At 58.5% G+C, this 57377-nt stretch carries 53 protein-coding genes (2 of these 53 only partly in view); 43 read left to right on the plus strand and 10 right to left on the minus strand.

All coding sequences use genetic code 11. The features are described from left to right. Both E4T21_RS07295 and E4T21_RS07300 read right to left on the minus strand, forming a co-directional pair. Window positions 1-426, minus strand: partial view of a carbon-nitrogen hydrolase gene (locus E4T21_RS07295; protein WP_149284371.1) — the start only. The gene continues 477 nt to the left of window position 1, outside the view; only the first 426 of its 903 coding nucleotides appear in the window; the start codon lies at window positions 424-426; its stop codon lies beyond the left edge, outside the window. Then, the gene (locus E4T21_RS07300) at window positions 423-1490 is read right to left on the minus strand and encodes an agmatine deiminase family protein (protein WP_149284372.1); all 1068 of its coding nucleotides are present in this window, start codon (window positions 1488-1490) and stop codon (window positions 423-425) included. Before E4T21_RS07300 ends, E4T21_RS07295 begins: the two co-directional genes overlap by 4 nt. A 146-nt stretch (window positions 1491-1636) precedes the next feature. On the opposite strand from E4T21_RS07300, the gene E4T21_RS07305 reads away from it, so the two are divergent. Both E4T21_RS07305 and E4T21_RS07310 read left to right on the plus strand, forming a co-directional pair. Then, window positions 1637-2878, plus strand: a complete 1242-nt coding sequence (locus E4T21_RS07305) for a lipoprotein-releasing ABC transporter permease subunit (RefSeq protein WP_149284373.1) — start codon at window positions 1637-1639, stop codon at window positions 2876-2878. Beyond that, complete coding sequence (locus E4T21_RS07310; protein ID WP_149284374.1) at window positions 2871-3581, plus strand: ABC transporter ATP-binding protein; 711 nt, start codon at window positions 2871-2873, stop codon at window positions 3579-3581. The genes E4T21_RS07305 and E4T21_RS07310 overlap by 8 nt, the downstream gene beginning before the upstream one ends. Before the next feature lie 87 nt (window positions 3582-3668). Here E4T21_RS07310 and E4T21_RS07315 read toward each other — a convergent pair whose 3' ends face one another. Then, window positions 3669-4202, minus strand: a complete 534-nt coding sequence (locus E4T21_RS07315; RefSeq protein ID WP_149284375.1) for a DUF2062 domain-containing protein — start codon at window positions 4200-4202, stop codon at window positions 3669-3671. 115 nt (window positions 4203-4317) lie between these two features. On the opposite strand from E4T21_RS07315, the gene E4T21_RS07320 reads away from it, so the two are divergent. The 7 genes from E4T21_RS07320 (at window position 4318) to murB (ending at window position 12177) form a co-directional block, all read left to right on the plus strand. Beyond that, window positions 4318-6708: a DNA internalization-related competence protein ComEC/Rec2 gene (locus E4T21_RS07320; protein WP_149284376.1), complete on the plus strand. Its 2391-nt coding sequence runs from the start codon at window positions 4318-4320 to the stop codon at window positions 6706-6708. A 100-nt stretch (window positions 6709-6808) separates the two neighbouring features. After that, window positions 6809-8524, plus strand: a complete 1716-nt coding sequence (gene msbA / locus E4T21_RS07325; protein ID WP_149287092.1) for a lipid A export permease/ATP-binding protein MsbA — start codon at window positions 6809-6811, stop codon at window positions 8522-8524. Then, a complete protein-coding gene (gene lpxK, locus E4T21_RS07330) occupies window positions 8524-9624 on the plus strand; it encodes a tetraacyldisaccharide 4'-kinase (protein WP_149284377.1) in 1101 nt (366 codons plus the stop codon). The genes msbA and lpxK overlap by 1 nt, the downstream gene beginning before the upstream one ends. Then, window positions 9624-9848, plus strand: coding sequence for a Trm112 family protein (locus E4T21_RS07335; RefSeq protein WP_149287093.1), 225 nt, complete (start codon window positions 9624-9626; stop codon window positions 9846-9848). The genes lpxK and E4T21_RS07335 overlap by 1 nt, the downstream gene beginning before the upstream one ends. Then, the gene (kdsB, locus tag E4T21_RS07340) at window positions 9848-10621 is read left to right on the plus strand and encodes a 3-deoxy-manno-octulosonate cytidylyltransferase (protein ID WP_149284378.1); all 774 of its coding nucleotides are present in this window, start codon (window positions 9848-9850) and stop codon (window positions 10619-10621) included. Before E4T21_RS07335 ends, kdsB begins: the two co-directional genes overlap by 1 nt. 63 nt (window positions 10622-10684) lie before the next feature. Further along, on the plus strand, window positions 10685-11173 hold the full coding sequence (locus E4T21_RS07345; protein ID WP_149284379.1) for a low molecular weight protein-tyrosine-phosphatase: 489 nt from the start codon (window positions 10685-10687) through the stop codon (window positions 11171-11173). Continuing rightward, window positions 11170-12177, plus strand: coding sequence for a UDP-N-acetylmuramate dehydrogenase (gene murB / locus E4T21_RS07350; protein WP_149284380.1), 1008 nt, complete (start codon window positions 11170-11172; stop codon window positions 12175-12177). Before E4T21_RS07345 ends, murB begins: the two co-directional genes overlap by 4 nt. 104 nt (window positions 12178-12281) lie before the next feature. Here the strand turns inward: murB and rne are convergent, their stop codons facing one another. After that, window positions 12282-15530, minus strand: a complete 3249-nt coding sequence (gene rne, locus E4T21_RS07355; protein ID WP_149284381.1) for a ribonuclease E — start codon at window positions 15528-15530, stop codon at window positions 12282-12284. 884 nt (window positions 15531-16414) lie between these two features. Here rne and E4T21_RS07360 point away from each other — a divergent pair. The 5 genes from E4T21_RS07360 (at window position 16415) to sppA (ending at window position 21331) form a co-directional block, all read left to right on the plus strand. Beyond that, window positions 16415-17359, plus strand: coding sequence for an RluA family pseudouridine synthase (locus E4T21_RS07360; protein ID WP_149284382.1), 945 nt, complete (start codon window positions 16415-16417; stop codon window positions 17357-17359). A gap of 133 nt (window positions 17360-17492) precedes the next feature. Then, the gene (locus E4T21_RS07365; RefSeq protein WP_149284383.1) at window positions 17493-18029 is read left to right on the plus strand and encodes an HPP family protein; all 537 of its coding nucleotides are present in this window, start codon (window positions 17493-17495) and stop codon (window positions 18027-18029) included. Between the two features lie 137 nt (window positions 18030-18166). Further along, entirely contained in the window at window positions 18167-19396 is a 1230-nt protein-coding gene (locus E4T21_RS07370) for a bifunctional alpha/beta hydrolase/OsmC family protein (protein ID WP_240349321.1), read from the plus strand. Window positions 19397-19591: 195 nt separating this feature from the next. Continuing rightward, a complete protein-coding gene (locus E4T21_RS07375) occupies window positions 19592-20245 on the plus strand; it encodes an HAD-IA family hydrolase (protein ID WP_149284384.1) in 654 nt (217 codons plus the stop codon). Between the two features lie 24 nt (window positions 20246-20269). Beyond that, window positions 20270-21331, plus strand: a complete 1062-nt coding sequence (sppA, locus tag E4T21_RS07380; RefSeq protein WP_149284385.1) for a signal peptide peptidase SppA — start codon at window positions 20270-20272, stop codon at window positions 21329-21331. A gap of 22 nt (window positions 21332-21353) precedes the next feature. Here the strand turns inward: sppA and E4T21_RS07385 are convergent, their stop codons facing one another. Continuing rightward, window positions 21354-21950: a Maf family protein gene (locus E4T21_RS07385; RefSeq protein ID WP_149284386.1), complete on the minus strand. Its 597-nt coding sequence runs from the start codon at window positions 21948-21950 to the stop codon at window positions 21354-21356. A gap of 113 nt (window positions 21951-22063) precedes the next feature. Between E4T21_RS07385 and E4T21_RS07390 the strand changes: the two genes are divergently transcribed. From E4T21_RS07390 to E4T21_RS07460, 15 genes are all read left to right on the plus strand, one after another. Beyond that, window positions 22064-22597 (plus strand): YceD family protein, encoded by a 534-nt coding sequence (locus E4T21_RS07390; protein WP_149284387.1) that lies wholly within the window; start codon window positions 22064-22066, stop codon window positions 22595-22597. Window positions 22598-22623: 26 nt separating this feature from the next. After that, complete coding sequence (gene rpmF / locus E4T21_RS07395; RefSeq protein WP_021820795.1) at window positions 22624-22794, plus strand: 50S ribosomal protein L32; 171 nt, start codon at window positions 22624-22626, stop codon at window positions 22792-22794. A gap of 35 nt (window positions 22795-22829) precedes the next feature. Continuing rightward, complete coding sequence (gene plsX, locus E4T21_RS07400) at window positions 22830-23900, plus strand: phosphate acyltransferase PlsX (RefSeq protein WP_149284388.1); 1071 nt, start codon at window positions 22830-22832, stop codon at window positions 23898-23900. Between the two features lie 24 nt (window positions 23901-23924). Then, window positions 23925-24872, plus strand: a complete 948-nt coding sequence (fabD, locus tag E4T21_RS07405) for an ACP S-malonyltransferase (protein WP_149284389.1) — start codon at window positions 23925-23927, stop codon at window positions 24870-24872. A gap of 65 nt (window positions 24873-24937) precedes the next feature. Next, complete coding sequence (gene fabG, locus E4T21_RS07410) at window positions 24938-25681, plus strand: 3-oxoacyl-ACP reductase FabG (protein ID WP_149284390.1); 744 nt, start codon at window positions 24938-24940, stop codon at window positions 25679-25681. 121 nt (window positions 25682-25802) lie between these two features. Further along, window positions 25803-26036, plus strand: a complete 234-nt coding sequence (gene acpP, locus E4T21_RS07415; protein ID WP_136255400.1) for an acyl carrier protein — start codon at window positions 25803-25805, stop codon at window positions 26034-26036. Window positions 26037-26353: 317 nt separating this feature from the next. Continuing rightward, on the plus strand, window positions 26354-27592 hold the full coding sequence (gene fabF / locus E4T21_RS07420) for a beta-ketoacyl-ACP synthase II (protein WP_149284391.1): 1239 nt from the start codon (window positions 26354-26356) through the stop codon (window positions 27590-27592). Further along, complete coding sequence (gene pabC, locus E4T21_RS07425) at window positions 27592-28407, plus strand: aminodeoxychorismate lyase (protein ID WP_149284392.1); 816 nt, start codon at window positions 27592-27594, stop codon at window positions 28405-28407. The genes fabF and pabC overlap by 1 nt, the downstream gene beginning before the upstream one ends. Window positions 28408-28511: 104 nt before the next feature. Continuing rightward, window positions 28512-29522, plus strand: coding sequence for an endolytic transglycosylase MltG (mltG, locus tag E4T21_RS07430; RefSeq protein WP_187775131.1), 1011 nt, complete (start codon window positions 28512-28514; stop codon window positions 29520-29522). Between the two features lie 91 nt (window positions 29523-29613). Then, entirely contained in the window at window positions 29614-30294 is a 681-nt protein-coding gene (tmk, locus tag E4T21_RS07435; protein ID WP_149284394.1) for a dTMP kinase, read from the plus strand. Window positions 30295-30347: 53 nt separating this feature from the next. Then, window positions 30348-31304: a DNA polymerase III subunit delta' gene (locus E4T21_RS07440; RefSeq protein WP_420827738.1), complete on the plus strand. Its 957-nt coding sequence runs from the start codon at window positions 30348-30350 to the stop codon at window positions 31302-31304. A 226-nt stretch (window positions 31305-31530) separates the two neighbouring features. After that, window positions 31531-32391, plus strand: a complete 861-nt coding sequence (locus E4T21_RS07445; protein ID WP_149284396.1) for a TatD family hydrolase — start codon at window positions 31531-31533, stop codon at window positions 32389-32391. 65 nt (window positions 32392-32456) lie between these two features. Continuing rightward, a complete protein-coding gene (locus E4T21_RS07450) occupies window positions 32457-33095 on the plus strand; it encodes a DUF1285 domain-containing protein (RefSeq protein ID WP_149284397.1) in 639 nt (212 codons plus the stop codon). Next, a complete protein-coding gene (locus E4T21_RS07455; RefSeq protein WP_149284398.1) occupies window positions 33092-35296 on the plus strand; it encodes an ATP-dependent helicase in 2205 nt (734 codons plus the stop codon). Before E4T21_RS07450 ends, E4T21_RS07455 begins: the two co-directional genes overlap by 4 nt. A gap of 162 nt (window positions 35297-35458) precedes the next feature. Further along, on the plus strand, window positions 35459-36289 hold the full coding sequence (locus E4T21_RS07460; protein WP_149284399.1) for a sulfurtransferase: 831 nt from the start codon (window positions 35459-35461) through the stop codon (window positions 36287-36289). Window positions 36290-36396: 107 nt separating this feature from the next. Here E4T21_RS07460 and E4T21_RS07465 read toward each other — a convergent pair whose 3' ends face one another. Both E4T21_RS07465 and E4T21_RS07470 read right to left on the minus strand, forming a co-directional pair. Then, complete coding sequence (locus E4T21_RS07465) at window positions 36397-37623, minus strand: dicarboxylate/amino acid:cation symporter (protein ID WP_149284400.1); 1227 nt, start codon at window positions 37621-37623, stop codon at window positions 36397-36399. Between the two features lie 331 nt (window positions 37624-37954). Next, complete coding sequence (locus E4T21_RS07470; RefSeq protein WP_149284401.1) at window positions 37955-39622, minus strand: electron transfer flavoprotein-ubiquinone oxidoreductase; 1668 nt, start codon at window positions 39620-39622, stop codon at window positions 37955-37957. Window positions 39623-40086: 464 nt separating this feature from the next. Between E4T21_RS07470 and E4T21_RS07475 the strand changes: the two genes are divergently transcribed. From E4T21_RS07475 to E4T21_RS07510, 8 genes are all read left to right on the plus strand, one after another. Next, window positions 40087-40836, plus strand: coding sequence for an electron transfer flavoprotein subunit beta/FixA family protein (locus E4T21_RS07475; protein WP_149284402.1), 750 nt, complete (start codon window positions 40087-40089; stop codon window positions 40834-40836). An 11-nt stretch (window positions 40837-40847) separates the two neighbouring features. After that, window positions 40848-41774: an electron transfer flavoprotein subunit alpha/FixB family protein gene (locus E4T21_RS07480; protein WP_149284403.1), complete on the plus strand. Its 927-nt coding sequence runs from the start codon at window positions 40848-40850 to the stop codon at window positions 41772-41774. Window positions 41775-42059: 285 nt separating this feature from the next. Beyond that, window positions 42060-42896, plus strand: coding sequence for a DUF3450 domain-containing protein (locus E4T21_RS07485; RefSeq protein WP_149284404.1), 837 nt, complete (start codon window positions 42060-42062; stop codon window positions 42894-42896). Then, entirely contained in the window at window positions 42893-44320 is a 1428-nt protein-coding gene (locus E4T21_RS07490) for a MotA/TolQ/ExbB proton channel family protein (protein ID WP_240349322.1), read from the plus strand. The genes E4T21_RS07485 and E4T21_RS07490 overlap by 4 nt, the downstream gene beginning before the upstream one ends. Then, a complete protein-coding gene (locus tag E4T21_RS07495) occupies window positions 44307-44861 on the plus strand; it encodes a MotA/TolQ/ExbB proton channel family protein (RefSeq protein WP_149284405.1) in 555 nt (184 codons plus the stop codon). The genes E4T21_RS07490 and E4T21_RS07495 overlap by 14 nt, the downstream gene beginning before the upstream one ends. Next, window positions 44854-45264 (plus strand): ExbD/TolR family protein, encoded by a 411-nt coding sequence (locus E4T21_RS07500; protein WP_149284406.1) that lies wholly within the window; start codon window positions 44854-44856, stop codon window positions 45262-45264. Before E4T21_RS07495 ends, E4T21_RS07500 begins: the two co-directional genes overlap by 8 nt. Beyond that, a complete protein-coding gene (locus tag E4T21_RS07505; RefSeq protein ID WP_149284407.1) occupies window positions 45261-46037 on the plus strand; it encodes a TonB family protein in 777 nt (258 codons plus the stop codon). The genes E4T21_RS07500 and E4T21_RS07505 overlap by 4 nt, the downstream gene beginning before the upstream one ends. Before the next feature lie 10 nt (window positions 46038-46047). Continuing rightward, window positions 46048-47181, plus strand: a complete 1134-nt coding sequence (locus E4T21_RS07510) for a tetratricopeptide repeat protein (RefSeq protein ID WP_240349323.1) — start codon at window positions 46048-46050, stop codon at window positions 47179-47181. Between the two features lie 112 nt (window positions 47182-47293). Here E4T21_RS07510 and xthA read toward each other — a convergent pair whose 3' ends face one another. Together xthA and E4T21_RS07520 are read right to left on the minus strand one after the other, a co-directional pair. Then, window positions 47294-48109 carry an exodeoxyribonuclease III gene (gene xthA, locus E4T21_RS07515; RefSeq protein ID WP_149284408.1) on the minus strand — a complete coding sequence of 272 codons (816 nt, stop codon included), beginning with the start codon at window positions 48107-48109 and terminating at the stop codon, window positions 47294-47296. Then, the gene (locus E4T21_RS07520; protein WP_149284409.1) at window positions 48109-48387 is read right to left on the minus strand and encodes a hypothetical protein; all 279 of its coding nucleotides are present in this window, start codon (window positions 48385-48387) and stop codon (window positions 48109-48111) included. Before E4T21_RS07520 ends, xthA begins: the two co-directional genes overlap by 1 nt. Window positions 48388-48555: 168 nt before the next feature. Between E4T21_RS07520 and rhlB the strand changes: the two genes are divergently transcribed. After that, window positions 48556-49830, plus strand: coding sequence for an ATP-dependent RNA helicase RhlB (gene rhlB, locus E4T21_RS07525; protein ID WP_149284410.1), 1275 nt, complete (start codon window positions 48556-48558; stop codon window positions 49828-49830). A 104-nt stretch (window positions 49831-49934) separates the two neighbouring features. Beyond that, complete coding sequence (gene dinG, locus E4T21_RS07530; RefSeq protein ID WP_149284411.1) at window positions 49935-52082, plus strand: ATP-dependent DNA helicase DinG; 2148 nt, start codon at window positions 49935-49937, stop codon at window positions 52080-52082. Window positions 52083-52150: 68 nt separating this feature from the next. On the opposite strand, the gene E4T21_RS07535 is transcribed toward dinG, so the two are convergent. Further along, a complete protein-coding gene (locus E4T21_RS07535; protein ID WP_149284412.1) occupies window positions 52151-53224 on the minus strand; it encodes a 3-deoxy-7-phosphoheptulonate synthase in 1074 nt (357 codons plus the stop codon). A gap of 308 nt (window positions 53225-53532) precedes the next feature. Between E4T21_RS07535 and rpoE the strand changes: the two genes are divergently transcribed. The 4 genes from rpoE to E4T21_RS07555 all read left to right on the plus strand — a co-directional run. After that, a complete protein-coding gene (gene rpoE / locus E4T21_RS07540; RefSeq protein ID WP_149284413.1) occupies window positions 53533-54138 on the plus strand; it encodes an RNA polymerase sigma factor RpoE in 606 nt (201 codons plus the stop codon). 337 nt (window positions 54139-54475) lie between these two features. Then, the gene (locus E4T21_RS07545) at window positions 54476-55225 is read left to right on the plus strand and encodes a sigma-E factor negative regulatory protein (RefSeq protein ID WP_149284414.1); all 750 of its coding nucleotides are present in this window, start codon (window positions 54476-54478) and stop codon (window positions 55223-55225) included. Window positions 55226-55356: 131 nt separating this feature from the next. Further along, complete coding sequence (locus E4T21_RS07550) at window positions 55357-56460, plus strand: MucB/RseB C-terminal domain-containing protein (protein WP_149284415.1); 1104 nt, start codon at window positions 55357-55359, stop codon at window positions 56458-56460. Window positions 56461-56638: 178 nt separating this feature from the next. Beyond that, window positions 56639-57377, plus strand: partial view of a DegQ family serine endoprotease gene (locus E4T21_RS07555; RefSeq protein ID WP_149284416.1) — the 5' portion only. The gene runs 680 nt beyond the window's last position; 739 of the gene's 1419 nt are visible here — the first part of the coding sequence; it begins with the start codon at window positions 56639-56641; its stop codon lies off the right edge, out of view.

Here is a 57377-nt window from a genome sequence, read left to right on the forward strand (position 1 = left end):
GTTCCGTGCAGCGTCATGGTCCCCAGGAGTGAAGTAGAACTTCTCGTAGAAGCCCGGGTCATCCGGAATATGCATCTTGCGATACTGGCCGACCACTCCCCGCTTTCCGTCGTAGACCACCGCGGTGTTGTGGTAGACGCCAGGTGCCCGGCGTTCGAACAACGAGCCCATCAGGACAATATCGAGTTCTGCGGCCAGCTCCGCCAGACGGGTTCCGGTGGGGCCGTCCAGGGGTTCGGCCAGGTCGAATAGCTCGGTATCTTCATATTGGCAGAAGTAATGGGTGGCATGCAGTTCCTGCAGCATCACCAGTTTGGCGCCCTTGGCGGCGAGCTCACGAATACCAGCCTCGCTTTCGGCGAGGCTCTTGGACTTGTCCGGCCAGGCGGCCTGTTGAACCAGGCCGACAGTGAGTTGGCGTGTCATGGTGTGTCTCCTTGGAGATGGGCATGGGAGGCGGCGAGAGCCCCGCGAGGCCATTGCATGGTCAGGCAGTGCAGGCTGCCATGCTGTCGGATGGCGGTACTGGCATCCACTGCCAGGATGTCGCGCCCCGGAAAAGCCATGGCCAGAGCGTTCAAGGCCTCGCGGTCATGGCTGTCTCCATACACCGGAACCAGCACCGCACCATTGATGATCAGGAAGTTGGCATAGGTCGCAGGTAGACGGTGGCCATCATCTGCATCGTAACAGGCTTGAGGCCAGGGCAGGGGAATCAGGCGATAGGGAGTCCCATCCGCTTGGCGCAAGGCCTGGAGTTCCTGCTCCATGGCGTCGAGTGCGGCAAAATGAGGATCATCCGGGTTGTCGCAACGCACGTAGGCAATCGTGCAGGGATCGCAGAAGCGTGCCAGGGTATCGATATGGCTGTCGGTGTCATCACCTTCCAAGTGGCCATGGCGTAGCCACAATACCCGTTCGATGCCCAATGCTTCCTTGAGCTGGGCTTCCATGGCATTGCGATCCAGCTCAGGGTTGCGATTTGGGTTGAGCAGGCAAGCTTCGGTGGTCAGTAGCGTTCCTTGCCCATCGGTTTCCAGAGCGCCGCCTTCCAGTATCAGGTCGTGGCTGACCAGCTCACAGGCCAGGAGTCCTGCATCGGACAGCTGTTGGCTGATGCAATTGTCGCGTGAAGCGGGAAACTTGCCGCCCCAGCCGGTGAAGACGAAGTCATGCAGGCACAGGTTGCCGCTCTCATCCGCTGTCGCGAGTGGGCCGTGATCTCTGGCCCAGGTATCGTCGCTGTCGACGACAGTCACAACCAGATGCTTCGGGTCAGCGCCACGTTGCTGCAGGCGCTTGGTCAGTTCTGTGCGAATCGTGTCACTGGGCACGCCAATGACCACGCTTTGATAACGACTGGTAATCAGGGCGATCTGTTCGAGCATATGCTCGATGGAGGCAAGCATAGGAGCCCAGTCGCCGTCATGGCGTGGCCAGGTCAACTGGACTGCATCCTGAGGATGCCATTCGGGAAGGAGACGCTGCATGGATGGCCTCGAAGCAGGAATGGGGAGAGGCCGAAATGTAGGCTTGAGTGCACGAAGATGCAAGGATCTCGCAAATCACACCCTAGAGCGATGCAGCGGACGCTAAAAAACCGTACCATGTCGGCCTGCCGACAAGGAAAGAGTCCATGCTTGACCGACTACCGTTTCTGATCGGGCTACGCTATGTGCGAGCCAGGCGACGTAATCATTTCATCTCCTTCATTTCATTGACCTCCATGCTCGGTCTGACCCTCGGGGTTGCCGTGTTGATCCTGGTGTTGTCTGTCATGAATGGCTTCGACCGGGAACTGCGCGAGCGAATACTGGGCATGGTGCCCCACGTGCAGATCGAAGAGGCCGGAGGCATGACCGACTGGGAGCCTCTGGCCGAGCGCCTCATGCAGCATGAGCATGTCATCGGGGCTGCGCCTTATATCGAACAGCAGGGCATGTTCTCTGTGAATGGCCACAATCAGGGCGGCATGGTCAATGGCATCATGCCCGACTGGGAAAGTCGCGTATCCATCGTCGATGAGCATATGCAGCGGGGTAGTCTCGACGACCTCAAGCCAGGCTCCTGGAATGTGGTGCTGGGCTCGATCCTGGCGCGCAACCTGGGCGTTGGCGTGGGAGATAGCGTTACCCTGATGGTGCCTGAGGCCTCGATTACACCCGGGGGGGTCTTCCCTCGCCTCAAGCGGTTCACGGTCAGCGGCATCTTCAGCGTGGGGGCCGACCTCGATTCTGCACTGGCCTATGCCAACATCAAGGATATGCAGACTCTGGCGCGTATGGGCGATTCCGTGGGTGGCCTGCGGCTTGAACTCGATGACCTGTTCCTGTCGGGAGGCGTGACGCAGGATATCGTCAACCAGCTTGGTCAGGGGTATCGCGGTTTCGACTGGACCTTCACCCGGGGCAATCTGTTCCAGGCAATCCAGATGGAGAAGCGCATGATCGGCTTGCTGTTGACGGTGATCGTCGCGGTGGCTGCTTTCAATATCGTTTCCACTCTGGTCATGGTCGTTACCGACAAGCATGCGGATATCGCGATTCTGCGCACCATTGGTGCCACGCCGCGTTCGATCATGGGCATCTTCATCGTTCAGGGCCTTGCCATCGGCATCATCGGCATTGTGATCGGGGTGATTCTAGGCATCATCCTGGCCTTGACCGTGTCTGACATCATTGCCTTTGTCGAAAACACCTTTGGCATCCACTTCCTTGATGCGGGTGTCTATTTCGTCAGCGAGCTGCCATCCCAGCTGATATGGAGCGATGTCGGCCAGATCGTAACGGCGGCGTTCGTGCTGACGTTCCTTTCCACCCTGTACCCGGCCTGGCGAGCGGCACGGGTCCAGCCAGCGGAGGTGTTGCGCTATGAGTGATGCAGCGATCCAACAGACAACGCCGCGCGAGATCATGCTGGAATGCCAAGGGCTGTCACGCGTCTACAGTGAAGGCCCCCATGATCTGGTTGTGCTCGACGACTTGTCGTTGCAGGTGCGGGCAGGAGAGCGTGTGGCGGTGGTCGGCAGCTCCGGCTCCGGCAAGACTACGCTGCTCAACCTGCTGGGTGGTCTCGACCTGCCCAGTGCCGGTGAGGTGAATGTGGGCGGTACCGTGCTGCATGAGCTGAGTGAGGCCGAGATTGGCCTGTTTCGTAATCAGCACATCGGCTTCGTCTACCAGTTCCATCACCTGCTGGCGGAGTTCTCTGCTGTGGAGAATGTGGCATTGCCGCTGATCATTCGTGGTCAGCGCAAGAAGGCTGCTGAGGAACAGGCCATGAGGCTGCTGTCTCGCGTAGGTATGGAGGCGCGAGCTGACCACAAACCAGGTGAGCTGTCAGGAGGGGAGCGTCAACGCGTAGCGATTGCCCGTGCCTTGGTGACGGATCCCAGTCTGATGCTGATGGATGAGCCGACCGGCAACCTGGACCAGCACACTGCCGCCAGCATCCTTTCTCTGATCGATGAGCTGGCAGCCACGGCTCGCTGTGCCTTCGTCATCGTGACTCACGATCAAGGGCTTGCTGCACACCAGGACAGAGTGCTGCGCCTGGATGAAGGGCGTCTGCATCAGGAATGATGTGCTGAAATAAGCTTCTGTGAATAAAAAGGCCACCTTCGGGTGGCCTTTTTTGCTATGACTGGGGCTAGAAAGGCTTATATGCAGTTAACCACGTTGCCGGGCTTGCCTGCGTCGGTGGGTCCTGGCTTTCCAGCTACGCAGTACATGCCAGCGCCAGATCAGACGGATGACCAGGTTGGCCACAAGGCCGGTGACGACAGCAGCGACCAGCGAGCCAACGATCAGAGAAGGTAGAATCTCCATCAACTGCATTTTCAGCCAATGAGTCGTCAGTTGCTCTGGTGCCTGCAGGGCGGGGGTCTGCAGCAGCCAGGCGCCCAGTGTGTAGTTGGCATAATAGATCAGCGGCATGGTCAATGGATTGGTGATCCATACCAGGGCCACGGAAAGGGGCAGGTTGCAACGTGCCAGGCGAGCACCGAAGGCGGCCACTACCATCTGCATGGGAATCGGGAGCAAAGCACTGAATAGGCCGACGGAAAAAGCATTGGCCACGCTGCGGCGCGACAGCATCCACAGGGCAGGGTCGCCAATCAGGTGCGCCATGCAACGCAAGGTTCGCTGCCGCCTCAGAGAGTCGGGATCGGGCAAGTAACGTTGCAATAGTCGACGCGGCATGGTGGCCCAGTTCGCAGCTTAGGGTGCGAGGCTATTATCCATACTAGCCGATGGCGTTGCCATGACATCGGCCAACGCAAGGAGGCGTTATGGATGGTAGGCATGGATGTTTTGCATGAATAGGTCGGCTAGCCGGGGGTACGGGCTCGCGTTTCCCTTGGCGCTAGGCTGCATGTTTGGCGGGCTGGCTTTCCATATGGGAGGAAATGCCTGGGAAGCGGCCGGTCCACTGTTGGCGGTCTTGTTGCTGTCAGGTCTGGCTGGGCGTTGTTGGCCAGCGGTGGTGGTGTGCCTGGCGGCGCTTTGGGTGATGACATCACTGCTGGTTGATAAAGGAGGGGAGCTTGCCGATGGGCTGTCAGGGCAGCTATTGATTGTCGAAGCTCGGGTACTGTCCAGTGATCTGGATGACCGTGGTACCCAGCGCCTCGTCTTGCAGGTCGAAGACTGTCACCCGCTAGATCCTTCTTTGCCCTCTTGTACACCATTGCAGCGCATTCGCGTCACCCGCTATGCCGATAACGGTTATTCCGATCGTGGCAAGGCGCCTGCAGATGATTTGGAGCAACCTCAAACCGGTGAGCGTTGGCGTCTAGGGGTAAAGCTGTGGCCGCCGTGGGGCATGTCGAATCCCGGTACTTTCGATTACCAAGGCTGGCTATGGCGAGAAGGGATCCAGGCAACAGGAAAGGTGGTGGACACGCCTGTTGGGTCGCGTCTTGCACTTGCTGGATTCAGCCTGAGGCAGTCGGCTCGTAATTATCTCTATCGTCAGCCCCTGAACGATCAGGCGAAGCGATGGCTGGCAGCATTGACCTTGGGTGATGGCGATGCGCTTAGCGATGATGACTGGGATCTGCTTAATGCGACGGGAACAACGCATCTTGTCGTGGTATCCGGCCTGCATGTCGGACTGGTGGCTGTTTTGGTGCTGTGGCTGGCCAAGGGAATGGCGCGACTGCTGAGCCCGGGTAACTGGCGCATGCAGATGTGGCCCTGGTGGGTGGCCGGTGCTGCAGCTGCGGGGTTTGTCTGGATGGTGGGCGGTGCTCCCCCTGCCATGCGCGCGCTAGTGATGACACTGGTGGCAATGTGGGTCGCAGGAGGTCGTCACCATCCTTCTCCCTGGCAGGCGTTGGCTCTGGCCCTGGGGCTGGTTGTGTTGATTAATCCATTGTCACTCTGGCGGCCAGGATTGTGGCTGTCATTCTCGGCGGTCTCTCTGTTGGTGCTGATTTGGCAGGGGCGGCGTCCACCTGCTGGCAGGATGGGGCCGGTGAAGGTGCTGTTGCGTACCCAACTGCTGCTGTCTCCCCTGGTGTCAGGCCTGGTGCTGATCAGCTTTGGGCGGCTAGCGTGGGTGGCTCCGGTCGCCAATCTGTTTGCGGTCCCCGTGGTCAGCATGCTGCTTGTTCCTTTGGGAATGCTTGGCTGGAGTCTCTCCATGCTATGGCCTCCTATTGGGTTGCTGATCTGGCAGCTTGATGGTGTTGTCATCGATGTTGTCGTTGCTGGGCTGGCATGGTTATCGACCTGGGGAACAGAGTTGTACCCGGATCTGTCGTGGCGTGAGTCGTTGGGAATTTCTCTGTGTGCTATGGCACTGATCATGGGGATTCCGGGCATGGCTCCACGCCTACGCTGGGGGATGATGATTCTGATACTAGCGAGTGGGCCATTCCATGGCAGTGCGGGGCCGCGACGTGGAGAGTTCGACCTGGTGATCTGGGATGTCGGGCAAGGGTTGATGGCCGAAGTGCGGACGGCACGCCATCGGCTACTGTTTGATACAGGGCCCCGCTCCTATTCAGGATTTGTTCCTGCAACCGGGATATTGCCCCCGGGTGGGCGCTTCGACGCCGTCGTGGTCAGTCATGCTGATCTGGATCATAGCGGTGGCGTCGACTGGGTTGCTGCTGAATATCGTGTGTCGCAATGGCTCCATCCTCAGCTTGAGTGGCCTGAAAGAATGCCAAGAAGTCCTTCTACTACTACATGTGAGAGAGGCAAGGCCTGGCATTGGGACGGGGTCGAGTTTCGCTTTCTATGGCCTCCTTCAGGGAACGCCCAGCAGACGCTGTCGTCCAATGATCGTTCCTGTGTTCTGGAAGTGACCGCCAATGGACGGCGTATCATCATTCCTGGGGATGCTAGCAAGCGCACGGAACGTTACTGGTTGCGAGATGCCATGGATACTGATGACAGTGCGCGTCTGGATGTACTCGTACTGGGACATCATGGCAGTTATACCAGCACGGGCGTTGCGCTGGTCGAGGCCTTGCAGCCTGTATTCAGTGTCGTTTCAGCAGGACGCTTCAATGCCTTGGGGCATCCCTCAGCAGAAGTAGTCCGACGATTGCGTCACGCGGGTAGCTGTTTCTTCAGCACGGCGCTGGATGGTCAGCTACATTTCATGCTGCGCCTGGGGCGACCGATACGTGTCGGATCTCATCGACGAGGGAGCGGTGTCGGTGGGCGATGCCATGGGGTAGAATCTGGCCTTTGATGTCGGCTGATGGTGCCGCTTTGCGCCAGGACTGGTGGTTGATGATCAGTCAACTGACTCCCTTCGAAATGGAGCCAATGTGAGCGAATATTCCGGTTGGATGCTATACAAGCGTCTTCTTGGCTATGTAAAACCTTTCTGGAAATCCTTCCTCGTTGCTGTGATCGGCTATGGTATCTACGCCGCCTCCAGCACTGCCTTGGCAGAGATGATGAAGCGCCTGATCGACGGTATCCAGAACCCGGATGCATCATTCCGGCTGTTCTTGCCGTTGTTCGTGGTGGTCATGTTTGCGACCCGTGGCGTGGGAACCTTCCTGGGTACCTATTTCATGAGCAATGTGGCGCGTAACATGGTGCATATGCTGCGTTGCGATGTGTTCAACCATATGCTGCGCCTTCCGGGGAGCTATTTCGACAACCACTCATCGGGGCACTTGGTTTCCCGAGTGACTTACCATGTGGAACAGGTGACAGGTGCAGGAACCAAGGCCATTACTGTCCTGCTTCAGGAAGGATTGTTTGTCATTGGCCTGCTGTGCTACCTGTTCTGGACCAACTGGATGCTGACCTTGCTGTTTCTGGCCGTGACGCCGCTGATTGGCGGGGTGGTCAGCTATACCAGCAAGCGTTTCCGGCGTATTTCACGCCGTCTCCAGCGTTCCATGGGAGATGTCACTCACGTTGCTTCAGAAGCGTTGACGGGATATCGCGTAGTGCGTACTCACGGCGCTGAAACGTATGAGCAGGAGCGTTTCCGTGCTGCCAGTGAAGCCAATCGTCGCCAGAGCTTGAAAGAGGCTGCTACCAAGGCCACCAGTACCCCTGTGATCCAGATTCTGGTAGCGATTTCGCTAGCTATTCTAGTGTGGTTCGCGATGTCTCCGGCATTGATGGACAATATGACGCCAGGCGAGTTCGTGGGATTCATTACTGCGGCATCCCTGATGGCCAAGCCCGTACGTTCTCTCAGTGAAATCAATAACACGATCCAGAAGGGGCTTGCCGCTTCCGGTGAACTGTTCGGCCTGCTCGATGAACCCCTGGAGCCGGATGAAGGCACTGTGGTGCCGGGTCGACTTGAGGGCCGAGTACGCTTTGAGAACGTGCATTTCGCCTATGGTGAAGACAAGCCTGAAGTGCTGAAGGGGATTGACCTGGATATCCGACAAGGGGAAATGATCGCCATTGTCGGGCGCTCGGGGGGCGGCAAGTCGACGCTGGTTGGTCTGCTGCCACGTTTCTACTATCCCACCGCAGGGCGCATTCTGATTGATGGTGTGCCACTGAATGACTATGAGTTGGCCCCATTGCGACAACAGATTGCACTGGTATCGCAGCAGGTAACGCTTTTCAATGCCACCATCGCTGACAACATTGCCTATGGTGTATCGAATCCTGATCGCTCTGCTGTCGAAGCCGCTGCTCGTGCAGCCTACGCCCATGAGTTCATTGAACGCATGTCGGAAGGTTACGACTCACTGGTGGGGGATAATGGTGTCATGTTGTCTGGGGGGCAGCGTCAGCGCATGGCGATTGCCCGGGCGATCTTCAAGGACTCTCCGATCTTGATCCTGGATGAGGCTACCTCTGCTCTGGACACTGAATCAGAACGCTATATTCAGGCTGCTCTGGAAGAGGTTTGCAAGGGTCGTACCACCCTGGTAATCGCTCACCGCCTATCCACCATTGAGCGTGCAGATCGCATTTTGGTGATGGAGCAGGGCGAGGTCATCGAGCAGGGTACCCACAATGAGTTGCTGGAGCGTGGGGGAGCCTATGCTGCCTTGTATCAGTTGCAGTTTCAGGAGGCCTGATGGGGCTCGCAGAGCGCTGGTTGAATGCGGCCTATCAGGGCGCGCCCTGGCTTGGTCTGTTGCGCCCACTGGAAGTCCTGTATCGCCGTGAAGTGCTTCGTCGTGCCAGAGCGTATAGTGAAGGCAGACGCTCGCGTTGGCGGGCGCCTGTGCCTGTCATTGTGGTGGGCAATCTGACGCTGGGGGGAACCGGAAAATCCCCTTTGGTAGCGTGGATGGGGCAGCATCTGGCGGCTCAGGGCTTTCGTCCGGGAATTCTGTCGCGGGGCTATGGTGGTAAAGGTCGGGGTGGTAAAGGTCGGGGTGGTAAAGGGGAGAGAGATAAAGGTCAGAGCGGCGGGGGAGCTTACCCGTTATGGCTGGAACTGGATACGCCTGTCGAGGAATGTGGTGATGAGCCGCGCATGCTGCATGACCAGACGGGGTTGCCCGTAGTGGTGGATCCAGACCGACCGCGTGGTGCTCGGCGCCTGATGGAAGGGGGGTGTGACCTGATCATTACGGATGATGGCCTGCAGCATCTCCCGCTGGATCGTGACCTTGAGATCGTGGTGGTCGATGGCCGTCGTGGATTTGGCAATGGCCGTTGCCTGCCTGCTGGTCCGCTGCGTGAACCTCTGGAGCGTCTGGGTAGTATCGATGCGCTGGTGATCAATGGTGAAGCACACCACGCTTTTCCAGAAGGGGCTCATGGCATGCGCCTTGAGCCGGCACGTTGGAGGAAGGTGAGGCGCGATGCAGCAAGTGCTGTGGAAACGGCCAGCTTGACGCCTTTCCCCTTTCTCACACCTGTCAAGGCGGTGGCTGGAATCGGCAATCCCGAGCGCTTTTTCAGAACCCTGGAGACTCTGGGTGTTGCCCACGACCCGTCCCCCTTCAGCGATCACCACCGTTTTCGGGCCGATGACCTGGTGACGAAGCCCGGCCAGGCATTGGTCATGACCGCCAAGGATGCGGTCAAGTGTCGTGATATTGCCCCCTCAGACAGTTGGGCTTTGGACGTGGAAGCCGTGCCTTCGGCCTCTTTCGTCGACTGGTTGGACAAACACACGGCACCCTGGCTGGGCCGTCGTGTTTCATGTACCGAGGAGACAAGATGATGGACAAGCAATTGCTGGCAATGCTGGTTTGCCCGCAGTGTCAGGGCAAGCTGCGCTACGACCGGGAAGCCGAAGAGTTGTGCTGCCAGTTCGATGGGTTGGCTTATCCGATTCGTGATGGCATTCCGGTGATGCTCATCGAAGAGGCGCGGCATATGAATGTCGATGAGACACTCAAGCGCTCTCCCGGACGTGCTGGTGAGGATGGGGAAGGGGCGCTGTGATGCAGGAGTTCATTGCTGTCATTCCCGCGCGCTATGGATCCAGCCGCTTGCCGGCCAAGCCGCTGGCGGACATTGCCGGGCGTCCCATGGTGGCTCGCGTGTGGGACCAGGCATGTCAGTCTGCCGCCAGTCGAGTCGTGGTGGCTACCGATGACGAGCGTATCCGTGATGTGGTAGCCGAGTTGGGAGCAGAAGTGCTTCTGACCAGTCCAGATCACCCTACGGGGACGGATCGTCTGGCCGAAGTGGCTGCTCGCCTGGAATTGGCCGATGACGCTGTGCTGGTGAATGTTCAGGGCGACGAGCCATTGTTGCCGCCAGCGTTGATCAATCAGGTTGCTGAACGCCTGATGCAGGATGAAGGCGCATCGGTGGCAACACTGGCCGAGCCCATCACGGATGTAGAAACGCTGTTCAATCCTAATGTGGTCAAGGTGGTGCGGGCGGCATCCGGTCGCGCTCTGACCTTTTCTCGCGCACCGATACCCTGGGACAGGGAAGGCTTTCGTGAAAAGCCTGCATTGCTGGAAACCGATGCCTGGTTGCGCCATATCGGACTCTACGCCTACCGTGCCAGCTTCCTGCGTGCATACAGCGAGTGGGCCCCGGCTGCGCTCGAGCAGCTTGAACAGCTCGAGCAGCTACGTGCGCTGTACTATGGGCACGAGATTCAGGTGGCACTGGCGGAGACGGCGCCTCCGGCTGGGGTAGATACCATGGAAGACCTGGAGCGCGTGCGTCGCCATTTTGTGCAGGATCCATCTGCAACATAGGTTTGGCAACATGCTTTCCAAAGCATGCTCTCCAGTAACATCGCGTCAGGATAGAGGTAAGGAATGCGCGTACTTTTCGTTTGCTTGGGCAATATCTGCCGCTCACCTACGGCTGAGGGAGTGCTGCGTCACAAGCTCGAGGTTGCGGGCCTGGCGGACCAGGTTGAAGTGGATTCCTGTGGCACAGGTGCCTGGCATGTAGGCTCTGCACCTGACTACAGGGCACAGAATGCGGCCAAGGCGCGCGGTATCGATATATCTGGCCTGCGCGGGCGTCAGTTGGCGGATAGCGATTTTGAGCGCTGCGACTATATGCTGGCGATGGATGGTGACAATCTGGCGGGTATCGAGCGCCTCAAGCCGTCGGGCTGCAAGGCTCATGTGGCGTTGTTCATGGCGTTTGCAGGAGAGCCTAATGGCGATGTGCCGGACCCCTACTATGAAGGAGGGTTTGATCGTGTCTATGCCATGATCGAGAGCGCTGCCGATGGTCTTGTGACGGAGCTCCGCCGGCGTCTGGCGGAGCCAACCGCAAGGGGCACATCACGGTGAGATCGATTGAACGGCATGATGTGGACCTGACGTCAGCCAACACCTTGGGCTTGCCTTGTCGCGCTGAACGAGTCGTGACCGTTTCCCAGCGAGAGCAGATAGTCTCACTGATGCAGCAGGGAGCAGGGCATCAGGACACGCTGACCATTCTGTCCGGCGGCAGCAACTTGATTCTACCGGAATATCTACCTGGGCTAACCTTGTGCCCGCAGTTGAATTACTGGTGGCTGGAGCTCCGTGGCGAAGATGCCCTGGTACATGTCGGTGCAGGGGTGGTCTGGCACCATCTGGTCATGTCCCTGGCTCAGGCCGGCTGGTGGGGTACAGAGAATCTAGCGCTGATCCCGGGCCACAGTGGAGCGGCTCCAGTACAGAATATCGGCGCTTATGGCGTCGAACTGGCTGAATTGCTCGAGTCTGTGACTGTGGTGCATGTCGAGGATGGCGCGACGCAGATGCTGGCTGCTACTGATTGTGGCTTTGGCTATCGCGAGAGCATCTTCAAGGGTGAGCTTGATGGTCGTGTGATCATCACTGATCTGGTGCTGCGTGTTGGCCGAAGAAGCAGGGCGCGTCTAGATTACGGTGATCTGGCCCATAGAGTCTCGGCAGAGCCTACTCCATTGGAAGTGGCCGAGGCGGTGTGCGCTGTGCGCCGCGAGAAGCTGCCCGATCCCGAAGTGCTGGGTAATGCTGGCAGCTTTTTCAAGAATCCTGTCGTGGCAGCAGATATCGCTGAACGACTCCTTGATGAATATCCCGGAATGCCACATTTTCCCCAGGGTAACGGTCGGACCAAGCTGGCAGCAGGCTGGCTGATAGACCGGTGTGGCCTGAAGGGCTGGCGCAATGGCAACTTCGGGGTGCATGAACGTCAGGCCCTTGTCCTGGTTCATCATGGTGGCGGTAGTGCCGGAGAATTACTGGCTTTTGCCGCTGAAGTGGCCTCGCGGGTTGAACAATGCTTTGGCATCGTTCTGGAAAGAGAGCCGAGGCTAGCCTGAATTATTTGATCCAGGCGTACTTTTCCCAATAAGCGGAAGACAGCAACACAATGCAAAAGCCCGCGGTCAATGACCGCGGGCTTTTGCGTATCAGCAGGGTAGCCTCAATTCTGCTGGCTATCTCCCGTCTGGACCTGTTGCTCGCGACGGCGTTGTTCGCGAGGGTCGTTATGGGCGCGACGGCGACGACGGCGTGATTGTGTCGTGGTCTCTGTCGTTTCCAGGGAAGATGCCTCTGTCACTGAAATATCGGGTTGTGGTTCGACCTTGGACTTATTGACCAGAACGTCAGCAGTAGCTTCAGCCTTTTCCTCGACCTTGGGCTTGTCAGCCTGGGCGACGGTAGTGGCTTCAACTTTTTCCTCGACCTTGGGCTTGTCAGTCTGGGCGGCGGTAGTGGCTTGAACCTTTTCCTCGACCTTGGGCTTGTCAGCCTGGGCGTCGGTAGTGGCTTGAACCTTTTCCTCGACCTTGGGCTTGTCGGCCTGGGCGATGGTAGTGGCTTCGACCTTTACCTCGACCTTGGGCTTGTCAGCACGGGCGTCGGTAGTGGTTTCGACCTTTTTCTCGACCTTGGGCTTGTCAGCCTGGGCGTCGGTAGTGGTTTCGACCTTTTCCTCGACCTTGGGCTTGTCGACCGGGGTGTCGGTAGTGGTTTCGACCTTTTCCTCTGCCTTGGACTTGTCGGCCTGGGCGATGGTAGCGGCTTCGACCTTTTCCTCGACCTTGGGCTTGTCAGCACGGGCGTCGGTAGTGGTTTCGACCTTTTCCTCGACCTTGGGCTTGCCAGCCTGGGCGTCGGTAGTGGTTTCGACCTTTTCCTCGACCTTGGGCTTGTCAGCACGGGCGTCGGTAGTGGTTTCGACCTTTTCCTCGACCTTGGGCTTGTCAGCACGAGCGTCGGTAGTAGCTTCGACCTTTTCCTCGACCTTGAGCTTGTCGGCTTGGGAATCAGCCTTGGTCTTGTCCTTCGCCTTGGTGTCGCTCTTGTATTCCGCCGGCTTTGTTTCTACTGCTGGTGCTTTGGCCAGGCTGTCGTCCGCAACTGCGGGGGCTTCTGCTGCCAAGGCTTTCAGGCGTTGCTGCTCAGCAAGCGATTCAGGGTTGATCGCATGGGTGCGTGTGCGACTGCGCGGGTTATTGCGAGTGCGCTTGGGCTTGGACTCCTTGGGAGTCTCCGCCACTACCGTCTCGCTTTTCTGCACGCTCTCGCGGACCTGGCTCTCTGAGCCTCTGGACTGGCTGGTCCGAGTATCATCCTGGCTGCGACGCGAACGGCTGCTGCGTCCCTCAGACTTTTCACTCTTTTCGCTGCGGCTATCGCGATTGCTGTCCTGTCGACGCTCCTGCTGCCGGCGATCATTGTCGCGACGCTCCTGCTGGCGACGACTATCCTGCGAGGATGAACTTTCCTGACTCTGTCGGTTCTCGCTGCGGCTGTCTTGGCGTGATGATGAGCGACTTTGGCGCTGCTGGCTGTTGCTACTGCTGCGACGGCTGCGCTGGCGATTATCCTGCCGGCTCTCGCTGTCCCGACTTGCAGGTGTCTGAGTCTCCTGGCCCTGGGACTGCTGTCCCTGATCACCAGCAGCCTGTTGCTGTTCCTCATTGCCCAGGAATCGGGCGAAGCCACGCACTAGTCGACCGAACAGGCCTGCATTCTGAACGCCTGCTGTGACCTGTGGTGCGGGTGCTGCTGTCGCACGACGTTCGGCGGACTCTTGCTTCTGCAGGGAAGCTGGTGCGGGCTCGTGATGGACCACAGTCTTCACTGCCGCTTCGGTGCGCTGTATGGGTTTTCCGAAGGTGGCTTCTGGCTCTTTGCCGACTTCGGTCTCCACCGATAACTCGAAGCTTGAAACCTGAGCTGTGCCTTCCTCATCCACATGATCGTCACGTAGACGCTGAACGTCGTAGTGAGGCGTATCCATTTCGGGATTGGGCAGCACTACCAGGCGCACACCTTGACGGCGTTCAATGTCTGCCAGTATTGCACGTTTCTCATTGAGCAGGTAGGTGGCCACAGGGACCGGCAGGATGGCACGAATCTGAGCACTACGCTCCTTCATCGCTTCTTCTTCGATCAGACGCATGATCGACAGCGACAGGGAGCGTACGTCTCGGATAGTGCCCTGGCCATCGCAGCGAGGGCAGACGACGCCACTGGTCTCTCCAAGAGACGGGCGCAGGCGCTGGCGTGACATCTCCATCAGGCCAAAGCGGGAAATGCGACCGATCTGTACCCGGGCGCGGTCGAGCTTGAGAGCATCACGCGCTCGGTTTTCCACTTCGCGCTGATTGCGTGATGGCCCCATGTCGATGAAATCGATGACCACGAGGCCACCAATGTCACGCAGACGCAATTGGCGAGCAATTTCGTCGGCCGCCTCCAGGTTGGTCTGCAGGGCGGTTTCCTCGATATCGCTGCCGCGAGTCGCTCGTGCAGAGTTGATGTCGATGGAGACCAGGGCTTCAGTGTGGTCGATGACAATGGAGCCACCAGACGGCAGCTTCACTTCACGCTCGTAAGCCGTCTCGATCTGTGACTCGATCTGGAAGCGTGAGAAAAGCGGGACTTCATCAGCGTAGAGCTTGATCTTTTGCTGATAGGACGGCATGACCTGGCGGATAAAGCCCAGGGCTTCCTGATGTACCTCAGGGCTGTCGATCAGCACCTCGCCAATGTCCTGGCGCAGATAGTCGCGCATGGCGCGGATGATGACATTGGATTCGCGGTAGATGAGGAAGGGGGCGGGGCGCTTGCCAGCTTCTTCGGTGATCGACTCCCATACCTGCACCAGATAATCCAGGTCCCACTGCAATTCTTCCGGCGAGCGCCCGATGCCTGCAGTGCGCACGATCAGGCCCATCTTGTCGGGGACCGTCAGTTGGCCCATGGCTTCCTTGAGCTGACTGCGTTCTTCACCCTCGATGCGACGTGAAATTCCTCCCGCGCGAGGGTTGTTGGGCATCAGGACAAGGAAGCGGCCAGCCAGGCTGATGAAGGTTGTCAGCGCGGCCCCCTTGTTGCCTCGCTCTTCCTTGTCAACCTGGACGATGACTTCCTGGCCTTCCTTGAGAACTTCCTTGATGCTAGGTCGGCCAGAGGGGTCCTTGAGGAAGTATTCGCGTGCCACTTCCTTGAGGGGCAGGAAGCCGTGGCGTTCAGCACCAAAGTCGACGAAGGCGGCTTCGAGAGAGGGTTCTACGCGTGTGATCTTGCCGCGGTAAATATTGGCTTTTTTCTGTTCTCGGGCACCGGATTCGATGTCCAGATCGTAGAGGCGTTGTCCATCGACCAGTGCGACGCGCAGCTCTTCGGGCTGAGTCGCGTTGATGAGCATCCGTTTCATGTTGTCTCGCAATATGGACGCGCCGGAGAGCGCCCATGGACGAGGCGTTGGCGAACCGCTGGGTGCTGCGTGCTTGTGCTCAGCGCATGTCGCGGATGCGAGGACTGCGCCCGGCCGTGACATGCCAGCATTGATGCGGGACATGGCGCGGCATGATCATGTTGAGTACGGGGCGGAGGGAGGACGTGTCTCGGTGGGATCTTCTGCCCATCCGGTCCTGCCATCACCGCCAACACCTGGCATTCATCGATTCACCGACGCCGGTTCTCCGGCACGGTGTTATACGTCTCTCGGCGCCGGGCGCCTCTGTTGAGATAGCGGCTGACGTCGAGCATGTGTTGTTACGTTTTAATTCTTCATGGCAGTAAGCGTCCGAGCCCGGGGCTCACTGCCAATATTTCTCTAGAGAAGCGTGCTAGCACTATTTCATCTAAGCACGGACTTATCTAGAAACCATTTCGTCTAGGTATTGTTTCCCAGCACAATTTTCTCTAAGTGCTATTGCTTTCTCTAAGTACTTCGTCGCTAGGCGTTCGCTCAGGCCTGCATGTCTGTCGGGCAGGCGCTTCTGTTGACCAGATTGAATCTGAGGAGCGAAAAAGCAATATAACAGCAATACCAAGGGCCAGCAATTGGCGGCACACTAAGCTAGAATGCCGCCTTTCCGCCGTCTGCAGGGTAATCCCTGCTTGACTGTCGTTTCATGTCCAGATTGCAAAGGAAGTTCTGATCAACTGTCGGCACGTTCCCAACATGGCGTTGTGCGGTGTTGGTTGTCTGCTCGTTCGGCAACTTGTTCACAGATTCCTGTAAGTGATTCGGCGGGAACGCAGTCTGCTATATGCATATGGCGAGGTGGTTTAATAGAGCGTGGAGTATTTATCGTGGCCGAAGGCAGAGAAGTACAGTGGGTGGAAGTCACTGAAGGGCAGGTTGGCCAGCGTGTCGATAATTTCCTGATGACCCGATTGAAAGGTGTGCCGCGTTCATTGGTGTATCGCATCGTGCGTAAAGGTGAGGTACGGGTCAACAAGAAACGGGTCAAGGCCGAGTACCGCTTGCAACTAGGTGATGTGGTGCGTGTTCCTCCTCTCAGGCTGGCGCCTCGGGAGGCCGTGCGTGAAGTCAGTGACAACCTGCGTAATCTGCTGGCTGGCAGCGTATTGCTCGAAGGTCCCGACTGGATGGTGATGAACAAGCCTTCAGGTCTTGCCGTACATGGTGGCAGTGGGGTCAAGATCGGCCTGATCGAGGCATTGCGGCAAGTGCGGGAAGATCTCGACTTCCTTGAACTGGTACACCGTCTCGACCGGGATACCTCTGGTTGCTTGTTGTTGGCCAAGTCCCGCCCTGCGCTGCTGACACTTAATACGGCTCTCAAACGTCATGAGATGACCAAGCAATACCTTGCTTTGGTAGCTGGCAGGTGGCCAGCACGACGTGATTTTGTCAGTGCTCGCCTGGATCGCTATGACGCAGGGAATGGAGAGCGCCGGGTACGAGTCGATTCTGCCGGCAAGGTGGCACGTACTCGCTTTGCCGTGCGCGAAGCCTTTGCGGGAGCCACATTGGTCGAGGCTGAGCCCATTACTGGACGAACCCATCAGATACGCGTCCATGCAGCCCATGCGGGGCATGCGCTATTGGGAGATGACAAGTACGGCACCAGGGAAGGCGAAAAGCTGGCGCGTGAGCTGGGGTTGGATCGCTTGTTTCTGCACGCGGCGGCCTTGACGTTTCCGGAGCCTTCCAGCGGGAAGCCGGTCAGGATTCGTGCCCCACTGGAGCCTGCCATGGATGCCGTACTTGAAAAGGCCCGGAGCCGCTGATTCAGACGCCATTGGCCTGGCCGGGTGGGGCTGGGCGTTCGCAGGATATAAATCCATAAAAAAAGATCATTTCTCTCGTGCCTATGGGCTTTGAGACAGTATGCCGCCTTCAACGGTGGAGACTCAGTAGGTCATGGTAAAGGCTTATCTCTGGAAAATGCGCGGCAACGAAGCCGCGTATCGGCGCCGGTGCTGGCGCGATATGTTGTGGTCGTGGTTTGGTGCTTTTGCGGGCATGGCCGGAGTCGGTTGGTTGATCGATGAGTGGCTGGTTACCCATACGTTGCTGATGATTGGCTCATTCGGGGCGACCTCCGTCCTGCTTTATGCCGCACCGGAAAGCCCGCTGGCCCAGCCGCGCAATGTGCTCGGCGGAAATATGCTCTCGGCACTGGTAGGGGTGCTTAGCTGGCAGTGGCTGGGGGATACCTGGCTGGCTGCGGCGATGGCGGTATCGACATCCATTCTGGTCATGCAGTTGACGCATACCTTGCATCCGCCGGGAGGTGCGACAGCGCTGATTGCGGTGATCGGTGCCAGCGAGGTACACGACCTGGGATGGACGTATGCATTGATGCCGGTAGGTGTCGGTTGTGCACTACTGCTGGTTGTCGCTGTGCTGGTCAATAATTTGGCTCGTCATCGTCGTTATCCGATGCACTGGTGGTAAATCTCGTCAATATTCAGAAAATTCTCATTCCCGAATGGCTCTTTCTGGATGGTGTCCGATGGGGAAATATGACAACTCTACTTCTACTGCGTCGCAATGGTGTGATGATGGAATAACAAGAGGAGAGGTGTCCTATCATGCGTATGGTTAGTGAAAAAGAACAATTTCCTGGGCACAGCGGTAGTGTGCTGGCAGCGCGCTTTGATCGACCGGCAGCGGGGGAGCCCCAGGCAGTGGCGATTTTTGCTCACTGTTTTACCTGTTCCAAGGATATTCTGGCTGCCCGGCGTATATCCGAACGCCTGGTTGAGCGTGGTGTGGCAGTACTGCGCTTTGACTTTACCGGCCTGGGGCACTCGCAAGGCGAATTTGCCAATACCCATTTCACCTCCAATGTCGATGATCTGGTCGCTGCAGCGGCTTTTCTCGAGCAGCGTGGGCAGGCTCCTGCATTATTGATCGGGCATTCGCTTGGCGGTGCTGCGGTGATTGCAGCGGCGACCCGGCTACCCTCTGTCAGGGCTGTGGCGACCATAGGGGCGCCCAGCGATCCTGCACATGTATTGCATAACTTTGGCTCGTGCCTCAACACCATTGAGCGCCAGGGAGAAGCGCAACTCACCCTGGCAGGGCGACCGTTCACCATTCGTCGCAGCTTTCTTGAGGATGTGAAGGCGCAGCAGCAGCGCCAAAGCATCATGTCATTGGGCCGGGCCCTCTTGATTCTGCATGCGCCCAGGGATGAGGTGGTAGGCATTGACAATGCCACCGAAATATTTACGGCTGCTCGCCACCCGCGCAGTTTCGTCTCACTGGATGATGCTGACCATTTATTGACTCGGGCTGAGGATGCCGAGTACGCCGCTGAGGTGATTGCCAGTTGGTCCTCGCGCTATCTGGGGCTTGTGGCGCCCACTCCGCCGCCAGATGCTCCGGAAGGGATCACCCGGGTCCTGGAAGCTGATCCTGAAGGCTTTCGCCAGGATATTGTTTCAGGCGTTCACTATTTACGAGCCGACGAACCCGAGTCATTCGGCGGCACGAACCTTGGGCTTACTCCCTACCAGCTATTGGCCGCTGCCCTTGGGGCCTGCACGTCGATGACTGTTCGCAGCTATGCCCGACGCAAGAAAATGCCGCTTGTCGATGTTGCCGTCGATGTCTCCCATGGACGAGTGCATGCCGAGGATTGTCAGGATTGCTCCAATCATGAATCCAAGCAGATCGATCGCTTCGAGCGCGTCCTGCATCTGACAGGAGGCCTCAGTGCTGAGCAGCGTGATGCACTTCTGGCCATTGCCGATCGCTGCCCGGTTCATCGGACGTTGGAGGCAAACGCCCAGGTAGTGACTCGGCTGGGTGACTAGTACCCCCTGATGCTCTGGTGGTGCTGTGCCACTGAGGCTGCGATGCACTATATCGTGCCCTGCTGTAGCGGTATCGCTGTAGTAGTATCGCTGTAGTGGTGTCATTGTGGTGGCTCAGTTGTAGTGGCATAGCTGAAGCCTGCAGTGGCAAAATTGGCGGCTTCCCATTCACTCATGGCGCAGGGGGGCTGTGTATTGCCATATGATCTGATCATCTTCGACTGGGACGGAACCCTGATGGACTCCATCGGCCGCATTGTGGGCAGCATGCAAGTAGCGGCCCGCGAAGCGGAGTGGGGGGAGCTTGAGGTGGAGGCGATACGCAACATCATCGGCCTGGGATTGCCTGAGGCAATCGAGGCCCTGTGCCCCGGGATCGGAGCCGAGCAGGCCGAGCACCTCAAGACCCGTTATGCCTATCACTTCGTCCAGGGCGATACCACGCCCATGACCTTTTATCCCGGCGTCATGGCCGGAATGGACCGCTTGGCTGCAAGGCCGGGTACGCGTTTGGCCGTAGCTACGGGCAAGAGCCGGAGAGGGCTTGATCGGGCGTTCCGTGAAACCGGTACCGGCCACATCTTTGCAGCCAGCCGTACGGCTGATGAAACGCGCTCCAAACCTCATCCTCAAATGTTGCAGGAGTTGCTGGCAGAGCTTGGTGTCGGCGTTGAGCGTGCTGTGATGATCGGTGATACCGAATATGACATGGAAATGGCTCGGGCCTTGAACATGGACCGCATTGCTGTCACCTACGGAGTGCATGCTCGTGATCGGCTTGAAGCCAGTCATCCCCGGCGAGTCATCGATGGCTTTCCCGAGCTGGTCGACTATTTGCTGGGAAATTGAAGGTGCAAAGGATGAGAGGGTGATATGAGCGATAAGAAGGATCGTGATCCCTGGACAGAAGGTGAGGGCGTCACGGCTGGCGGTGACTCGTCTCAAGTGCCTGCTGGCGAAGATGCTGCGACGCTGCGCGAGCGACAGCGTCTGGCTCAGGTGGAGATGATGGATCACTGGATTGGTGGTGTTCTCACTGAGCAGCGGCGTACTCGGCGTTGGAAGCTGTTTTTTCGTTTCTCCTTTCTATTGCTCTTTTTGACTCTGGTGGCATTGGTAGCCTGGGCTGTGCTGAGAGTGCCGATGGAAACTCCCTCAAATGAGGAACACCTGGGGGTGGTCCGTGTCGACGGGGTCATCTCACGAGAGTCTCCGGCCAATGCTGATCGAATCATCGAAGGTATCCAGGCTGCGTGGGATGCCGAGAGCAGCGTGGCCCTAGTCGTGGATATCGATAGTCCCGGTGGTAGTCCGGTTCAGTCCCAGCGTATCTACGATGAGCTCATGCGCCTGCGTGACTCCGGGGACAAGCCGATCATCGCCGTGATCGAGGATATCGGTGCCAGTGGTGCTTATTACATTGCGTCCGCCGCCGATGAGATCGTGGCTGCGCCCGCCAGTCTGGTGGGGTCGATAGGCGTCATTTATTCAAGTTTTGGGCTGGAAGGTGCTATCGAGCGCCTTGGGGTCGAGCGGCGAGTGTTCACTGCCGGCGAGAACAAGGCTTTTCTCGATCCGTTCACCACGATCAAGCCTGAGCAGCGGGAGTTCTGGCAGGGTGTGCTTGAAACCACCCATCGCCAGTTCATCAATGATGTCAAGGCAGGGCGCGGAGACCGCCTGAGCGATGATCCGCGCTTGTTCAGCGGGTTGGTGTGGACAGGTGAGCAGGCAATCGATGAAGGGTTGGTCGACCGCCTGGGGACAATTGAAGATGTGCTGCGCGAGCAGTTGGGTGATGATGATCCCCAGCTCAAGGACTACACTCCGGCGCAGGATCCTTTCGAACGTTTGAGTCGTCGCTTCAGCGATGTGGCTGCCGAATGGTTGGGTGTGCCACAGGCAAGTTCACCGGTACGCTATCAGTTGCCCTGATTCCTGGCTGCTCAATCCCCTGTCAACCAGGATGAGCTGAGAGAAGTGGGTCGAGGCCGGCTTCTCTCAGCCATTGACACAGGCGTATCAGGGGCAAGCCGATAAGGGTGTTGGGATCATCGCCTTCCAGGCGTTCGAATAGCGTGATGCCCAGACCTTCCAGGCGAAAGCTGCCTGCGCTATCCAGAGGCTTTTCTCGAGCTACGTAAGTGGCAATTTCAGCCTCGCTGAGCATGCGAAACACGACATCGTAGCGTTCATGGCTGACGCGGTGGCTTGAGCGGGCGGTGTCGATCAGGGCTAGCCCTGTCAGGAAGCTGACGCGATGTCCTGAAAAGGCGCTCAGGTTGGCACGAGCACGCTCTTCGGTGTGAGGTTTGCCGAGAATCTGGTCATCGAATACCGCTACCTGGTCCGAGCCGATGATCAGATGGTCGGGGTAACGGTCAGCCAGGCGTTCCGCCTTGGCAAGTGCCAGGCGATGCACCAATGCGGCAGGAGACTCTCCTTGTAGAGGTGTTTCGTCGATGTCAGGACTATCCCAGGTGAAGGGCAGGCTAAGGCGTGACAGCAGGTCTCGACGCCAAGGAGAACTGGAAGCTAGAACCAGAGCGGGCATGCATATCTCCTGATGCAAATGGGGGTATAGAACTTTCAAGATACCAATGAATTCTAACCTGTTAGCTATATGGCTTTGACAGAGACTTACCGAGTGCCTATCATTGCGCGCCTATGTTGACCTCACGATTGCCCGGCCGGGTCGAGCCATACAAGCTCGCCGCCCATGCCGAACACCTTGATGGCCTAGTGGCATTGGCCGATATGAGTCGCCTGACCGAAGAGGCAGGGGCTCAACAGGGCGACGCCAGCGTTTGGCTGGAGTTCGCTATCGACGCTCAGGGGCGTCGGGTGATCCGGGGGCGCCTGGAGGCCGAATTACAGCTGCCTTGTCGTCGCTGTCTCGAGCCTATGGCCCAACATGTTGCGAGCGACTTCCAGCTCGGGCTCGTTTCCAGTGATGACATGGCCGCCAATCTACCAGCTACCTATGAACCGGTACTGGTGGAGAACGAACAGCTGAGCCTGCTGGGCGTGATCGAAGATGAATTGATTCTTTGCTTGCCCCAGGTGGTTTACCACGACGAGTCAGAGTGCCCTGTCTCGCGAGAACAGCTGAGCAGCGGGGTGGAAGCCGAAGTCTCGGAAGCGCCCTCTGGCAATCCCTTCGAGGTGCTCAAGCGCCTCAAGGGCAATACCGATACCTGATCGATTTTTTTGTGGAGTGATTCCTCATGGCAGTTCAACAGAATCGTAAAACCCGTTCCAAGCGTGGCATGCGTCGCAGTCACGACGCGCTGAGCGCACCGACCCTGTCCCAGGACAAGGAAACTGGTACGACTCACCTGCGTCACCACGTTTCTCCGGATGGCTTCTATCGCGGTCGTAAGGTCGTCGACGCCTAAGGCGACGACGTACCTGATATCGCCTGGCCGCTGAGATGCGGATTGCCGTTGATGCCATGGGCGGGGACAAAGGTCCTCATAGTGCTGTGGCAGGCGCGGCCAGTGCGATGGTAGAAGACCCCAGTCTCGAGATTCAGTTGTTCGGCCCTGTTCGTACTCTGGAAGACGAGATTTCACGCCTGCCGCGGCCCCTGGCTGCGGCGGCGTCACGTCTGGACCTGAGAGATGCGCCGCAGGTGATCTCCCAGGACATGCGTGCATCCCAGGCGTTGCGCCATGGGCAGGCATCCAGTATGGCAAGAATGCTGGAATGCGTGGCCTCCGGTGATGCGCAGGTCGGTGTCAGCTCGGGAAATACCGGAGCCTTGATGGCGTTGTCCCGGCGAGCCCTGGGGACGGTGGCTGGTGTGCCTCGTCCTGCCATCAGTACAGCTATTCCTACCCGCAACGAGGGGCGTTGCTACCTGCTTGATCTGGGAGCCAATGTCGATGTCAGTGGTGACCGTCTCATCGACTTTGCCCTGATGGGTGACATCATGGCGCGCCATGTGGATGGCATCGCAGCGCCGCGCATTGCGTTGCTCAATGTGGGGGTAGAGTCGACCAAGGGGGCGGCCAGCGTACTTAAAGCCGATGCTGAGCTTCGGCGGATTTCCGGTCTCAATTATCAGGGCTTCATCGAGGGCGATGGCATCTTCGCCGGTGAGGTTGATGTGGTGGTCTGCGATGGCTTTGTCGGCAATGCCGTGCTCAAGGCCAGCGAAGGATTGGCGAGGATGCTGGTGCAGCGTGTCCAGGCCACCTTTGAAGCGCATTGGGGCAGCCGCCTGGTGGGCCTGCTTGCTCGCCCTGCGCTGAAACGTTTGAAGAGCGAGCTGGATCCGGTTCGCTACAATGGCGCCAGTCTGCTTGGGCTGGCGGGTATCGTTATCAAAAGTCACGGCAGCTGTGATGCCGCCGGCTTCCACTATGCCCTCAAGCGGGCAGTACAGGAAGTTCGCCGTGATTTGCCGAGCCGGCTGGAAGCTGAGCTCGTCAATCGCCGTCCGCTGCCACCTTCCTCCGAGGAGGGTGGCTCGTCCCATGGTCGGGCAGTGGTACGGTGACCAACAAGAGCATAGGTGATCGACATGACACAACCGCTTGCCCTCATCTTTCCTGGACAGGGCTCCCAGCAGATCGGCATGTTGCGCGAGCTGGCTGAGCGCTACAGCGTGGTGAGAACCACTTTCGAGGAAGCGGCAGACGCCCTTGGCTACGATCTATGGAAAGTGGTTCAGGAAGGCCCCGTGGAGCAGCTCAATGCAACTGCCTGCACGCAGCCAGCCCTGTTGGCTTCCAGTGTTGCCATTGCGCGAGTCTGGCAAGAAATGGAAGGCCCGCGTCCCGGAGCCATGGCCGGTCACAGCCTGGGGGAATACAGCGCCATGGTGTGTGCCGGCGTGTTGTCCTTCGCTGACGGTGTGCGCCTGGTGCGCTTGCGTGGCGAAGCCATGCAGGAAGCCGTGCCGGAGGGCGAGGGTGCCATGGCAGCCATTCTTGGTCTTGAGGATGCCGCGGTAGAAGAGGCCTGCGCCAAGGCTGCCAACGGCGACGTGGTTGCTGCAGTCAACTACAATGCTCCGGGACAGGTGGTTATTGCAGGCGCCAAGGCAGCGGTAGAGCGCGCGATTGCTGCCTGTCAGGAAGCGGGTGCCAAGCGCGCCATGCCATTGCCCGTCTCTGTGCCGTCTCACTGTGCTCTCATGCGCCCAGCTGCGGAGCGTTTGTCAGAGGCCCTTGACGCCATTGAACTGCGTGCCCCACGTTATAGCGTGGTGCAGAATGTTGATGCGCAAGCGCATGCCGATATCGGTACTCTGCGGACGCGCCTGGTGGAGCAGTTGTATCAGCCGGTTCGCTGGGTCTCTTGCGTAGAGTCCATGGTGAATAATGGTGCTGAGGTGTTCATCGAGTGCGGTCCTGGCAAGGTTTTGACCGGCCTTAACAAGCGCATTGCCAAGGGTAGTCGTGGGCTGGCGGTCAATGATCCGGACAGCTTGATCGCTGCGCTGGAGCTGGCCCGCGAGACCCTGTGATCTGATGCCCGGTCACTGGTGCCAGGGGTGATCGGGTCGTATATGACGAATCAACGGAAGTGATCATGACAACCGAGCGTAGAGTCGCCCTTGTAACAGGGGCCAGTCGTGGCATTGGCCGCGCCATCGCACATGAGCTGGGCCGTCAGGGCCGTATCGTGATCGGTACTGCTACCTCCGAGGCTGGTGCCGAGCGCATTGATGCCGACCTCAAGGCGAATGGCATCGAGGGTGCTGGTCGCTGTCTGAACGTGACCGATCAGGCTGGTGTTGATGCCTTGATCAAGGCTGTCAGCGATGAGTTTGGTGCGCCGACCATTCTCGTCAATAATGCTGGTATCACTCGCGACAACCTCTTGATGCGCATGAAAGAAGATGAGTGGGACGGTGTGATCGACACCAATCTCAAGTCAGTCTATCGGGTCAGCAAGGCATGCCTGCGCGGCATGACCAAGGCTCGTTGGGGGCGTATCGTTTCCATCAGTTCTGTGGTGGCAACCATGGGCAATCTTGGCCAGACCAACTATGCTGCGGCGAAAGCGGGTATGGAAGGTTTTTCCCGGGCTCTGGCCCGTGAGGTGGCTTCCCGGGCAATCACTGTCAATTCGGTAGCTCCAGGCTTCATCGCTACGGATATGACAGAGGCATTGTCCGAAGAACAGCAAACGATGCTCAAGGGGCAGGTGCCTCTGGCTCGTTTGGGACAGCCCGAAGAAATCGCGGCAGCGGTGGGCTTCCTGACATCGGAGTCAGCCGGTTATATCACCGGAGAAACTCTGCATGTCAATGGCGGTATGAATATGCGCTGATCGCACGCATCGCGTGTGTTGCGTCGACCCCGAGGGGGCTATAAACTACCCCGCAGTTTATTTGCGGATTTAATCGGCTGATCATCAGAACGGCTAACGTGAACGACTGGAGTATGTCTAAATGAGCACCATCGAAGAGCGCGTGAAGAAAGTTGTGGCTGAGCGCCTGAACGTCAAGGAAGAAGATATTCAGAACACATCTTCCTTCACCGAGGACCTGGGCGCTGATTCCCTGGATACCGTCGAGCTGGTGATGGCGCTGGAAGAGGAATTCGATACTGAAATTCCTGACGAAGAAGCCGAGAAGATCACCACCGTTCAGGAAGCTATCGACTACGTCAACGCCAACCAGTAAGACTGTGCAGCACTGTTCTGATGCAATGGCACGGAACATGCCTGTGAGTCTGTTGGTCGCGATTGATATTGCTTGCTGTCGCTATTGCTGAGGCAGTCAAGACGGTCGAGACAGTTGCGGGAGCTTGCCTCCCGGAAAGCCGCCCCAGAGGGGCGGCTTTTGCATATCAGGTACGCTTGGTGGAAGTATCTCCTGACGGTGGCGATAGATGGTGGCCAGAGGGGGAGCGCTGTGGCGTCAGTCTCGGTATAATGCGCGCAAAGCGGTAGTTGCCTGGAAGCGCGCCGTGAATATATTGGTTGTCTGGAGGAATGCTGATGTCTCGCAGAAGGGTAGTGGTGACCGGAGTTGGTTTGGTCACGCCGGTGGGTAACACCGTCAAGGAAAGCTGGGAAAGCATCCTGGCTGGCAAGAGCGGTGTAGCGCCTATCGAGCACTTCGATGTCAGCGGCTTCAATACGCGCTTCGGCGGCTCGGTCAAGAATTTCGATATCAGCCCGTATCTGAATCCCAAGGATGCGCGCAAGATGGATCTCTTCATTCAATACGGTGTGGCCGCTGGTGCGCAGGCGATTGCCGATGCCGGTATTGAATGCAGCGATGAGAATGCTGATCGAATTGGTGTTGCCATCGGTTCCGGTATCGGTGGGTTACCAATGATTGAGCAAAACCACAATGCGCTGCTCAAGAGTGGAGCTCGCCGTATCTCACCATTCTTCGTGCCAGGCTCCATCATCAACATGATCTCGGGAAACCTGGCTATCCAGCATGGTTTCCGTGGCCCTAATATTGCCATTACCACCGCGTGTACCACCGGTACCCATAACATTGGCTACAGTGCACGCACCATTGCCTACGGTGATGCCGATGTGATGGTCTGTGGTGGTGCAGAAATGGCTACCACGCCATTGGGCCTGGGGGGATTCTCTGCTGCCCGGGCACTGTCCACGCGCAACGATGATCCGGCTGCGGCTAGCCGCCCCTGGGATCGTGACCGTGATGGGTTCGTGCTGTCTGATGGTGCGGGAGTCCTGGTCCTGGAAGACTACGAGCATGCCAAGGCGCGTGGTGCCAATATCTATGCTGAAGTGGTTGGCTTTGGCATGAGCGATGATGCCTATCATATGACGTCTCCGCCCGAAGATGGGCGTGGTGCTGCTGCTTCCATGGCCAATGCCATCAAGGATGCCAAGCTTGATCCGTCCGAAATCGATTATATCAATGCCCATGGTACATCTACGCAGGCTGGTGACTTGGCCGAGAGCCGCGCAGTCGAGAAGGTCATGGGGGTCTCAGCATCCAAGGTCGCGGTCAGCTCGACCAAGTCCATGATCGGCCATCTGCTGGGCGCGGCTGGCGCTGTCGAAGCTGTATTCAGCATCCTGGCCATTCGTGACCAAGTGCTGCCGCCGACCATCAACCTGGATAATCCCCAGGAAGGGTGTGTGCTGGATTATGTGCCGAATACAGCGCGCGAAGCCAAGGTTGACGTTACTCTGTCGAATTCGTTCGGCTTTGGTGGTACCAATGGCACCCTGATATTCAAGCGTGCCTGATGGTTGTAGCATCAGTGCCGTCTCTACCTTTTGATGACCGAGGCCTGGCGTATGGCGATGGTCTGTTCGAGACGGTGCTGGTGCGTGATGGCAATGCGGTGTTATGGGAACAGCATCTGAGCCGTTTGATGCTCGGCTGTGAAGTGCTCGATATCCCTGCGCCTTCCCGCGATCAGCTTGATGCCACCCTGTCTCGGCTCGGCGATGGATTGCAGGTGCTCAAGCTGATCTATACCCGGGGCAGTGGCGGTAGAGGTTATGCACCGCCTGCGAAAGCGTCCCCTCGCCTGTACTGGCAGGCGACACCATTCTCTCCCCAGCAGGCGCGTTGGAAACAAGGCGTGCGGATAAGGCTGTGTCACATGAGCCTGGCCCGTCAGCCGAGGCTGGCTGGCATCAAACATATGGCCCGCCTTGAAAACGTGCTGGCACGCAGCGAGTGGCATGACCCTGATATTGCCGAGGGGCTGGTCACTGATGGTCATGGGCGGGTGGTGGAGGCCACGGCGATGAACCTGTTCTGGTTGTCGTCATCGCAGCCGATGCCTTGTACGCCGTCGCTGGAACACTGCGGTGTCCTTGGTACCTTGCGACAGGTCATGCTGGATGCCGGTGAGCTCATGATTGACGAGCTTGGTGTGGATGAACTGGCAGGTTGTCAGGCACTTTGGGTGGGTAATAGCGTCCAAGGTCTATGGCCGGTGGTACGACTGGATGACACTGAGGGCCGGATATTGGGTGAATGGCCAATCACTGCAACTCACCGGCATCTGCAGAGGCTGGCTCATGACCACCTTGGCTATCCAGCTATTTGATCTGTAAGAGATTCTGTTGATCTGTAAAAGTCCTGGCTTGTATGAGGCCGTCTTGCAGCGGTTCCTGGCTAAGGACCTCTGAACGAAGGACCTGAGGAAATATCATGCGCACAGTGCTCAAGGCCCTGGTGGTGTTGGTCGTTCTAGCGTTATTCGCCGCTTATACTGGATATCGTTTTTGGCAGGTCAAGCTCGAAGCCCCTATTGCCGTTGCTGAACAGACTATTTATGAAGTCCGTCAGGGAGCTGGCTTCAACCAGGTGATAGCAGAACTCGAGTCCCGTGGAATTCTTTCCGACAGCTGGGCGTTAAAGCTGCTGGCCCGCATTGAGCCCCAGCGAGTTCACTCCCTGAAGCCGGGAGAGTACATGCTGCAGCCGGAAATGAGTGGGCTGGATGTGCTGAATAAGCTCAACAGCGGTGATGTCGTCACTTACAAAGTGACCATTCCCGAAGGCTGGAGCTTCAAGCAGATGCGCGCTGTGCTGGATGATGCGGAAAAGCTTTCCCACGACGCTGCCGACATGTCTGATGAAGACTTGATGACAGAGTTGGGATATGAAGGTGAGCACCCAGAAGGCCGCTTCTTCCCTGATACATATACCTACCACAAGGGTGTCAGCGACGAGCAGATTCTGCGTCAGGCCTCGCATCGCATGGACAGACTGCTTGACGATGCGTGGGCGAAGCGTGACGAGGGACTTCCCTACGAGACGCCCTACGAGGCCTTGATCATGGCCTCGCTGATCGAGAAGGAGACCGGTGCGCCCCAGGAGCGTCGCGAAATTGCCGGTGTGTTTGTACGTCGCCTTGAACGAGGCATGCGCCTGCAGACGGATCCTACGGTGATCTATGGCATGGGCGACCGTTATGACGGCAATATCACGCGTGCCGATCTGCGCAAGAAGACACCCTATAACACCTATGTCATCGAGGGGTTGCCTCCGACTCCCATCGCTTTGCCTGGCAAGGCTTCTCTGGAAGCTGCGATGCATCCTGCCGAGGGAGAGACACTGTATTTTGTTGCCAAAGGTGACGGGACTGGAACGCACCATTTTTCTCGCACGTTGCGCGAGCATAATGAGGCCGTGCGGCGCTATATTCTCAAGCGCTAGAGCGGTTATCCTGAAGCTGGAGCAGTTACCCTGAAAAGGCAGTGCTGCCTGGACGGCGTTGCGATATCTCGATGGTGGAACAGGAGTCACTATGCATGACAACTCACGGCCCGAGCCGTCAGGCCGGGGCCGAGGACGTTTCATTACCCTTGAAGGAGGGGAAGGAGTAGGAAAGTCCACCAATCTATCCTTCGTGGTCAATTATCTGACTCAGCATGGCATTGAGGTCGTCCAGACTCGTGAGCCGGGCGGTACACCACGTGCCGAGGCCATTCGCGAGCAGTTGCTTGCTCATGACAGTGAGCCGCTGGACGATGATGCCGAATTGCTGCTGGTCTTTGCTGCTCGGGCTCAACACCTTGCCCGGAAGATTCGTCCAGCCCTGGCGCGTGGCGCCTGGGTGGTGTGTGATCGCTTTACTGATGCCACCTTTGCCTATCAAGGGGGAGGGCGAGGCATAGATAAGGAGCGTATCGCCAGCCTGGAGCACTTAGTGCAACGTGGTTTGACCCCGGATCTAACCTTGTTGCTGGACATGCCGCTGGAAGCCGCTGAGGCGCGCCTGGCCTCGCGCCTGGAGTCTCAGGGCGGGAGCAAGGATCGTTTCGAACAGGAGCGGCGTGACTTCTTTGAACGTGTGAGAACCAGTTACTTGTCGCGAGCTACTGCCGAGCCCGAGCGTATTGTCGTGGTTGATGCCCAGGGTGACTTGGCCAGTGTGCAGTCGCGTATCAGTGAAATCCTCAAGCAGCGGATCGAGCAATGGCGCTGAGCGACACCCATGTCGAAGGCAGCGATAATCAACTGCGCCCCTTGCCCTGGCTGATGTCACGCTGGCATGAACTGGTGCGGCTGATGGATTCGGGGCGCTTGCCTCACGCGCTGTTGATTTCCGGTGAGCGGGGCATTGGTAAGCAGACATTGGCTGACGCGCTGATTGCCCGTGCATTGTGTGCCAGTCCTGGTGAAGTAGCCTGCGGTCAATGTCATAGTTGCCACATGCTGAAGGCGGGGTATCACCCGGATCTGTTGCGGGTAGCGCCGGAAGAAGGCAAGCGCATGATCCGTATCGATCCCATCCGGCAGGTCAATACTTTTGTCTCTCAGACCGCACAGCAGGGTGGCTATCGGGTCATTGAAATCAAGCCTGCCGAGGCCATGAACGTGGCGGCATCCAACGCTTTGCTGAAGAGCCTGGAGGAGCCGGGTGTCGCGACGCTGTTCGTGCTGCTGTCGGATATGCCTTCTCAATTGTTGCCGACCATCCGTTCGCGTTGTCAGCAGTGGAACCTGGCTGTGCCGGCTGTGGATACCTGCTTGCCATGGCTGACAGAGCGTCTGGGGGGAGAAGACGAAGCACGCTTCTGGCTGCGTGCCGCTGCAGGCCAACCTCTCACTGCTCTGGACATGGCTGAGCCCCAAGCCCGGGCATTGCGTCAGCAACTGCACGAAACCTTCGACGCGCTGGTGCGGGGAGCCGAGCCTGTGGCTGAAGCTGCTCGGCTCGATCGCCAGGCCATCGACAGCATTCTGTGGTATGGCATTGACTGGCTTGAAGACCTGATTCGTTTTGGTCTGTCTGGGGAGTCGCAGCAATTGCGTAATCCAGATCTGATGCCACTGTTCCGTCAGGCGGTCAAGAATGCTCGAGTGCGTGACTGGTTCCGCCTGCTTGATTATGCCCGTGAGCAGCGGCGCCTGTTGAGTGCTGGGGCAAACCCCAATCCGCAACTTGTCCTCGAAGCCTGGCTGGTACGCTGGGCAGCCCTCTTGAGATCATGACAGCCTTCTGCAAGATAATCGAACCAGCTTCTGGTGCCGGTGCTTGAGAGGCAGCGCAGTCTGAAGCCAATTCAGCACAGACTGCGAATATAGAGGGCGCAAGCGTTTTTCGAGAGATAATTTCGAAAGAGTGCTCCGAGCGAGAACTTCAAAAGAGAGCTTCAAAAGAGAGCTTGAACGAGAATTTCGAGAGAGCTTCGATAGTGAGTTTCGAAAGAGAGTTTCAATGAATATCGAGAATCCGAGTGTTGAAATCCCATTCGTCGATTCCCACTGCCATCTGGATCGACTGTCGGCCGACACTCATGGTGGCGACCTGTCTGTCGCTCTGGATGCGGCGCGTGCCCGTGGGGTCAGGCAATTTCTTGCCGTCAGTGTGAGCCTGGATGGTGTTCCGGGCCTGGCCAGCATTCGAGACCAGCATGCTGATGTGGTGATCTCTGCAGGCGTGCATCCTTTGCAGGAGCTCGAGAGTGAGCCTGGTGTCGAGGAAATCGTGGCTTGTGCCAGAGAGCATGAGGCTGTGGCCATTGGTGAATGTGGTCTCGATTATCATTACGACAGCGTGCCCCGTGATGTTCAGCGTGAGCGCTTCATTTGCCAGCTCAAGGCTTCAACGGAGCTGGGCTTGCCCGTCATTGTGCATACCCGGGAGGCCAAGGAAGAAACCCTGGCGCTGATTCGCGAGCATGGCGATCCCGCGGTAGGTGGCGTATTGCACTGCTTCACCGAAGATCTTGACATGGCGCGGGAGGCCGTGCGGCTGGGCTTTTACATCTCCTTGGCGGGTATCGTCACTTTCCGCAATGCGGAATCACTAAGGGAAGTGGCTCGCCGGGTTCCTCTGGATCGCATGCTGATCGAGACCGATAGCCCTTACCTGGCTCCTGTGCCATACCGTGGCAAGCCTAATGAGCCGGCATGGGTGGTCGAGGTGGCTGAGTGCATCGCCAGAGAGCGCAACATCAGTGTGGAAGAGATGGCGCTGCAGACGACGGCCAACTTCCATCGGTTGTTCCGTGCTGCGGCTCCTCAAGTCGATGACGAAGTGCGTCAGGCACTGATGAATGCAGGGTTTGTCGGCTAGTCGCCAGGGCTGATGCCCGTGGTGTGCCAGGTACCTGCAAGAACACATGCCCAGGAGCAGCGACCATGCATCTTGATAGAATCCTTTCTGGTGTATCGCCTCTGGCCGATCGACCTCCAGTGGAACACTGGAATCCTCGGCTTTCAGGGGACATGGATCTGGTCATCCAGCATGATGGACGCTGGGTTCATGAAGGTACGCCCATGGTCCGCCATGAGCTGGTGCAATTGTTTGCTCGTATCCTGCGACGTGAAGACGATGGCGACTATTACCTGGTGACGCCGGTGGAGAAGTGGCGCATTCAGGTCGAGGATTGCGCCTTCATTGTCGTGTCTGCCGAGTTCAAGCGAGATGCTGGTGAGCCGGGTCTGGACGAGCCCGGTCTTGATGAGAAAAACGGCGCAGCACAGCAAAGGCCAGCTGGCACCTGGTGGTTGACCACCAATGTCGGCGAGTGCATCGCGCTTGGTCGTGAGCATCGCCTGAGTCTGTCCCGGACACCATCTGGCGACAGTGTGCCCGAGGTCAATCTGCGCCTGGGTCTGGCAGCTCGATTGGGGCGCAATGTGTTCTATCAACTGGTAGAACAGGGCCAGCAGCAAGGCGATGGTTTCGGAATACAGAGTGCGGGCATCTGGCAGCCGCTGGGATGCCTGGACGAAATGGCTTCTGGTGAAGGGAACGGCAGTGAGGGTGATGCATGAGGCTGACCGCTGAGCAGCATGCCGTCGTCATGCACGGGAGCGGCCATGCTCGGGTCGCCGCAGTGGCTGGGGCTGGCAAGACCACGACACTGGTGGCACGTGTGCTGCAACTGCTGGAGCAGGGTGTCTCCCCCCGTCGCATCATGGTGCTGATGTTCAACCGCAGTGCTCGCGAGGATTTTCAGCGGCGACTTTCTCTCATGGCTCCTGCTGGCGCCGAGCTTCCCGATGTGCGTACCTTTCACTCGCTAGGCCATCGGCTGAGTCAAAGCCTGACCCGCTGGGGGGCACTGGAAGCGCGTCAACTGCTGACCGCTGACTGGCAACTGGAGCGTCTATTACGCCAGGCAACCATCGAAACCCTGACAGGGCAGGAGGATGACCGGGATAGTGCCCTGGAGAGCGATAGACTGGAGGAGCTGGCCCATTTCTGTAGCCTGGTCAAAGCGGAAGTGGAAGACCCCGCGCTGCTCTACGAACGCCTGGCGCTGGGGGAGGGAACTGGCCATTTTGTTGAGGCCTACCACCGGGTTGAAGCCCTGATGGCCGACCACCGAGTGATGACCTATTCCGATCTGCTTTATCGGCCGCTCAAGGCGCTGGAGTCTGATAGCGGATTGTGCCGCCGGGTTCAGGGATTTCTTGACCACGTCATTATCGACGAATACCAGGATATCAACGCTGTCCAGCAACGCCTGCTGGCTGTGCTGACAGGCTCCGAGGCTGGTTGTGCCGCGTCTGTGATGGCAGTTGGCGATGCCAATCAGTGTATCTATGAATGGCGGGGTGCTCACCCTGATGCCATGCTCGATACCTTCACCCGGATTTTCGGGAAGGGGCGTGACTACCCGCTGTCGACGACGTTTCGCTATGGACACGCATTGGCCCTGGCTTCCAACCATGCCATCGCGGCCAATCGCCGCCAGACGAGCCAGCTATGCGTGGCAGTCGACAACAACCCCGATACCCGGGTGATGCTCAAGCGCGGCAATAGCGCTTTTCTCGAGACCTTGGCCGAGTGGCAAAAGGAAGGACGACGGCTGAATGAGGCTTGTTTGCTGGTGCGCAGCTGGACGCTGTCGGTACCTATGCAACTGGCGCTACTGCGTGAGGGCATACCTTTCCGCATGGCCAGGGAAGATCGTTTCGTATTCCGCCTTCCCCTTGTTGAAGCGCTGGCAGGATATCTGTCATTGGCATTGGAGCCGGCAGGATTGCGTGATCCTGCTCACTTGCTGCTGGTATTTTCCCAGCCGACCTGCTTCGTACCGCGAGAGACCCTGGCGGCATTGACATTGCACCTGGCAGAAACGCAGCGCTGGCCGGCATCCAGTGATCCACTGCTGAGTCGCCTCAAGCCCCATCAGAAACGCACGCTGAAGAAGCGTTGGACACTGCTTTGTGAGCTGCCAAAGTTGGCTCGTTTGCGCCCGGATGCCTTGCTCCAGCACGTGGTGGATGAAGTCGAGGCTGAAAAAGTGCTCAAGCGTGCGGCTGTGCGACGGGACAAGGGAGAAGAGGATATTCGCCTGTTAGATGTGCTGATCGAGCAGGCGAGGGAAGTGGGGGATCTGGCAGCGTTTATCGAACAGCTTCGGCGTCCGGTGGAAAGCAGTGATGATGGCGTGTTGATCAGCACAGTGCACGGTGCCAAGGGCCTGGAGTGGCCACTGGTGGTGGTCGGGGCAGTAAATGAAGAGGACTTTCCGCATTACAGTCGTGACAACCCTCTGGATGCAGAACGCCTGGAGCAGGAACGGCGTCTTTACTATGTCGCCATCACGCGGGCCATAGAGCAGTTGGTCATCATGCATGATCTTGGCGAACACCGTCCCAGTCGTTTCCTGGCGGAAACCGCGGTCACCGATGCGATGAACGTGGCCAGAGCTCTGGCGCCGCCGGCTTCCTCCTCACTCGAGGCATTGAAAGTCACTCGTCCCCAATTGGTGGAACGCTATCTGGCTGCCATTGGGCGTGAGCTTACTGTCGAGGCTTTGCCTGGGCAACGCACGAACGGCATGCAGCCTCCTGAGGTGGATTTCAGTGTTGGCGAACGGGTGCGTCATGGCGTATTCGGGGAGGGGGAAGTCAGCGTTGTTGAAGGAGATCCCGCCAATCCAGTGATCGAAGTGCTGTTCGACCATGCCGGCAAGCGGCGCCTGATTGCCCGACGCGCCCCCATCGAACGCTTGGCGCTGTAGTTTTTATCCGGCTTTCATCCAGGCCTGGTTCTTGTCCTGGCCTGCTTCCTGCTTCCTGCTTCCGGTTTTGGCTTGGCCCTTGTCCTGGCTAGTCATATGCTGAGTTAGTGCATATTCTGAGACAGTGCTCGAAATGGCGCCTTGTGATAACCAGGAGTTTCCATGTCATTCCCGCTGATTCAAGCTGCCGAGCTGCATGATGCCTTGGCAAGTGATCACCCCCCACTGGTATTGGATTGCCGTTTCCGCTTGATGGATCCAGGAGAAGGGCATGCACTATGGCGTCAGGGCCATATCCCTGGCAGTCATTACCTGAGCCTGGATGAGGATCTTTCCGCAAGGCAAGGAGGTGGCCGCCATCCTTTGCCGAGCAAGATGGCCTTTTCCGCCACGTTGCGTCGCCTGGGGCTGAGCCCAGAGCGTCCTGTCGTGGTGCTTGATGACATGGGTGGCCAGCTGGCTGCGGCACGGGCATGGTGGATGCTGGCGCATTGGGCTGGGCATCCGGCGGTGCGCCTTCTCGATGGTGGCCTGGCAGCATGGACGGCCAGCGGAGGAGTGCTGCAAAGCGGGGATGTGCCCCAGCCAGAACCATCTGCCTGGCAACCTCTGTTCAATGATGCGGGCCTGATTGCCTTGGATGATGTAGCACAAAGTACCGCGCTCAAGGTGGACGCTCGTGCCGGTGAACGTTTCCGTGGCGAGGTGGAGCCTCTGGACCCCCGTCCGGGCCACATTCCCGGCGCCGTCAACCGCCCTTGTTCGGAGAACCTTGTGGATGGTTGCTTCAAGGAACCGGCCCAGTTGGACCGGGAGTTGCCTGTTGCCGATGAAGTGATCGCCTACTGCGGCTCAGGCGTCACAGCTTGCCATAATCTGCTCGCCTATGAGGTGGCGGGGCGTCCGCTTCCCCGCTTGTATGTCGGCTCATGGAGCGAGTGGAGCAGTGATCCTGCAAGACCTGCTGAACTGGGTGAACCAGGCCATTCTTGAGCGGTTTCAATTCTTGAGTCGGTTCAATTCTAGTTTCGGCTCAATGCGGTTGGCGAATGGGGAGGTTATCCCTATTCGCCATGCCATGCAGGCGCTGTCACTGCCAATCATGGATGTTCCGGCTTTTCGGCCTGTCGTTCGGGTTCATGCTGGGTACGGGCCAACAGCATGGCATTGGCTGTATTGCCCATCACGTTTAGTGCAGTACGAAAACCATCCGTGAAACGATCAACGCCTGCCACGACTGCGACACCTTCCAATGGCAGTCCTGCCGCGGAAAGTACCGTGCTCATTGCCACCAGGCCTGCACCGGGAACACCTGCGGTAGAGAACGATACCAGGAGTCCTGTGGCGAAGATGGTGATCATCAGTGGGAGAGTGACATCAACGCCGAACAGTTGAGCGACAAACAGGGCATTGAACCCCTGTAGCACGGCAGCGCCGTCGCGCTTCAATGCGGTACCGAACGGTAGGGCGAAGGCGCTCAGTTGATGAGGCGCACCATAGGCTTCAGCATTTTTCAGCGCGATGGGCAGGGCAGCATTGGAGCTTGCCGTGCCTAATGCAAAGCTGAGAGATTCGCTGAAGTGCCTTAGATAAGCGCCGGAACGTGCGCCTGCCAATGCCAATATGGCCAGGTAGAATAGGGCCATGCCACCAAGTGCCAGCAGCAGACCAAAGACATAGAGGCCGAGCTTGATCAGCAGCTCCAGTCCTTGGCTGGCAACCACCGATGCGATCAAGGCAAAGACACCGATTGGCGCTAGCTTCAACACCATTGACAATATCTTGAGCGTGATGTGGTAGCCACTCTCCAGTGTCTTGATGAAGGACTGGCTCTGTTCGGGTAACTGGCGTGCAGCGATCCCCACAAGCGCTGCAGCGATGATGATCTGCAGCAGGTTGGCATCCGCCAAGGCCTCAAAGGGGTTCCTGGGAACCAGCCCGACCAGCCATTGGCTCAGTGGTACTGGGTCCTTGGCCTCGATGCTGGCTTGCCCTACATCGCCGAGACCCAGGCCTGGTGTCAGCCATGCTGCCACGGCCATGCCGATGGCGAGTGCCACCGCACTAGTGATGATATACAGCACCAGCAGCTTGCCTGCATAGTGCGTCACATGTTCATCGCGCTCTACCTGAGTGAAGCTCAGTACCAGAGCACAAAACACCATCGGCACCACAATGAATTGCAGCAGGCGCAGGAATACCTGGCCTGCAGGGGCGAGGATATGGTGGTCGATCAGTGGCACCCATTGTGGCACCAGCAGGTTGATGGCGCCTCCAGCTGCGACACCCAGTATCAATGCCAGCAGTATTTGGCGGGTGTGGGTCATGAAGCCTCCGAGAGCTGAGCAAAGGAAACGGCCCTGACTCACCATGGGCAGTTCCGCCGATGCAGGACAGAACAGTATCTGGCCGAAGGTAGTATCTATCCAGGAATAGGTGGCCTAGAAACAGGTATCAGGGTTGCAGGTAGTTCGCGGGCATACTATTGGGGCAAGGGTGGAATAACTCAAGTGGCATTTTATGCTTTATGGTTATTAAGGCTTTGCTAGATCGAGCGTAGGGCCGAAATAATACGGATCAGGCTAGAAGCCTGACCCGTATTGTCGCGACAAGGGATGTTCTGCTTGCCGGGATAGCCCCTACATGTTGAGAAGGGACCTACATATTGGGGTAGTTGGGACCGCCGCCGCCTTCCGGAGCAACCCAGGTGATGTTCTGTGCTGGGTCCTTGATGTCGCAGGTCTTGCAGTGGACACAGTTCTGGAAGTTGATCTGGAACTTGGCTTGTCCCTGATCATCCTCTACCACCTCGTAGACGCCCGCTGGGCAGTATCGCTGGGCAGGCTCGGCGTATTTGGGCAGATTATCGCGGATCGGAATCTCGGTATCGGCCAGGCGCAGGTGACAGGGCTGATCTTCTTCGTGGTTGGTGTTCGACAGAAATACGGAAGAAGCCTTGTCGAAGGAGATCTTGCCGTCGGGCTTGGGATACTCGATCTTCTCGCACTCCGACGCCGGCTTGAGCGTGGCGAAGTCCGGATGAGTGTCATGCACGGTAGGCAGCTTCCCGCCAAGCAATTGATCGAGGAAGTTGTAAGCGCCACCGCCGACGGTGCCATATTTATGGATTGCTGGACCAAAGCTGGCGCTTTCCTGAAGCTCCTGATATGCCCAACTGGTTTCCCATCTGGTAGTGAAGTCGGCCAACTCCTGGCCACCTTCATCTCCGTCCGTGATGGCTTCGAAAACGCTTTCTGCCGCGATCAGGCCAGACTTCATCGCAGTATGGATGCCCTTGATCTTGGCGAAGTTCAGGGTGCCGGCATCACAGCCGATCAGCAGGCCTCCAGGGAAGGTCATCTTCGGTAGGCTATTGATACCACCCTTGACTACGGCGCGCGCGCCATAGGCCACACGCTTGCCATCCTCCAGGTACTGCTTGAGAACAGGGTGGTGCTTCATGCGCTGGAATTCGTCGAAGGGCGACAGCCAGGGGTTCTGGTAGGCCAGGTCCATGATCAGGCCGACGACAACCTGCTGATTCTCTGCGTGATACAGGAACCAGCCGCCATGTGTATGCTTGTCCAGCGGCCAACCAGAGCCATGCAGGATCAGGCCGGGCTCATGCTTGTCGGCGGGTACATCCCACAGCTCCTTGAGGCCAATGCCGTAGTGCTGAGGATCCTTGCCGGCATCGAGTCCGTAGTGCTTGATCAGACGCTTGCCCAGATGGCCTCGGGCACCCTCGGCGAACAGCGTGTACTTGGCGCGCAGTTCCATGCCAGGCATATGGCTGTCCTTGGGCTGACCGTCGGCGCCCACGCCCATGTCACCAATCAGAATGCCGCGCACCACGTCATCCTCGATGATAACTTCCTGGGCAGCGAATCCGGGAAAGACCTCGACACCCAGGCTTTCAGCCTGTTCTGCCAGCCAGCGACACAAGTTGCCAGCACTGATCACGTAGCGGGTGATATCGCCGCCTGTGTTGTGCATGCTCTTGGGCACCAGAGCATTGGGCAGTTTCTGGGCCTTTTCGGCATCCTTGAGTAGATAGAGTTCATCACGAACCGCTGGCGTGGTGAGGGGCGCGCCACGCTCTTCCCAGTCGGGGAAAAGCTCGAACAAGGCGCGGGGCTCAAGGATGGCACCTGACAGAATATGAGCGCCTACCTCCGAGCCTTTTTCCACGACACATACCGTCAGTTCCTGTTCGGCTTCGTTGGCTTGCTGCATCAATCGGCAAGCCGCTGCCAGGCCGGAAGGGCCGGCTCCAACGATGACGACATCGAATTCCATAGTGTCGCGTTCTATTTGTTCTGTCATTGAATGCTGTCCTCCTCGCAGGGGCTAGTCAGGACGCTGATTGGTCGGTCCCTACCACCAACGTCGAGTAATTTAAAACGGTCGTTTGCTTCTACATGTGACCCATGATAGGCATAATACCGTTGCCTAGCCATCCTTTCGATGGCTGTTTGATGCCAGGCGTCTCTGCAAGCAAGGATCAGGAGTTCTGTTCAGGATCCATCGAGCAATGGCTCGGTGAGCATGGCCCTGGTGGAAGGGGCCTGATAAAAGGTCTTGAGAAAGGCAGCATGATGAAGGCAGCCTGACGATGGTATAGAAAGGATTGTTGCCAGAGGCCAGGCTGTGGCAAATTGAAAGTGCTTCTACGATGCCTATCAAACGCTTGACTTAATGCGTCTAGTGGCATGACAAAAAGTTATATATCGGCAAGTCACATCGGTTACAAGAACCCCGGTTCCACCGGTGAACCAAGCGAGGACACTATGAAAGTACTCGTCGCGGTCAAACGCGTCATCGATTACAACGTCAAGATCCGGGTCAAGCCGGATCATTCCGACGTCGATCTCACCAACGTCAAGATGGCCATGAACCCCTTCTGTGAGATCGCCGTGGAAGAAGCGGTTCGCCTCAAGGAAAAAGGCGTGGCCAGCGAAATCGTGGCGGTGACCGTCGGTCCCAAGGCCGCTCAGGAACAGCTGCGCACCGCTCTGGCGCTGGGCGTCGACCGAGCCGTGCACGTGGAAACCGACGCGACGGTAGAGTCCCTCGCCGCGGCCAAGGCCCTGGCCAAGGTGGTCGAGGCTGAACAGCCGGGCCTGGTGATCCTGGGCAAGCAGGCCATCGACTCCGACAACAACCAGGTCGGGCAGATGCTCGCGGCGTTGAGCGGTATGCCCCAGGCCACCTTTGCCTCGGAAGTAGTCGTTGAAGGCGACCAGCTCAAGGTCACCCGGGAAGTCGATGGCGGCCTGCAGACCCTGTCGCTCAGTCTGCCGGCGGTGGTCACGACCGACCTGCGGCTCAACGAGCCGCGCTACGCCAAGCTGCCGGACATCATGAAGGCCAAGAAGAAGCCGCTGGAGGTCAAGACGCCGGCGGATCTGGGGGTGGATGTCGCCTCGCGCCTGACGCTGGTCAAGGTCGAGCCGCCGGCGGAGCGCCAGGCCGGCATCAAGGTGGGTTCCGTGGATGAGCTGGTCGACAAGCTCAAGAACGAAGCCAAAGTGATTTAAGGGGAGATAGCATGAGTATTCTGGTCCTTGCCGAACATCACGATGGCCAGCTGGCCGATGCGACGGCCCACGTGGTGGCGGCAGCACAGGCTATCGGTGGTGATATCGACGTCCTCGTCGCAGGCGAGAATGTAGCCGCCATTGCGGAGGCGGCAGCCTCGCTTGACGGCGTGAGCAAGGTGCGCGTGGCCGACCACGCCGTGTATGCGCATCAACTGGCCGAGCCCCTGGCGGATCTGCTCACGGCGATGGCCGGTGACTACAGCCATGTGCTGGCGGCGGCTTCCACCACGGGCAAGAACGTGCTGCCGCGCCTGGCGGCACTGAAGGATGTGGCGCAGATTTCCGAGATCATTGCGGTCGTCAGCGCCGATACCTTCCAGCGTCCGATCTATGCCGGTAATGCCATTGCCACGGTGCAGAGCAGTGATGCGCTCAAGGTCATTACCGTGCGTCCCACGGCCTTCGATGCAGTGGGCCAAGGTGGTTCCGCGAGCGTCGAAGCTGTGGATGCCGTGGTCGACAACACCCAGTCCCGCTTCGTTGGTGAAGAGCTGGCGCAGAGCGATCGTCCGGAGCTGGGAGCCGCCAAGGTGGTCATCTCGGGTGGGCGTGGTATGGGTAGCGGCGATAACTTCAAGCTGCTCGACGGGATTGCCGACAAGCTGGGCGCTGCCATCGGCGCCTCGCGCGCGGCGGTGGATGCCGGCTTCGTGCCCAACGACATGCAGGTCGGTCAGACCGGCAAGATCGTGGCGCCGGAGCTGTACATCGCCGTCGGCATCAGCGGCGCCATCCAGCACCTGGCCGGGATGAAGGATTCCAAGGTCATCGTGGCGATCAACAAGGATGAAGAGGCGCCGATCTTCTCGGTGGCTGACTATGGTCTGGTGGCAGACCTGTTCGAGGCACTGCCCGAGCTTGAGAGCAAGCTGTAAGCTTTAAGAGCTACGAGCTACGAGCTACGAGCTACGAGCTACGAGCTACGAGCTACGAGCTAGCTAAGAGAGCTATCACCCCCGTCGGGATATCCCGGCGGGGGTGTTGTGTTTAGAGGGGGGTATTTTACTCCGTCGTTGATGCGGTGTGTCATGGGGAGGGAGTTGCTCTCATTGATAATAATTCGTGTTTCAGGTAGTGTTCCGGGCATCTTCGCGCAGCCATGAGCCGGGATGCTGTCCGGGGGAATGGGGCGCGTTCGAATGTATTGGAGGCGTAAGGTGATGTCGCGAATTCCAACGACGCGTCGCAATGGCGGCGTGCGTCGAGTGCTTCCGGGCGCTCTACCTGCTCTGGGGCTATTGCTGGCCTCCTTCAGTGTCGTGGGGCCGGTCTCGGCGCAATCCGAGCTGGAGCAGGAGGCGCTGCAGGCCCAGCAGACCCAGGCAGAGTTGCAGGCCAAGATTGATGCAGCTGATGAAAGTGTGCGCGAGCGTATTGCTGAGCTGCGCCAGGCCGAGGAAGAAGCTCGCCGCCTGGAAAGCTACAACCATGCCCTGGCGCCTCAGGTCGAGAGTCTGGAGCAAAAGCTGGGCGAGCGAGAAAACGCGATCGCGACATTGGCCGAAACCGGTGAAGCGCTGCCTGGCCTGCTGAATGACATGACCGAACGCCTCTCCGCATGGGTCGAGCAGGATATCCCTTTCCTGCGCGATGAGCGCCTTGCCCGTGTCGCCTCGCTTGAATCCGACTTGGTCAACCCTTCCTTGAGTGACTCGGCCAAGCTCGAGAAAGTGCTGGGTGCCTGGAAGGCGGAGCTGAACTATGGTCGCGAGCTGGATGCCTGGCGCAGTACTCTCGACGATGAGGGAGGCCGTCAGGTGGATTTCCTGCGCATGGGTCGGGTGGGTTGGTATTACCTGACGCCAGATGGCCAGGAAGGTGGCGTCTGGGATGTCGCCAGTTCCGAATGGAAGCCGCTTGATGCGGGTGCCCGCAAAGAGCTGGCCAAGGGACTGCGCATTGTCCGCGACCAGAGGGCTCCGGAGCTCTTGAATCTGCCACTGTCCCAGCCGCTTTCCGCCGCTGCAGAGTCTCAGGCGCAGGAGGGTCGTTCATGAGTTTCACTTTCCAGCCCTCGATGGTGATCAAGCCGCTGAGTGCCGCAATCCTTGCTTCCGCCCTGGCCTGGAGCAGTAGCTCCGCATTGGCGCAGCAAGACGACTCGGCCCAGTCTCCCGAGACGGGCTCTGCATTGACCACGCTGCGTGCAGAAAGGCAGGCAGCGGAAGCGCGTGACAATGCCCGCCTGGCAAATCTGGTTGACGATAGCGAGGCCCTGGAGTCAGCGCTGGCACAGGCTCAGGAAAAGCTGGCGGCCGCTCGCGAGCGTCGTGAAACGCTTGAAGCGAGTCAGCAGGAACTCAATCAATCGCTGGCGGAGATCGATGCCCAGCGTGAGTCCGCAGGTGGCGATCTCGATGCGGTCTTTGGCGTCGTGGCGGGCTCCAGTGGCGAGTTGCGTGATGAACTCAATGGTGAGTGGTTGACACTGGGCGGAGCGGCTGAATTGCCTCCGCGCCTGGAAGATGACGCCATTCTCACTTCAGGCCAGATCGAGACTCTGGCGGATAGCCTGATGGGGCTGACCGCAGAAACAGCCAAGGTGCGTGAGCTGAATGCTCCGGTAGCCGCAGCCAATGGTGATGTCAGCGACCAGCAGGTAGTCCGTGTGGGTAACCTGGTGGCCTTCAGTCAGGGGCAGTTATTGCAGCGTCAGGGGCGTGATGGCCTGTTGGCACCGGCCGGACATACTCCGGCCTCTGTGGCAGAGGAACTGAAAGCCTTCGATGCCGGTAACGGCAATGTAGTTCCGGTAGACCCTACTGGAGGACAGGTGCTGCAGGCGCTGGCCCAGCAGCCGACGCTGTGGGAACGCTTCCAGCAAGGTGGCGCCGTGGGCTGGGTCGTGGTGGTGCTGGGGGCTGTTGGCCTGATCATTGCGCTGTTCCAGTACCTGTATCTGACCAGGCTCAGTGTGACAACGCGTCGTCAGATCGCTGACATGGATAACCTGCGTGAAGACAACCCGCTGGGCCGTGTGCTCAAGCGTTTCCATGCCTTTGGTGCTGGTCATGCCCCCGAAGCGCTGGAAGCACGCCTGGATGAAGCCATGCTGGCTGAGCAGCCGCGCATCGAAAGAGGGCAATCCCTGGTCAAGATGCTCGCAGCAGTGGCGCCGCTGCTGGGCCTGTTGGGCACGGTGACGGGCATGATCGTGACCTTCCAGTCGATTACGGTATTCGGGACCGGCGATCCGCAACTGATGGCTGGCGGTATCAGTCAGGCCCTGGTGACGACGGTGCTGGGCCTGGTCACGGCAGTGCCGCTGCTGTTTGCACATACTGCGCTCTCCAGCCGCTCCCGAGCACTGATCGGCATCATGGAAGGGTGTGCCAGTGCGGTACTGGCGGACCGTCTTGAAAATGATCGTGTCGCCAGCGATGCCACTGATGCTCAGGTGAAGCGCCATGCCCTGGTTTGAGCTGCTGTTCAGGGCATGGCTCGATACGCTGACACGCTTTGTCGATGCCGGCGGCCCGGTACTGGTGGTGATCGGAGTGGTCGCGATGCTGGTATTTGCCGTAGGGGTGGAGCGCTTGTGGTTCTTCCACTTCCATTACCGCCCAGCCCGGCGTGACCTGGTCGAGCGCTGGGTGTCTCGTGCAGAGCATGCCAGCTGGAGTGCCCGGACGCTGCGGGAGGTGTGGGTCAGCGAACTGATCCGCCGCCTGCGTCGCCCTTTGCCCTGGCTCAAGCTGCTGGTCATCGTGTGCCCGCTGCTGGGTTTGCTGGGTACAGTGACGGGCATGATCACGGTATTCGACAGCCTGTCCCTGGCTTCCAGCAATCAGGCCAGGGCCATGGCGGATGGTGTCGCCAGGGCGACCCTGCCTACATTGACCGGTATGGCTGTGTCGGTGGTAGGGCTGTTGCTGATCACCCGACTGGAACACATCATTCGGCGCGAGGACCAGAGGCTGCATGATCGCCTCGCTCGGGCCGCGGAGGACGCCCATGCGTAGGCGCAGGCTATTGGCCAATACGGACGAAGCCAGTGAGATCAACCTGACTCCAATGCTCGACGTGGTCTTCATCATGTTGATCTTCTTTATCGTGACCACCAGCTTCATCAAGGAAAGTGGAGTGGAGATCGAGCGTCCTGAATCGAGTGCTGCCAGCGCCCGGCCCAATGTGCAGGTCCTGGTGGCGGTCACGCAGGAAGGTTCGGTTTGGGTTGACGGTAACCCGGTCGACATTCATCGCGCCGGAACCATGGTGGCGAGCATGCTCAGCGAGGACGGCAGTGTCGTGGTGCAAGCGGACAGCAATGCGCCGACGGGAGCGCTGCTGAAGGTTCTGGACGGTCTGCGCGATGCGGATGTCGAGAACGTGGCAGTGGCTGCTGACAGGAGCGCCGGTCAATGAGGCGTGTGGTATCCCTGATATTGGGGGCGGGGATCGCGTTCGGGCTGTTTGTCGCACTGGCCTTGTTGGTGGTGCCGCCGGAAGCCGAGCCTGAACTGCGCGAAGAGATCACCGTGGAGTTGACCGATGCACCGGCACCTGAAAGTGAACAGCCGGTAGAAGCAGCATCTGCCTCCGTACCGCCCCCGCCACCAGTAGCGGCCACGCCACCGCCGCCAGCTCCGGCCCCCAATGTGGACAGCAATGTGCAGCTTCCCGACCCGGAAGTGCCAGCGCTGGATGCACCTGCACCGCAGCTGGACAGTGCCTTGCCCGAGCTGGTGGAAACACCACCGCCACCTAAGCCGCAGCCCAAGCCACAACCGCAACCTGAGCCGACACCTCAGCCCGTGGCAACGCCTGCACCGAGCCCGGCACCTGTGCCTTCTTCTGTGCCATCGTCAGCTCCGGCAGCGACCAGTGCATCGGCGCCTAGTGCAGCGGCGCCGGCATCCAATGAGCCGGTGGCGATAGGGGAGTCAGCGGTAGTGAGTATGACCAAGCCAACCTATCCGAATCGAGCAAGGCGCCGTGGCATTGAAGGATATGCCAGTGTCGATATCATCGTCCGCCCGGATGGCTCCGTGGATACAGGGCGGAGTCGCATCGTAGATGTAGAGCCGAGAGGGGTATTCGAGCGTGAGGTGGAAAAGGTGATGCCGACCTGGCGCTTTACTCCTGGGCAAGGGGTGCGTCGCTTCACCAAGACATTCAAGTTTGAGATGAAAGAGTAGGCAGCTTGTGATGAAGATGCGCTTCAGATGTTTCCTGCTTGTAGCCTCTGCCGGCCTGGTGCTGGCTGCTTGCCCCGCTGTCGCTGCTCCCACACTGTCTGGCGAGTTGATATCCGACCTCAAGAACCTGGAAAGCCGCCTGTCGTCGGATCCTTCCGGGGTCGAAAGCCAGGCGAGCCAGCAGGCTGAGCGCTTGAGTGGCGGGAATGCGTCCGACCGCTGGGCCGGCGCCTTGTATCTGCAACTAGCCGCAGGGGCAGAGGCGGCTCAGGAAAAATATGCTGAAGCCGCAGATCATCTGGCTCAGGCCCGGAATGTGTCGGGTGTAGACACGTCGCAGCGCGATCGCTGGCAGCGTGAAGAAGCCGGATTGCGTCTGCAGGCAGGCCAGAAGGACCTGGCCGGTGAGTTGTTGTCGGACTGGCTACAGCGCCATGAGGATGGCGATAGCCTGTGGCTGATGGCGCAGCTGGCTGCCGAAAGCGAAGATTGGGAGATGGCCGCGGATTGGGTGGAGCGTGCCCAGCAGGCGGGTGGTGACATGAGTGCCAAGCGTCTGGCCTTTGCATCAGCAGTGATGCAGCGCAGTGGCCGCCTCGATCAGGCACTTGCTGTGCTCCAGACCCAGCTTGATCAGGCGGGAGATGACCCGGAGGCCTGGCGACGGGCGGCTGCGCTGGCCCAGAAGGCTGGGGATCCGGTGCGTGCTGCCGCACTGTGGGAAGCGGCCTGGCGCAAGGGGCTGCTTAGCGGTGATGATGACCTGGAGCGGCGTATCAATCTGCATCTGGCTGCCGGTACTCCCGCGCGGGCGGCGGAAATCCTCGAACAGGCGCTGGCAGAAGGCACATTAACGGATGATGATGCCCATCAGCGCCAGTTGGCTGAGGCCTGGCACCAAGCCAGGGATCGCGACAAGGCCTTGGCTGCCTGGCAGAAGCTCGCCACATCCAGCGATAAGGCAGATGACTGGCTGCACCTCGGCCAGTTGGCTCTGGCCTGGGGCAAGGAATTACTGGCCAAAGAAGCCCTGACCAAGGCTGAGCAGGGCGGCGCAGCTGAGGCAGAGAAGTGGCTGGCCGTACTGGGCAATGCGCAGGATTCGAAGGAAGCTCCGTCCCCATCCCCATCCCAGCGCCAATAACGCACAATCCCGGGTCCAGGCCCGGGATTGTTGTATCAGGTGTGCTGCTCAGACGTCTCTTCTGTGCTATCGGCCTGTTCTATCAGGACATTCAGCCTACAGGACATTCAGACTAGACGTCGAATTCCGTCCACACTGGCGCATGATCGGAAGGCTTCTCCATACCGCGCAGATCATAATCGATACCGGCCGCACTGACTTTCTCGGTCAGCGGTGCGGTCGTCAGAATATAGTCGATGCGCAGACCCCGCTTGGGTTCGCGGTCGAATCCCTTGGAGCGATAATCGAACCAGCTGAAGCGGTCATTCACCTCGGGATGGCAAGCGCGAAAGCTGTCGTAGAGCCCCCAGCCCTTGATACCTTCCAACCACTCGCGTTCCACCGGTTGAAAACTGGTCTTGCCTTCACGCAGCCAGCGCTTGCGGTTGTCCTCTCCGATGCCGATGTCGATATCCTGCGGAGAGATGTTGAAGTCGCCCATCACGGCCAAGCGTTCCTCGGGAGAGTGACGCTCGCTGAGCAGTCGTTGCAGCTGCGCATAGAAGGCGCGCTTGTGGGGAAACTTGGTGGGGTGGCTGATGTTCTCGCCCTGAGGGAAATACCCGTTATAGACCCACACGGGTTGTCCGTCTTCCCCTTTGATACGAGCGCCAATCCAGCGGCGCTGGGCATCCTCTCCATCGTCGGGGAAGCCGTGGACGACTTCCTCTGGTGCCTGGCGAGTCAGAATGGCAACGCCGTAATGGCCCTTCTGTCCATGGAAGTGCACGTGGTAGCCCATGGCTTCGACGGCTTCCCTGGGGAATTCATCATCATGCACCTTGGTTTCCTGAAGGCCGATCAGGTCCGGTTGGTGAATGGCAATCAACGCCTCAAGCTGATGCAAGCGGGCACGCAGTCCATTGATGTTGAAGGATACCAGACGCATTATTCTTCTCCGTCCTTGGGGGCGTTGGGTTGATCCGTCGTGGGCGCTGCCGTGTCATCCTGACGCTGCGGGTGAATGTCGATATCAGGGGCGGATTGCTGGCGCTCCAGGCGTCGCATGGCCTGAATCTTGCGCTGCTGGCGCTTCTTCTGTGTGAAGCGACGCGACGAAGTGACCTGATCGGGATTTTCTTGGCGCCACTGCTTGTAATCCTTGCGGCGGCCAGTACGGATTGTCACCTTATCGGCCAGCGAGCGGGTTTTCTTACGGCGTGTCATGACGCAACTCCTCTTTCGTTGCGCGCATTCTAGCAGCCTGCAGGCATGATTCGACAGGAAATGGAATGTAAAGGGATGCAGTTAAATGGGCTGAAACGCTCAGAGGCTGGTACAATGCCCGCTTCGTTTCTTTTACCTTTTCTCCGCAACGGATACACAGCACAGCCTATGAGCGAGTCGGAACAGACCTCCACACCGGCCGAGAGCCATAAGCCCAAGCGCCGTCGTCGCAAGCCGCGTCGTCGTCAATCGAATTGGGACCTGCGCCAGTTCAAGGTACCTGCTGTCGCGGGTAAGTGGCGGTTCCATGACTTCGATCTGCCGCTGCCGCTGATGCGTGCCATTCACACGCTGGGCTTTGAGTACTGCACACCGATCCAGGCCGAAGCCTTGACCCAGACTCTGCTGGGAGGTGATGTCGTTGGCAAGGCGCAGACCGGTACTGGCAAGACAGCCGCTTTCCTGATTTCCATGCTGGCCTACTTCCTCGAAGAGGAAACACCAGATGGGCAGAAGTCGGGCGCGCCCCGTGCGTTGATCCTGGCACCAACCCGGGAGCTGGCTTTGCAGATCGAGAAGGATGCCAAGGCACTGGCACGCTACACCTCGCTGAAGGTGACTAGTGTCGTGGGTGGCATGGACTACCAGAAGCAACGTGATGGGCTAAATGGCCCGGTTGATATTCTGGTGGCCACGCCAGGCCGCCTGCTTGATTTCCATCAGAAGCGTGATATCGATCTCAGCCAGGTCGAAGTCCTGGTTCTGGATGAGGCCGACCGCATGCTGTCGATGGGCTTCATCCCGGACGTCAAGCGCATCATTCGTTATACGCCCAAGCCTCAGGAGCGACAGACCTTCCTGTTCTCCGCGACGTTTACCGAAGATATCCTCAACCTGGCCAGCCAGTGGACCCATGAACCGGCCCACGTGGAAATCGCCGTGTCTGTCGAAAACGCTGCCGATATTGATCAGCGTGTCTATATGGTCGGTGATGCTGACAAGCAGCGCTTGCTGGTTAAATTGCTGCAGCAGGAAGACTTCGAGCGCGTGATGGTGTTCGGCAATCGTCGCGATCTGGTGCGCAACCTGCTTGATCTGCTCAAGAAAGCCGATATCAATGTTGCCATGCTGTCTGGCGATGTTGCTCAGAACCAGCGTATTCGCACACTGGAGCAGTTCCGAGAGGGCGAAGTGCAGGTCCTGGTAGCGACAGATGTAGCGGGTCGTGGCATTCATATCGATGATGTCAGCCATGTGATCAACTACACCTTGCCGGAAGATCCTGAAGACTACGTGCATCGTATTGGACGTACCGGCCGCGCAGGTGCCAAGGGAGTCTCCATCAGTTTTGTCGGTGAAGAGGATGCGTTCTCCCTGCCGGAGATCGAGCGCTTCATCGGTGACAAGCTGCCGTGTGAGCATCCGCCTGAAGGCTTGCTGTAAGTCCACTTGCCGTAAGCAAGATGTGGAGGTGTCACCCCGTGGCACCTCCCTGTTCTCTCTTGTGACTCGTCGCCCTGTGACCGGGACGCCCATGCTGGACGAAAATGCTTGACGAAACCCTCAAGAGCGATATCCAGAGCGCCTACCGGCGCATGCTGGACGGCCTCGACCTGACGCCGCGCTACGGTCAGCGGCTGATGATTGCAGAAATTTCACGCACCCTGGCCAACATCGAGAGCGATGATGCCGGAAAGCGCGTCAGTGACGAGCATGTCTGCGTACTGGAAGCGGGTACCGGGACAGGCAAGACGCTGGCCTATCTGCTTTCGGCGCTGCCTGTGGCTCAGGCGCGGGGCAAGCGTCTGGTGCTGGCCACGGCAACCGTCGCCTTGCAGGAGCAGGTGCTGCACAAGGATCTTCCTTCCTTGCAGGCCCATAGCGGGCTGTCTTTCCACTTTTCCCTGGCCAAGGGGCGTGGGCGCTATATCTGTGTGGCCAAGCTTGATCAGGCCATGGACGGAGGAGAGGAGAATCCGACGCTGTCCTTGTTCGAGCAAAGCCTCGATGCGGCTCATGGGGACGACTTCAAGGCCTTGGTCAAGGCCATGGGCGAAGCCTATGGCAATGGGCGTTGGGAAGGCGATCGCGACAGCTGGGATGCCTCCATCGACGATGCCCATTGGCGGCGCCTGACGGTCGACCATCGCCAGTGCACCAATCGGCGCTGCGGGCATTTCGGTGCCTGTGCTTTCTTTCGCGCCCGGCGCGGACTCGATGAGGCCGACGTGATCGTTGCCAACCACGACCTGGTGCTGGCTGATCTGGCGCTTGGCGGTGGTCGGGTATTGCCGGATCCTGCTGAATGCATCTATGTGTTCGATGAAGGCCACCACCTTGCTGACAAGGCGATCCAGCACTTTACCCATCGCTTCAGTGTTGGTGGGACCTTGCGCTGGCTGCGCAATCTCAAAGGGTCGCTGACGGAGCTCAATACGGCGCTTGGCGTGCAGCCGACCCTGGGACGGCTGCTGGCGACGCTACCAGGCATGATTGAAGCGCTGGAGCCGCGCCTGGGTGAGGCATTTGCGCTGGGGCATCAGTTGGCCGAACGGCCGCATGGCCTGACGGATGATGAAGAGCATGCCGTGTACCGCTTTGAGATGGGGCGGGTGCCGGAGGGGCTCCGACAGCATGCCGATGGCCTGGTGACGATGTTTGCCGAGCTGTGTCGCAGTCTGGAAAACATGACCGATATCCTGCGCGAGAGTCTGGATCCTGAAAAGGGGACTGGTCTGGCCAAGGAGCAGGCCGAGGCCTGGTTGCCCTTGTTGGCGCTGCTGCATGGCCGTGCCTTGGAAGCCCATGCGTTGTGGGAGGCCTATGCCAAGCAGGATCCGGCAAATGAGCCGCCTTGGGCGCGCTGGCTCAGTCTGGAGTGTTATCAAGGTGAGTCAGAGCTGGCATTTTCAGCCAGCCCGGTCTCCGCAGCCCACACTCTTGCCAGCTCACTGTGGGGGCGCTGCTATGGGGCAGTGGTCACTTCGGCCACTTTGACCGCTCTGGGGCGCTTCGAGCGCCTGCAGGAACGTGCGGGATTGGCCAACCGTTATCGCTACCAGCGTTTGCCCAGCCCATTCGATTATTCCCGCGCAGTCCTGAGTGTTCCCCAGGAAGCGCGGGATCCTGCTGACCGAGAAGGGCACGAACAGGCCATTGTCGATTTTGTCGAGGCCATCGGGACCGACGAGGCCGTCTTGGTGCTGTTCTCCTCTCGTGCGCAGTTGAGGGCGGTAGAGAAGGCACTGTCTCGCGAGCGACGTGATCAAGTGCTGGCACAGGACCGGCTGCCCAAGCGCGAGCTGGTGGAGCGGCATCGGGCCCGGATAGATGCTGGCGAGGGCAGTATTCTATTTGGCCTGGCCAGCTTTGCTGAAGGTATCGATCTACCAGGCAAGTACTTGACGCATGTAGTGATCACGCGTTTGCCGTTTGCCGTGCCTGACGACCCGGTAGGTGCGACCCTTGCCGAGTGGATCGAGAGCCAGGGAGGCAATCCTTTCATGCGTATCAGCGTTCCGGATGCATCGGTGAAGCTGGTGCAGGCCTGCGGTCGCTTGATCCGCAAGGAGGCCGATGAAGGGCGCATCACCTTGCTCGATCGTCGTGTACTGACACGCCGCTACGGGGGAGCTCTGCTGGATGCTCTGCCGCCTTTTGTGCGGGAAATCGACGGGGTCAGGCAGGCCATGTGAAACGCCCGCCTTGGCGGCGGGCGCAGGATATCATGCTGCTGCTCGCCGCCCAGGGGCGGCGATGCAGGTCAGGCAATCCGTTTGGAGAGAACCGGCAGCAGTCGTTCGTGCATGCTGCGCAAGGCATCGACCGTGGTATCCCAGTCGATACAGGCGTCCGTGACGGAAACACCGTAGGCCATCTTGGAATGGTCTTCGAGAATCTTCTGGCTTCCCCAGCCGATATTGGACTCGACCATCAGGCCAATGATGGAGCGATTGCCATCGAGAATCTGGTGTGTGGCGTTTTCCAGTACCAGGGGTTGTAGCGCGGCATCCTTGTTGGAGTTGGCGTGGGAGCAGTCGATCATGAGGTTGGGCTTGATGCCTGCCTTCTTCAGTTCCTGCTCGGCTAGCGCCACACTGACGCTGTCATAGTTGGGCTTGCCATTGCCTCCGCGCAATACCACGTGCGCATAGGCATTGCCACGTGTACGGATGATCGCGACCTGGCCTTTGTGGTCGATACCAAGGAAATTGTGTGGATGTGCTACGGACTGTAGTGCATTGACCGCCACATCCAGGCTACCGTCGGTACCATTCTTGAAGCCGACTGGGCAGGAGAGGCCGGAGGACATCTCACGGTGTGTCTGGGATTCCGTAGTGCGGGCACCGATGGCCGACCAACTGATACAATCCTGCAGATACTGCGGAGAGATGGGGTCCAGGGCCTCGGTAGCCAACGGCAGGCCAAGCTCGGAAAGTTCGACCAGCAAGCGGCGGGCAATATGCAGGCCTTCTTCGATCTCGAAGGAGCCGTTGAGGTGGGGATCGTTGATCAGCCCCTTCCAGCCCACCGTGGTGCGCGGCTTTTCAAAGTAGACGCGCATGACGATGTACAGCGTATCCTTGACCTCGTCGGCCAGGCGGCGCAGGCGGCGAGCATAGTCAAGGGCGGCGTCTACATCGTGGATGGAACAAGGACCCACGACCATCAACAAGCGCGGATCCTTGCCATCGAGAATGTTCTGGATGGTCTCGCGGCCCTTGAGTACCGTGGCCTCGGCTTCTGCCGAGAGAGGAACTTCCTTCTTGAGCTGGTCGGGCGTGATGAGAACGTCCTGGGACAGGACATTGAGGTTGTTCACCTGCTGGTCGGACATTGAGGTTACCTTGTGTGTATCGTGTCAGCGCTGATGCGCTATTGTATTCCGCTTACTATCCCTTTGGGAAAGGCCAAATTCAATTGTCATTCTGTGCCATGGAGGAACTATCGTAATGAAAACGTGTCCCATCGCGGCAATGAACGGGCTGGTACAGGGCTCTTGATGCGAACGCAGGAAACAGCAACACTTGGGCCTTTTGCCATGACGAGCTCCATGATTCGAATGCAGACAATGGTTGGCAGACGCAATATCGCCCCGGCCCGTGGTCCGGCGCTTCCATCCCGGCTCACGCGGGGAGGAGTTGCATGACAACTAAAGAAACTGATCAGCAACTGGTGGAGCGCGCCCAGAAAGGGGATACACGCGCTTTCGACCTGTTGGTGAAGAAATATCAGCACAAGATTCTCGGCCTGATCGGCCGCTATATCAGCGATCATGCAGAAGTACAGGATGTCGCTCAGGAAGCGTTCATCAAGGCATATCGTGCCTTGGGCAAGTTTCGTGCCGAAAGCGCCTTCTACACCTGGATGTATCGTATTGCCATCAATACGGCCAAGAATCACCTGGTATCCAGGGGGCGGCGTCCGCCGGGAAGTGATCTGGACATCAATGACGCAGAGATCATTGACATGAGTGGCCGACTATCCGATATCGAGACACCGGAAGCCGCCATTGCCAGGGACCAGCTGGAAGAGGCCGTGTTCGAAGCGATCGAGAACCTTCCCGATGATCTGCGTACGGCCATCACCCTGCGCGAGCTGGATGGCCTCTCCTATGAAGATATTGCTCAGATCATGGACTGCCCGGTAGGGACCGTGCGCTCGCGTATTTTCCGGGCTCGGGAGGCTGTGGATCAGCACATCCAGCCGCTGGTCACCACGTCGCGCAATGCGGAATCGGTGCCGGAATAGAAGGTGGCGAATTCGCTGGATTTCACGGGTTGTGACAGGATGAGGGATGAAAGTCCCCATTTTTTTCAAATTGGGATGAACTGTTTCGATGATCGAGCGTCTTATTCAGTGACCGATCCACAAGGGCCAACGCGGGATCTAACGTTCCCTGGTCCATGACGGGTGAACTTGTGGCCGTTGGATTTGCAGGTGATATGTCTTCAATGGTTGATAGCTCTTCAATGGTTGATAGATCAGTTGGCAGTGATGGGTCTGTGGCTGATGGTCCTGTAGCTTATGGTCTTGTAGACAGGTTAACGGATCAAGCGCAGCATTTCGTCGATATGAGGTGTGAAGAATGAGTCTGAACGCACGGGAATCGCTTTCAGCCCTGATGGATAATGAGGGTGATGAGCTCGAGTTGCGCCGAGTTCTCAAGTCTCTGGAAAGTGACAGTGGTGCCGCCCAGCGCTGGCGACGCTATCACCTGGCGCGCTCCGCCCTGCGTCGCGAGACTGAAGGCCACCCTGGAATTGATATCTCTGCCGGTGTCATGGCTCGTATTGAGCAGGAGCCAGCCCCCTTCGGTGAAGCAGGTCTTGCCGACGACCAGCATCATGCGGCTGCCCGAGCGAGGGGAGGCATGAGCTTCGCGCGTGGCGCTGGCATTGCCGCTGCTGTGTCGTTGATGGTCATCAGTGGCGTGCAGTTCTACAACGGCTCCCTGAATGATCCCGGGGCGGGTATAGAAGGCGTTGCGTCCTCGGGAACATCCGGCGGTGATGGCCTTGATATGGCCAGCACCTCGGCAGCCAACGATGCCGCGGCACCCGTTGCAGCTTCGAATGGCTCTACCGCCATGCCGTCATTGGCAGAGCTGCCATTGTTCAACAATGGAGCAGCGGGTCAGGCTTCCAGTGGGCTGATGACGGTAGGTGCTTCACCGATGTTCCTTGCGCCATCTGTGCAACAGTCAATGCGTGGAGAGCAGGCGCAGGCTCAAGCACGGTTGCTGCAGTCATATCTTGAGCGTCATGCTCAGGGCGCGGCTTTCAGCGGTGCCGACAACTGGATGCCAATGTTGCGCGAAGTGCATGAACCGCGCTGAGTTGGTCTGAGCAAGGGCGCACTCTTGTGCGCCCGCTCTTGTGTGCTGAATGGTATGGCTCTGCTGAGGGCTCTCGCTGAGAGCAGCGATGCTTTAGCCTGTTGACATACCGAGGGTTCTGAGGAGGCTCCATGCCTTTCTTCGGGTCTGGTCGTGCACTATTGGTAGTGTCGGCCGTCTCTCTATTTGGCCTATGCTATGCCGCAGCTCCCGCTCTGGGGGCTGATGTTGAAAATCCCACTAATGCTTCTTCCCGCACCGACTCAGGGGCAACTGTGCCCGGAGTGCAGAGTGTCTTCGATTGTCGTGCGTTGAATGATGCTCCGTCGGCGCATACACCTGTGCAATGGTTCGAGCGTAGCATCTGGGCCGCTCACTGTTATGTGTATGAGGCACGGGCCGTGCGTATCAGTGGCCCGAATGTGGTCAGTCTTTCTCTTTCCAGGGATATCCGCGATGGTGTCGAGCGTGATCGTCTGCACATCCTCGATGGCCCGAGCCGATCATTGGTGCGGGAAGGTGGCACTGCACGTTTTCAACTGAGCGAGTCGGGTGACGCAGCGGCTCCGGCATCGCCGGAAGCCCTGGCTGCCCATCTTGGGAAGTTATATCGCTTTCAGTTCGACGGTCAGGAGCGCATTGCCAATCGAACAGCGCTCAGGTTGCTGATGCGACCTGCTGACGATATGCGCTATGGCTATCATTTATGGCTTGATCAGGCCACCGGCCTGGTGCTCAAGAGAGTATTGCTGGATGAGCAGGGTAGGCCGCTGGAAACCTACCAGCTGGTGGAGCTGACACCACCAGAGCTATATGACGGAGAGGTGCGCTTGCGACAGCCTGTTTCCAGTGCAGAACCTAGCTGGAAGCCAAGCTGGTTGCCTCCGGGGTTTGTTGCCCAGCCTCTGATGTCCATGGTCGGAGTGGAGGGAGTGTCGCGACAGCATCGTTTCTATAGTGATGGCCTGGTGACGATCAGCCTCTTTGTCGAACCCGTGCCTGAAGATGGCGGCTTGCGGCCTGGAGTGCACCAGCTAGGAGCCAGCTATGCGGCGGTGAAGCATCTGGAAGAGGGCGATGCTCAGATGCAGGTAGTCGTGGTGGGGGAGTTGCCCCCTGAAATCCTGGTGCGAGTGGCCGATAGTCTTGAGTATTCTCGTAAGGCTTCCCGTAATGGTCTTAGCCAGGATTCCTCTAGCCGTCAGGATGCACTGGAAGGGAGGTCGTCATCATGAGATCGTTGATTGTTGTCATGAAGCCGGCGATGAGTATCCAGAATTGAAAATTTATTTCCGGATCAATGAACCTTTTCAGGCTTGGGTGGTAATTGATAATGCAGCCTCTGTGTTGTAGCTATCTTGTTTTAGTCAGTTCATCGTATTCATCGCATATAGTGCTAAGCAGGAGCCCTGAATGAAGCCTCTGACTCGCAGTCTTTCCATGTGGACGGCACTTGCTGTCGGGCTGGTTTTCGCCCAGAACAGCATGGCTAGGGAACTTCCGGATTTTACTCAATTAGTGGAAGATGCAGCCCCTGGAGTGGTCAATATTTCAACAACACGAACAGCAGAGAGTTATCGTACACCTTTTGGTAATTTCGGTGGCCAGGACGTGCCTGAGATTTTCCGCCATTTCTTTGGTGACCGTTTCCCCGTTCCCCCGGGGGGAGGGCATACCGAAGAGCTCCAGTCCCTGGGTTCGGGCTTCGTCATTGACGAGGATGGCTACATCATGACTAATGCCCATGTGGTCGATGGGGCCGACGAAATCACTGTGCGCTTGAATGATCGCCGTGATCTGAAGGCTGAGCTGGTGGGCGAAGACAAGAAGACGGATGTGGCTGTACTCAAGGTCAATGCTCGCGATTTGCCAACGCTGAAACTGGGGGATTCCGAGGATCTCAAAGTGGGGGAATGGGTAGCTGCCATTGGTTCACCATTTGGCTTTGATCATTCAGTGACAGCAGGAATCATTTCTGCCATCAACCGCACATTGCCTCGTGATGCCTATGTGCCTTTCATTCAGACTGATGTGGCTATCAACCCAGGCAACTCGGGGGGGCCATTGTTCAATCTCGATGGTGAAGTCGTCGGTATCAACTCTCAGATCTTTACCCGTAGCGGTGGCTTCATGGGGTTATCCTTTGCCATTC

This window comes from Halomonas binhaiensis (assembly GCF_008329985.2).
Taxonomy (GTDB): Bacteria; Pseudomonadota; Gammaproteobacteria; order Pseudomonadales; family Halomonadaceae; genus Halomonas; species Halomonas binhaiensis.

Excerpts from the sequence above, each read along its gene's own strand:
- E4T21_RS07365 (WP_149284383.1), top strand. The coding sequence starts at position 17,493 with ATGGTAAAGGCTTATCTCTGGAAAATGCGCGGCAACGAAGCCGCGTAT.
- E4T21_RS07480 (WP_149284403.1), top strand. The coding sequence starts at position 40,848 with ATGAGTATTCTGGTCCTTGCCGAACATCACGATGGCCAGCTGGCCGAT.
- E4T21_RS07390 (WP_149284387.1), top strand. The coding sequence starts at position 22,064 with ATGTTGACCTCACGATTGCCCGGCCGGGTCGAGCCATACAAGCTCGCC.
- fabF (WP_149284391.1), top strand. The coding sequence starts at position 26,354 with ATGTCTCGCAGAAGGGTAGTGGTGACCGGAGTTGGTTTGGTCACGCCG.
- msbA (WP_149287092.1), top strand. The coding sequence starts at position 6,809 with ATGCTATACAAGCGTCTTCTTGGCTATGTAAAACCTTTCTGGAAATCC.
- dinG (WP_149284411.1), top strand. The coding sequence starts at position 49,935 with ATGCTTGACGAAACCCTCAAGAGCGATATCCAGAGCGCCTACCGGCGC.
- E4T21_RS07490 (WP_240349322.1), top strand. The coding sequence starts at position 42,893 with ATGAGTTTCACTTTCCAGCCCTCGATGGTGATCAAGCCGCTGAGTGCC.
- E4T21_RS07545 (WP_149284414.1), top strand. The coding sequence starts at position 54,476 with ATGAGTCTGAACGCACGGGAATCGCTTTCAGCCCTGATGGATAATGAG.
- E4T21_RS07455 (WP_149284398.1), top strand. The coding sequence starts at position 33,092 with ATGAGGCTGACCGCTGAGCAGCATGCCGTCGTCATGCACGGGAGCGGC.
- rpmF (WP_021820795.1), top strand. The coding sequence starts at position 22,624 with ATGGCAGTTCAACAGAATCGTAAAACCCGTTCCAAGCGTGGCATGCGT.
- acpP (WP_136255400.1), top strand. The coding sequence starts at position 25,803 with ATGAGCACCATCGAAGAGCGCGTGAAGAAAGTTGTGGCTGAGCGCCTG.
- E4T21_RS07550 (WP_149284415.1), top strand. The coding sequence starts at position 55,357 with ATGCCTTTCTTCGGGTCTGGTCGTGCACTATTGGTAGTGTCGGCCGTC.
- E4T21_RS07520 (WP_149284409.1), bottom strand. The coding sequence starts at position 48,387 with ATGACACGCCGTAAGAAAACCCGCTCGCTGGCCGATAAGGTGACAATC.
- E4T21_RS07385 (WP_149284386.1), bottom strand. The coding sequence starts at position 21,950 with ATGCCCGCTCTGGTTCTAGCTTCCAGTTCTCCTTGGCGTCGAGACCTG.
- E4T21_RS07495 (WP_149284405.1), top strand. The coding sequence starts at position 44,307 with ATGCCCTGGTTTGAGCTGCTGTTCAGGGCATGGCTCGATACGCTGACA.
- E4T21_RS07345 (WP_149284379.1), top strand. The coding sequence starts at position 10,685 with ATGCGCGTACTTTTCGTTTGCTTGGGCAATATCTGCCGCTCACCTACG.
- E4T21_RS07320 (WP_149284376.1), top strand. The coding sequence starts at position 4,318 with ATGAATAGGTCGGCTAGCCGGGGGTACGGGCTCGCGTTTCCCTTGGCG.
- rne (WP_149284381.1), bottom strand. The coding sequence starts at position 15,530 with ATGAAACGGATGCTCATCAACGCGACTCAGCCCGAAGAGCTGCGCGTC.
- E4T21_RS07305 (WP_149284373.1), top strand. The coding sequence starts at position 1,637 with ATGCTTGACCGACTACCGTTTCTGATCGGGCTACGCTATGTGCGAGCC.
- kdsB (WP_149284378.1), top strand. The coding sequence starts at position 9,848 with ATGCAGGAGTTCATTGCTGTCATTCCCGCGCGCTATGGATCCAGCCGC.
- plsX (WP_149284388.1), top strand. The coding sequence starts at position 22,830 with ATGCGGATTGCCGTTGATGCCATGGGCGGGGACAAAGGTCCTCATAGT.
- E4T21_RS07510 (WP_240349323.1), top strand. The coding sequence starts at position 46,048 with ATGAAGATGCGCTTCAGATGTTTCCTGCTTGTAGCCTCTGCCGGCCTG.
- xthA (WP_149284408.1), bottom strand. The coding sequence starts at position 48,109 with ATGCGTCTGGTATCCTTCAACATCAATGGACTGCGTGCCCGCTTGCAT.
- pabC (WP_149284392.1), top strand. The coding sequence starts at position 27,592 with ATGGTTGTAGCATCAGTGCCGTCTCTACCTTTTGATGACCGAGGCCTG.
- E4T21_RS07465 (WP_149284400.1), bottom strand. The coding sequence starts at position 37,623 with ATGACCCACACCCGCCAAATACTGCTGGCATTGATACTGGGTGTCGCA.
- fabD (WP_149284389.1), top strand. The coding sequence starts at position 23,925 with ATGACACAACCGCTTGCCCTCATCTTTCCTGGACAGGGCTCCCAGCAG.
- E4T21_RS07470 (WP_149284401.1), bottom strand. The coding sequence starts at position 39,622 with ATGACAGAACAAATAGAACGCGACACTATGGAATTCGATGTCGTCATC.
- E4T21_RS07475 (WP_149284402.1), top strand. The coding sequence starts at position 40,087 with ATGAAAGTACTCGTCGCGGTCAAACGCGTCATCGATTACAACGTCAAG.
- sppA (WP_149284385.1), top strand. The coding sequence starts at position 20,270 with ATGAGCGATAAGAAGGATCGTGATCCCTGGACAGAAGGTGAGGGCGTC.
- E4T21_RS07370 (WP_240349321.1), top strand. The coding sequence starts at position 18,167 with ATGCGTATGGTTAGTGAAAAAGAACAATTTCCTGGGCACAGCGGTAGT.
- E4T21_RS07485 (WP_149284404.1), top strand. The coding sequence starts at position 42,060 with ATGTCGCGAATTCCAACGACGCGTCGCAATGGCGGCGTGCGTCGAGTG.
- E4T21_RS07535 (WP_149284412.1), bottom strand. The coding sequence starts at position 53,224 with ATGTCCGACCAGCAGGTGAACAACCTCAATGTCCTGTCCCAGGACGTT.
- fabG (WP_149284390.1), top strand. The coding sequence starts at position 24,938 with ATGACAACCGAGCGTAGAGTCGCCCTTGTAACAGGGGCCAGTCGTGGC.
- mltG (WP_187775131.1), top strand. The coding sequence starts at position 28,512 with ATGCGCACAGTGCTCAAGGCCCTGGTGGTGTTGGTCGTTCTAGCGTTA.
- rhlB (WP_149284410.1), top strand. The coding sequence starts at position 48,556 with ATGAGCGAGTCGGAACAGACCTCCACACCGGCCGAGAGCCATAAGCCC.
- E4T21_RS07505 (WP_149284407.1), top strand. The coding sequence starts at position 45,261 with ATGAGGCGTGTGGTATCCCTGATATTGGGGGCGGGGATCGCGTTCGGG.
- E4T21_RS07450 (WP_149284397.1), top strand. The coding sequence starts at position 32,457 with ATGCATCTTGATAGAATCCTTTCTGGTGTATCGCCTCTGGCCGATCGA.
- lpxK (WP_149284377.1), top strand. The coding sequence starts at position 8,524 with ATGGGGCTCGCAGAGCGCTGGTTGAATGCGGCCTATCAGGGCGCGCCC.
- E4T21_RS07460 (WP_149284399.1), top strand. The coding sequence starts at position 35,459 with ATGTCATTCCCGCTGATTCAAGCTGCCGAGCTGCATGATGCCTTGGCA.
- E4T21_RS07500 (WP_149284406.1), top strand. The coding sequence starts at position 44,854 with ATGCGTAGGCGCAGGCTATTGGCCAATACGGACGAAGCCAGTGAGATC.
- tmk (WP_149284394.1), top strand. The coding sequence starts at position 29,614 with ATGCATGACAACTCACGGCCCGAGCCGTCAGGCCGGGGCCGAGGACGT.
- E4T21_RS07315 (WP_149284375.1), bottom strand. The coding sequence starts at position 4,202 with ATGCCGCGTCGACTATTGCAACGTTACTTGCCCGATCCCGACTCTCTG.
- E4T21_RS07335 (WP_149287093.1), top strand. The coding sequence starts at position 9,624 with ATGGACAAGCAATTGCTGGCAATGCTGGTTTGCCCGCAGTGTCAGGGC.
- E4T21_RS07310 (WP_149284374.1), top strand. The coding sequence starts at position 2,871 with ATGAGTGATGCAGCGATCCAACAGACAACGCCGCGCGAGATCATGCTG.
- rpoE (WP_149284413.1), top strand. The coding sequence starts at position 53,533 with ATGACAACTAAAGAAACTGATCAGCAACTGGTGGAGCGCGCCCAGAAA.
- E4T21_RS07445 (WP_149284396.1), top strand. The coding sequence starts at position 31,531 with ATGAATATCGAGAATCCGAGTGTTGAAATCCCATTCGTCGATTCCCAC.
- E4T21_RS07300 (WP_149284372.1), bottom strand. The coding sequence starts at position 1,490 with ATGCAGCGTCTCCTTCCCGAATGGCATCCTCAGGATGCAGTCCAGTTG.
- E4T21_RS07440 (WP_420827738.1), top strand. The coding sequence starts at position 30,348 with ATGTCACGCTGGCATGAACTGGTGCGGCTGATGGATTCGGGGCGCTTG.